Origin of the sequence: Nocardia sp. GP40 (assembly GCF_050434125.1) — a bacterium.
Lineage (GTDB): Bacteria > Actinomycetota > Actinomycetes > Mycobacteriales > Mycobacteriaceae > Nocardia > Nocardia albiluteola.
In genome coordinates this window covers 858,889-914,592 of record NZ_JBNPVW010000002.1, presented here as the reverse complement: position 1 = coordinate 914,592, position 55,704 = coordinate 858,889, and the positions used below count along the sequence as shown (strand labels likewise).

Annotated in this window: 59 protein-coding genes and 1 riboswitch (2 of these 60 cut by a window edge); of the genes, 25 read left to right on the top strand and 34 right to left on the bottom strand. The window is 68.6% G+C overall.

From position 1 onward, the window contains the following. Positions 1-477, bottom strand: the 5' end (the start) of a protein-coding gene (gene pta / locus ABH933_RS08840) for a phosphate acetyltransferase (protein WP_429419038.1). Its footprint begins 1,593 nt before the window's first position; only the first 477 of its 2,070 coding nucleotides appear in the window; its start codon is at positions 475-477; the stop codon falls past the left edge of the window. A gap of 24 nt (positions 478-501) precedes the next feature. Between pta and ABH933_RS08835 the strand changes: the two genes are divergently transcribed. The 3 genes from ABH933_RS08835 to ABH933_RS08825 all read left to right on the top strand — a co-directional run bounded on the left by ABH933_RS08835 (position 502) and on the right by ABH933_RS08825 (position 2,150). Further along, entirely contained in the window at positions 502-669 is a 168-nt protein-coding gene (locus tag ABH933_RS08835) for a hypothetical protein (protein ID WP_429419036.1), read from the top strand. A 61-nt stretch (positions 670-730) separates the two neighbouring features. After that, positions 731-1,588: an LLM class flavin-dependent oxidoreductase gene (locus ABH933_RS08830; protein WP_429419034.1), complete on the top strand. Its 858-nt coding sequence runs from the start codon at positions 731-733 to the stop codon at positions 1,586-1,588. A 52-nt stretch (positions 1,589-1,640) separates the two neighbouring features. Further along, positions 1,641-2,150, top strand: a complete 510-nt coding sequence (locus ABH933_RS08825) for a nitroreductase family deazaflavin-dependent oxidoreductase (RefSeq protein ID WP_429419032.1) — start codon at positions 1,641-1,643, stop codon at positions 2,148-2,150. A 160-nt stretch (positions 2,151-2,310) separates the two neighbouring features. On the opposite strand, the gene ABH933_RS08820 is transcribed toward ABH933_RS08825, so the two are convergent. The 3 genes from ABH933_RS08820 to ABH933_RS08810 all read right to left on the bottom strand — a co-directional run bounded on the left by ABH933_RS08820 (position 2,311) and on the right by ABH933_RS08810 (position 4,733). Continuing rightward, on the bottom strand, positions 2,311-2,640 hold the full coding sequence (locus tag ABH933_RS08820) for a DUF4291 family protein (protein WP_429419030.1): 330 nt from the start codon (positions 2,638-2,640) through the stop codon (positions 2,311-2,313). After that, positions 2,564-3,571, bottom strand: coding sequence for a glucose-6-phosphate dehydrogenase (coenzyme-F420) (gene fgd / locus ABH933_RS08815; protein ID WP_429419028.1), 1,008 nt, complete (start codon positions 3,569-3,571; stop codon positions 2,564-2,566). The genes ABH933_RS08820 and fgd overlap by 77 nt, the downstream gene beginning before the upstream one ends. 373 nt (positions 3,572-3,944) lie before the next feature. After that, complete coding sequence (locus tag ABH933_RS08810) at positions 3,945-4,733, bottom strand: helix-turn-helix transcriptional regulator (protein ID WP_429419026.1); 789 nt, start codon at positions 4,731-4,733, stop codon at positions 3,945-3,947. Positions 4,734-4,853: 120 nt separating this feature from the next. Here ABH933_RS08810 and ABH933_RS08805 point away from each other — a divergent pair, with 120 nt between their 5' ends. Together ABH933_RS08805 and ABH933_RS08800 are read left to right on the top strand one after the other, a co-directional pair. Further along, positions 4,854-5,210, top strand: coding sequence for a VOC family protein (locus tag ABH933_RS08805; RefSeq protein WP_429419024.1), 357 nt, complete (start codon positions 4,854-4,856; stop codon positions 5,208-5,210). Positions 5,211-5,428: 218 nt separating this feature from the next. Next, on the top strand, positions 5,429-6,187 hold the full coding sequence (locus tag ABH933_RS08800; protein WP_429419255.1) for an HAD-IIA family hydrolase: 759 nt from the start codon (positions 5,429-5,431) through the stop codon (positions 6,185-6,187). A 143-nt stretch (positions 6,188-6,330) separates the two neighbouring features. On the opposite strand, the gene ABH933_RS08795 is transcribed toward ABH933_RS08800, so the two are convergent. The 6 genes from ABH933_RS08795 to ABH933_RS08770 all read right to left on the bottom strand — a co-directional run bounded on the left by ABH933_RS08795 (position 6,331) and on the right by ABH933_RS08770 (position 10,612). Continuing rightward, on the bottom strand, positions 6,331-6,777 hold the full coding sequence (locus ABH933_RS08795) for a MarR family winged helix-turn-helix transcriptional regulator (RefSeq protein ID WP_215922173.1): 447 nt from the start codon (positions 6,775-6,777) through the stop codon (positions 6,331-6,333). Positions 6,778-6,841: 64 nt separating this feature from the next. Continuing rightward, positions 6,842-7,474 (bottom strand): DJ-1/PfpI family protein, encoded by a 633-nt coding sequence (locus ABH933_RS08790; protein ID WP_429419253.1) that lies wholly within the window; start codon positions 7,472-7,474, stop codon positions 6,842-6,844. A 117-nt stretch (positions 7,475-7,591) separates the two neighbouring features. Beyond that, positions 7,592-8,182, bottom strand: a complete 591-nt coding sequence (locus ABH933_RS08785; RefSeq protein ID WP_429419022.1) for a dihydrofolate reductase family protein — start codon at positions 8,180-8,182, stop codon at positions 7,592-7,594. Between the two features lie 173 nt (positions 8,183-8,355). After that, a complete protein-coding gene (locus ABH933_RS08780) occupies positions 8,356-9,570 on the bottom strand; it encodes an O-succinylhomoserine sulfhydrylase (RefSeq protein WP_429419020.1) in 1,215 nt (404 codons plus the stop codon). Continuing rightward, the gene (locus ABH933_RS08775; protein ID WP_429419018.1) at positions 9,567-9,989 is read right to left on the bottom strand and encodes a rhodanese-like domain-containing protein; all 423 of its coding nucleotides are present in this window, start codon (positions 9,987-9,989) and stop codon (positions 9,567-9,569) included. The genes ABH933_RS08780 and ABH933_RS08775 overlap by 4 nt, the downstream gene beginning before the upstream one ends. 14 nt (positions 9,990-10,003) lie before the next feature. Then, a riboswitch (SAM riboswitch) is annotated at positions 10,004-10,119 on the bottom strand. Positions 10,120-10,165: 46 nt separating this feature from the next. Continuing rightward, positions 10,166-10,612: a hypothetical protein gene (locus tag ABH933_RS08770; RefSeq protein WP_429419016.1), complete on the bottom strand. Its 447-nt coding sequence runs from the start codon at positions 10,610-10,612 to the stop codon at positions 10,166-10,168. A 280-nt stretch (positions 10,613-10,892) separates the two neighbouring features. Between ABH933_RS08770 and ABH933_RS08765 the strand changes: the two genes are divergently transcribed. The 3 genes from ABH933_RS08765 (at position 10,893) to ABH933_RS08755 (ending at position 15,285) form a co-directional block, all read left to right on the top strand. Then, entirely contained in the window at positions 10,893-12,281 is a 1,389-nt protein-coding gene (locus ABH933_RS08765) for an FAD-dependent oxidoreductase (protein WP_429419014.1), read from the top strand. A gap of 82 nt (positions 12,282-12,363) precedes the next feature. Then, complete coding sequence (locus ABH933_RS08760) at positions 12,364-13,224, top strand: amidohydrolase family protein (protein ID WP_429419012.1); 861 nt, start codon at positions 12,364-12,366, stop codon at positions 13,222-13,224. 1,038 nt (positions 13,225-14,262) lie between these two features. Continuing rightward, a complete protein-coding gene (locus ABH933_RS08755) occupies positions 14,263-15,285 on the top strand; it encodes an alpha/beta hydrolase (protein ID WP_429419010.1) in 1,023 nt (340 codons plus the stop codon). Between the two features lie 36 nt (positions 15,286-15,321). Here ABH933_RS08755 and ABH933_RS08750 read toward each other — a convergent pair whose 3' ends face one another. Beyond that, a complete protein-coding gene (locus ABH933_RS08750) occupies positions 15,322-16,773 on the bottom strand; it encodes a wax ester/triacylglycerol synthase family O-acyltransferase (RefSeq protein ID WP_429419008.1) in 1,452 nt (483 codons plus the stop codon). 270 nt (positions 16,774-17,043) lie between these two features. Continuing rightward, entirely contained in the window at positions 17,044-18,015 is a 972-nt protein-coding gene (locus ABH933_RS08745; protein WP_429419006.1) for a purine-nucleoside phosphorylase, read from the bottom strand. A 196-nt stretch (positions 18,016-18,211) separates the two neighbouring features. Here ABH933_RS08745 and ABH933_RS08740 point away from each other — a divergent pair, with 196 nt between their 5' ends. The 4 genes from ABH933_RS08740 (at position 18,212) to ABH933_RS08725 (ending at position 23,381) form a co-directional block, all read left to right on the top strand. Continuing rightward, the gene (locus ABH933_RS08740; protein WP_429419004.1) at positions 18,212-19,309 is read left to right on the top strand and encodes a CaiB/BaiF CoA transferase family protein; all 1,098 of its coding nucleotides are present in this window, start codon (positions 18,212-18,214) and stop codon (positions 19,307-19,309) included. Positions 19,310-19,414: 105 nt separating this feature from the next. Beyond that, on the top strand, positions 19,415-22,030 hold the full coding sequence (locus ABH933_RS08735) for a LuxR C-terminal-related transcriptional regulator (protein WP_429419002.1): 2,616 nt from the start codon (positions 19,415-19,417) through the stop codon (positions 22,028-22,030). A gap of 92 nt (positions 22,031-22,122) precedes the next feature. Further along, the gene (locus ABH933_RS08730) at positions 22,123-22,545 is read left to right on the top strand and encodes a hypothetical protein (protein WP_429419000.1); all 423 of its coding nucleotides are present in this window, start codon (positions 22,123-22,125) and stop codon (positions 22,543-22,545) included. 413 nt (positions 22,546-22,958) lie between these two features. After that, on the top strand, positions 22,959-23,381 hold the full coding sequence (locus ABH933_RS08725; protein ID WP_429418998.1) for a hypothetical protein: 423 nt from the start codon (positions 22,959-22,961) through the stop codon (positions 23,379-23,381). Positions 23,382-23,658: 277 nt separating this feature from the next. On the opposite strand, the gene ABH933_RS08720 is transcribed toward ABH933_RS08725, so the two are convergent. The 4 genes from ABH933_RS08720 to ABH933_RS08705 form a co-directional block, all read right to left on the bottom strand. Next, positions 23,659-24,207, bottom strand: a complete 549-nt coding sequence (locus ABH933_RS08720) for a methylated-DNA--[protein]-cysteine S-methyltransferase (RefSeq protein WP_429418996.1) — start codon at positions 24,205-24,207, stop codon at positions 23,659-23,661. 117 nt (positions 24,208-24,324) lie between these two features. Continuing rightward, positions 24,325-25,371: an alpha/beta hydrolase gene (locus tag ABH933_RS08715; protein ID WP_429418994.1), complete on the bottom strand. Its 1,047-nt coding sequence runs from the start codon at positions 25,369-25,371 to the stop codon at positions 24,325-24,327. A gap of 9 nt (positions 25,372-25,380) precedes the next feature. Continuing rightward, the gene (locus ABH933_RS08710) at positions 25,381-25,842 is read right to left on the bottom strand and encodes a nuclear transport factor 2 family protein (RefSeq protein ID WP_429418992.1); all 462 of its coding nucleotides are present in this window, start codon (positions 25,840-25,842) and stop codon (positions 25,381-25,383) included. Between the two features lie 93 nt (positions 25,843-25,935). Continuing rightward, entirely contained in the window at positions 25,936-26,274 is a 339-nt protein-coding gene (locus ABH933_RS08705; protein WP_429418990.1) for a hypothetical protein, read from the bottom strand. Between the two features lie 61 nt (positions 26,275-26,335). On the opposite strand from ABH933_RS08705, the gene ABH933_RS08700 reads away from it, so the two are divergent. Beyond that, positions 26,336-27,817 (top strand): PLP-dependent aminotransferase family protein, encoded by a 1,482-nt coding sequence (locus tag ABH933_RS08700; protein WP_429418988.1) that lies wholly within the window; start codon positions 26,336-26,338, stop codon positions 27,815-27,817. Between the two features lie 70 nt (positions 27,818-27,887). After that, a complete protein-coding gene (locus ABH933_RS08695; RefSeq protein WP_215922191.1) occupies positions 27,888-28,043 on the top strand; it encodes a hypothetical protein in 156 nt (51 codons plus the stop codon). Positions 28,044-28,124: 81 nt separating this feature from the next. On the opposite strand, the gene ABH933_RS08690 is transcribed toward ABH933_RS08695, so the two are convergent. Next, positions 28,125-29,414: an adenylosuccinate synthase gene (locus tag ABH933_RS08690; protein WP_215922192.1), complete on the bottom strand. Its 1,290-nt coding sequence runs from the start codon at positions 29,412-29,414 to the stop codon at positions 28,125-28,127. Between the two features lie 324 nt (positions 29,415-29,738). Here ABH933_RS08690 and ABH933_RS08685 point away from each other — a divergent pair, with 324 nt between their 5' ends. Next, entirely contained in the window at positions 29,739-30,398 is a 660-nt protein-coding gene (locus ABH933_RS08685; protein WP_429418986.1) for a hypothetical protein, read from the top strand. Continuing rightward, positions 30,395-31,177, top strand: a complete 783-nt coding sequence (locus ABH933_RS08680) for a site-2 protease family protein (protein ID WP_429418984.1) — start codon at positions 30,395-30,397, stop codon at positions 31,175-31,177. Before ABH933_RS08685 ends, ABH933_RS08680 begins: the two co-directional genes overlap by 4 nt. A gap of 348 nt (positions 31,178-31,525) precedes the next feature. On the opposite strand, the gene ABH933_RS08675 is transcribed toward ABH933_RS08680, so the two are convergent. Both ABH933_RS08675 and ABH933_RS08670 read right to left on the bottom strand, forming a co-directional pair. Beyond that, the gene (locus tag ABH933_RS08675; protein ID WP_429418982.1) at positions 31,526-32,680 is read right to left on the bottom strand and encodes an FUSC family protein; all 1,155 of its coding nucleotides are present in this window, start codon (positions 32,678-32,680) and stop codon (positions 31,526-31,528) included. 35 nt (positions 32,681-32,715) lie between these two features. Further along, entirely contained in the window at positions 32,716-33,156 is a 441-nt protein-coding gene (locus tag ABH933_RS08670) for a DUF3151 domain-containing protein (RefSeq protein WP_215922196.1), read from the bottom strand. A 137-nt stretch (positions 33,157-33,293) separates the two neighbouring features. Between ABH933_RS08670 and ABH933_RS08665 the strand changes: the two genes are divergently transcribed. Next, positions 33,294-34,946, top strand: coding sequence for a hypothetical protein (locus tag ABH933_RS08665; RefSeq protein ID WP_429418980.1), 1,653 nt, complete (start codon positions 33,294-33,296; stop codon positions 34,944-34,946). A gap of 213 nt (positions 34,947-35,159) precedes the next feature. Further along, entirely contained in the window at positions 35,160-36,203 is a 1,044-nt protein-coding gene (locus tag ABH933_RS08660; protein ID WP_429418978.1) for a fused (3R)-hydroxyacyl-ACP dehydratase subunits HadA/HadB, read from the top strand. Positions 36,204-36,210: 7 nt separating this feature from the next. On the opposite strand, the gene ABH933_RS08655 is transcribed toward ABH933_RS08660, so the two are convergent. Beyond that, complete coding sequence (locus ABH933_RS08655) at positions 36,211-37,650, bottom strand: DUF4185 domain-containing protein (protein ID WP_429418976.1); 1,440 nt, start codon at positions 37,648-37,650, stop codon at positions 36,211-36,213. A 458-nt stretch (positions 37,651-38,108) separates the two neighbouring features. Between ABH933_RS08655 and ABH933_RS08650 the strand changes: the two genes are divergently transcribed. Beyond that, entirely contained in the window at positions 38,109-38,453 is a 345-nt protein-coding gene (locus ABH933_RS08650; protein ID WP_429455018.1) for an excalibur calcium-binding domain-containing protein, read from the top strand. Position 38,454: 1 nt separating this feature from the next. Here ABH933_RS08650 and ABH933_RS08645 read toward each other — a convergent pair whose 3' ends face one another. Both ABH933_RS08645 and fbaA read right to left on the bottom strand, forming a co-directional pair. Further along, positions 38,455-39,567: a BTAD domain-containing putative transcriptional regulator gene (locus ABH933_RS08645; RefSeq protein ID WP_429418972.1), complete on the bottom strand. Its 1,113-nt coding sequence runs from the start codon at positions 39,565-39,567 to the stop codon at positions 38,455-38,457. Positions 39,568-39,688: 121 nt separating this feature from the next. Then, positions 39,689-40,726, bottom strand: a complete 1,038-nt coding sequence (fbaA, locus tag ABH933_RS08640; protein WP_429418970.1) for a class II fructose-bisphosphate aldolase — start codon at positions 40,724-40,726, stop codon at positions 39,689-39,691. Positions 40,727-40,891: 165 nt separating this feature from the next. On the opposite strand from fbaA, the gene ABH933_RS08635 reads away from it, so the two are divergent. Further along, complete coding sequence (locus ABH933_RS08635) at positions 40,892-41,596, top strand: DedA family protein (RefSeq protein WP_429419251.1); 705 nt, start codon at positions 40,892-40,894, stop codon at positions 41,594-41,596. Between the two features lie 4 nt (positions 41,597-41,600). After that, on the top strand, positions 41,601-42,329 hold the full coding sequence (locus ABH933_RS08630) for a DedA family protein (RefSeq protein WP_429418968.1): 729 nt from the start codon (positions 41,601-41,603) through the stop codon (positions 42,327-42,329). Here ABH933_RS08630 and ABH933_RS08625 read toward each other — a convergent pair. Both ABH933_RS08625 and ABH933_RS08620 read right to left on the bottom strand, forming a co-directional pair. Continuing rightward, positions 42,326-42,556, bottom strand: a complete 231-nt coding sequence (locus tag ABH933_RS08625) for a hypothetical protein (RefSeq protein WP_429418966.1) — start codon at positions 42,554-42,556, stop codon at positions 42,326-42,328. The genes ABH933_RS08630 and ABH933_RS08625 overlap by 4 nt on opposite strands. A gap of 511 nt (positions 42,557-43,067) precedes the next feature. After that, positions 43,068-43,511: a hypothetical protein gene (locus ABH933_RS08620; RefSeq protein ID WP_429418964.1), complete on the bottom strand. Its 444-nt coding sequence runs from the start codon at positions 43,509-43,511 to the stop codon at positions 43,068-43,070. A 98-nt stretch (positions 43,512-43,609) separates the two neighbouring features. Between ABH933_RS08620 and ABH933_RS08615 the strand changes: the two genes are divergently transcribed. Continuing rightward, complete coding sequence (locus tag ABH933_RS08615) at positions 43,610-44,281, top strand: winged helix-turn-helix transcriptional regulator (RefSeq protein WP_429418962.1); 672 nt, start codon at positions 43,610-43,612, stop codon at positions 44,279-44,281. Between the two features lie 202 nt (positions 44,282-44,483). Here ABH933_RS08615 and ABH933_RS08610 read toward each other — a convergent pair whose 3' ends face one another. The 3 genes from ABH933_RS08610 to ABH933_RS08600 form a co-directional block, all read right to left on the bottom strand. Further along, positions 44,484-45,680 (bottom strand): glycoside hydrolase family 76 protein, encoded by a 1,197-nt coding sequence (locus tag ABH933_RS08610; RefSeq protein WP_429418960.1) that lies wholly within the window; start codon positions 45,678-45,680, stop codon positions 44,484-44,486. A gap of 92 nt (positions 45,681-45,772) precedes the next feature. Continuing rightward, positions 45,773-46,444: a TrmH family RNA methyltransferase gene (locus ABH933_RS08605; protein WP_429419249.1), complete on the bottom strand. Its 672-nt coding sequence runs from the start codon at positions 46,442-46,444 to the stop codon at positions 45,773-45,775. A gap of 85 nt (positions 46,445-46,529) precedes the next feature. Further along, on the bottom strand, positions 46,530-46,865 hold the full coding sequence (locus ABH933_RS08600) for a DUF4190 domain-containing protein (protein ID WP_429418958.1): 336 nt from the start codon (positions 46,863-46,865) through the stop codon (positions 46,530-46,532). 187 nt (positions 46,866-47,052) lie between these two features. Between ABH933_RS08600 and ABH933_RS08595 the strand changes: the two genes are divergently transcribed. The 3 genes from ABH933_RS08595 (at position 47,053) to ABH933_RS08585 (ending at position 49,612) form a co-directional block, all read left to right on the top strand. Then, positions 47,053-48,429: a sensor histidine kinase gene (locus ABH933_RS08595; protein WP_429418956.1), complete on the top strand. Its 1,377-nt coding sequence runs from the start codon at positions 47,053-47,055 to the stop codon at positions 48,427-48,429. Continuing rightward, on the top strand, positions 48,426-49,085 hold the full coding sequence (locus ABH933_RS08590) for a LuxR C-terminal-related transcriptional regulator (protein WP_429418954.1): 660 nt from the start codon (positions 48,426-48,428) through the stop codon (positions 49,083-49,085). The genes ABH933_RS08595 and ABH933_RS08590 overlap by 4 nt, the downstream gene beginning before the upstream one ends. Positions 49,086-49,165: 80 nt before the next feature. After that, complete coding sequence (locus ABH933_RS08585; RefSeq protein ID WP_429418952.1) at positions 49,166-49,612, top strand: hypothetical protein; 447 nt, start codon at positions 49,166-49,168, stop codon at positions 49,610-49,612. Between the two features lie 131 nt (positions 49,613-49,743). Here ABH933_RS08585 and ABH933_RS08580 read toward each other — a convergent pair whose 3' ends face one another. The 7 genes from ABH933_RS08580 to clpB all read right to left on the bottom strand — a co-directional run. Beyond that, positions 49,744-50,433, bottom strand: a complete 690-nt coding sequence (locus tag ABH933_RS08580) for a lysoplasmalogenase family protein (RefSeq protein ID WP_429418950.1) — start codon at positions 50,431-50,433, stop codon at positions 49,744-49,746. Between the two features lies 1 nt (position 50,434). Beyond that, on the bottom strand, positions 50,435-51,493 hold the full coding sequence (locus ABH933_RS08575) for a beta-ketoacyl-ACP synthase III (protein WP_429418948.1): 1,059 nt from the start codon (positions 51,491-51,493) through the stop codon (positions 50,435-50,437). Between the two features lie 68 nt (positions 51,494-51,561). Continuing rightward, a complete protein-coding gene (gene pyrE, locus ABH933_RS08570) occupies positions 51,562-52,107 on the bottom strand; it encodes an orotate phosphoribosyltransferase (protein WP_429418946.1) in 546 nt (181 codons plus the stop codon). Between the two features lie 19 nt (positions 52,108-52,126). Beyond that, a complete protein-coding gene (locus ABH933_RS08565; protein WP_429418944.1) occupies positions 52,127-52,933 on the bottom strand; it encodes an SDR family NAD(P)-dependent oxidoreductase in 807 nt (268 codons plus the stop codon). Further along, positions 52,930-54,054 carry a hypothetical protein gene (locus ABH933_RS08560; RefSeq protein WP_429418942.1) on the bottom strand — a complete coding sequence of 375 codons (1,125 nt, stop codon included), beginning with the start codon at positions 54,052-54,054 and terminating at the stop codon, positions 52,930-52,932. Before ABH933_RS08560 ends, ABH933_RS08565 begins: the two co-directional genes overlap by 4 nt. Positions 54,055-54,129: 75 nt before the next feature. Then, positions 54,130-55,056, bottom strand: coding sequence for a DUF5666 domain-containing protein (locus tag ABH933_RS08555; RefSeq protein ID WP_429418940.1), 927 nt, complete (start codon positions 55,054-55,056; stop codon positions 54,130-54,132). A 106-nt stretch (positions 55,057-55,162) separates the two neighbouring features. Next, positions 55,163-55,704: the 3' portion of an ATP-dependent chaperone ClpB gene (gene clpB, locus ABH933_RS08550; protein WP_429418938.1), read on the bottom strand. Its footprint extends 2,014 nt past the window's final position; only the last 542 of its 2,556 coding nucleotides appear in the window; its start codon lies off the right edge, out of view; its stop codon occupies positions 55,163-55,165.

Genomic DNA, 55,704 nt, shown 5'->3' with positions numbered 1-55,704 from the left:
CAATTCGGCCACGCACAGCTCGGCCAGGTCCGCGACCTGCGCGGGCGTGCGCTCGGAACCGCGCAGCACCAGCACCACGGGTGCGCCCAGGTTGGCGGCGATTCGCGCGTTGTAGCGCAGCTCGCTGGGGCTGGCGACATCGGTGTAATCGCTGCCGACGATGACCACCGCGTCGCACACCTTCGCGACCTCGTGGAAGCGCATGACGATATCGCTGATGGCCGCGTCCGGGTCGGCGTGCACCTGCTCGTAGGTGACGCCGATCGCCTGCTCGTAGTCGATGTCGGCGGTGCTGTGCTCGAGCAGCAGCTCCAGAATGTAGTCGCGCTGGGTCGTCGAGCGGCTGATCGGCCGGAAGACCCCCACCCGGGCGGTCGTCGCGCACAGCATCTGCAGTGCTCCCAGCGCCACCGTCGACTTCCCGGTGTCGCCCTCCGGCGAGGCGATGTACACGGTGGACGGTGCGGTGTCGGCCATAGTTCATGAGAGTAGTGAGCGCTCGTGTCCGATTCACCCCTCCGCACCGCAAACAGCTGGAAATCACACCTCGGGGAGGGGGCGGGCCGAGCTCGCCGAATCGGCGGGCGGGTGCGCTACACCCCGGCCTCGAGCGTTTCGGGCATGAACCTGCGCCACGGGAACATGGGCCTGCCCTGCCCGCCGACGTAGCGTCGGAGACGGCACCGATAAGCAACCCGTGCGGCCGGTTTTCCGGCCGCGGATCGGATCGATGATGACTGTCTCCCCCTGCCCCGCCGACTCCGCAGGCACCCCGTCGGCCCGTCTGGACCTGGGCACCTTCCTGCCGACCTCGACGCCCGACCCGGCGCAGCCGATCCTCGGCGATATCGGGGCCGCGGCCCGGCTGGCCGAGGAGCTGGGTCTGGACTCGGTGTGGTCGACGGACCATCTGGTGGCGAGCGCGCCGATCCTCGACAGCACGGTCGCCCTGGCCACCGCGGCGGCGGTCACCGAGCGGATCCGGATCGGGTGGGGTGTGCTGGTGGTGTCGCTGCGACCCGCCGCGTGGACGGCCAAGCAGGCCGCCACCCTGCAGTACACCTCCGGCAACCGGTTGCTCCTGGGCGTCGGCACCGGTAACCCCGCGCACGGCGACATCGCCTGGCGCGCAGCGGATCAGCCCTACGCCGAGCGCGGCCGCCGCACCAACGAGGCGCTGCGCGTCCTGCCGGACCTGATCGCCGGACGCCCGGCCGTGCTGGCCGACGGCACCGAGGTCACCCTCTCTCCCGGGGCGTCCGTCCCGCCGATCCTAGTCGCGGGCAACGGTTCTCGTGCCCTGCGCCGGGCGGCGGCCTACGCGGACGGTTGGCTGGCCATCGGCCTGTCCCCGGACGAATCCGCCTCCGCCGCCACGGAATTGGCCGATCTCGCCGACGCAGTGAACCGGCCGGCACCACAGATCACCATCGTTACCCCGCCGACCGGCGACCTCGCGCAGACCGTGGACACCGTCTCCGCCTACGCCGCCGCGAACGTCGAGCGCGTGATCCTGGCACCGGCCGATCCGGATTGGCGGGCGCACTACGAGTTCGCCGCGAAGGTCAAGGCGGCCCTGCCATCCTGAGCCGCTCCCGCCCACCGAGACCAGCGGGCGCGACCGCCGCAGTATCGCCGCCATGAGCACACAATTCCCGGATCGCCGATGGGGGTCGCGCACCAGTCTGCTCTCACGGGCAATGGTTTCGTTCGCCGCGACCTGGCCCGGCTCGCTGCTCATCCGCAAGCTCACGCCGCTGGACCGCAAGCTGCTGGTCCGAACCGCGGGCCGCTACACGATGCTGGGTCCGGTCGGCGCGCCGGTCGTGCTGGTGACCGCCCGCGGCCGCAAGTCCGGTCAGCCGCGCCTGTCGTCGCTGCTGTACGTGCACGGCGGCGACACGCTGTACGTGATCGGCAGCAATTTCGGGCAGTCCAGCCATCCGGCCTGGACCGCAAATCTGCTCGCCGATCCCGAGGCCACCGTGACGCTGGCGGGAGAGCGAATTCCGGTGCGCGCCACACTGATCGAGGACCCGGCCCGCAAGGAAGAGATATTCGCCGACTTCGTCGAGTCGGTCAAGGTCTACGCCACCTACCGCACCCGTACCACCCGAGACATGCGCATCTTCGCGCTGACCCGATCCTGATCCGGCGCGGTCGGCTACCGCGTCGCGCCGATCGCCGTGGCGAGGTCCCCGGGGAGCGGAACGGCTGCTCCGGCGGCGCGAACGCCGAGCGCCATTGTGCGGCATCGGGATAGACGCGTTTTTCCGGGCTCGTGAGCACGGCCTGTCCCAGCGCCTCCTCTCAGCCCGCACGCGTGATCCGCACGGCCAGAATGTGTTCCTGCCCGGGCTTGCGCGCCCAGCCGCTGCGCTGCATCAGCCAGCGGAACGACGGCTTGATCCAGGTCATCCGGTTGAGCGAGAACGGTGACACGAAGCGTTGCGCCGACGGTAGAACCCCGCCGAACCCCGCGGCCACCGATTTTCGCCCCCCACGCGAATCCGGCCGCCGCACCGAGGGGTACGGCGGCCGGATCTCGTTGTGGCCGAGCAATTTACAGCGCGCGCAGGCGCGGGGCCAGATCGCGCTGGAACAGGTCCAGGAACCGGCGCTGATCGTGCCCGGGGGCATGGAAGACCAGGTGGCTCAGGCCCGCATCGATGTACGGCTTGATCAGTTCCACCGTCTGGTCCGGATCGCTGGCCACGATCCAGCGCTTGGCGACCTGCTCGATCGGCAACGCGTCGGCGGCGGCCTCCATCTCGATGGGGTCGGTGATGTCGTGCTTCTGTTCCGCGGTCAGCGACAGCGGGGCCCAGAATCGCGTATTCTGCAGCGCCAGTTCGGGATCGGTATCGTAGGAGATCTTGATCTCGATCATCCGGTCGATGTCCTCGACGGTGCGCCCGGCCTTCTCGGCGCCCTCACCGAGCGCGGGCATCAGCTTCTCGGTGTAGAGATCCATGCCCTTGCCCGAGGTGCAGATGAAACCGTCGCCGGCGCGGCCGGCATACCGGGCCACCAGCGGACCGCCCGCGGCGATGTAGATCGGGATGCCGTCCTTGGGCACGTCGTAGATCGAGGCACCGACGGTGTGGTAATACTCGCCCTCGAAGGTCACCCGGTCGCCTGTCCACAGCGCCCGCATGAGGTCGACCGACTCGCGCAGCCGCGCGAAACGCTCCTTGAATTCCGGCCATTCGCCCTTATATCCGGTGGCGATCTCGTTCAGCGCCTCACCGGAACCCACGCCCAGCATGATGCGGTCGGGGTACAGGCAGCCCATGGTCGCGAAGGCCTGCGCGATCACGGCCGGGTTGTACCGGAAGGTGGGGGTCAGCACCGAGGTGCCGAGCTGAATCCGCTTGGTGCGCTCGCCGACCGCGGTCATCCACGCCAGCGAGAACGGGGCGTGCCCGCCCTCGTGCCGCCAGGGCTGGAAGTGATCGCTCACCGAAGCGCTGTCGAGTCCGTGCTCCTCGGCCGCGACCGCGAGCTCGACGAGCTCGCGGGGACCGAACTGCTCCGCCGACGCCTTGTATCCGAGCTTGAGATCACTCACGACTGCACCTCGCTGGCGCTCGGCTCCGTCGTGCGCGATGCACGCTGTGTCATTGGTTCGCTCGCGAGCTCGCTCACTGTGCGTCCCTCCTGTTCACGAATCGCTTGGGTACCCCCGACGGTTGACTACAGCGCCGGGAAGCCGTGCCGCATTCCACAACGCCCCGAAATCCCGGGGCCCTCACCGACCATATCCCGTGACCTCGGTTAATCCCCGGCGTGCTCACCTCCGCCGGGTTGCGCACATATGGAGCGACCCGCAGCGCACATGTGCGCGCCGGTGCGGGGCGGCCGAGTTGCACACATGTTCATGCCGCGCAGCCCAGTTGTCCAGATGTGGAGCGCCACGATCAGCGTCACTCCGGGTGCGTCTTTCAACGGTGCGGTTGGAGGGCGGGGGTCAGTAGTCGGTGCAGGGCGGTGGGGGTGTGGCCCAGGTGTTCGCGGACGGTGCGGGTCAGGTGAGCCTGGTCGGCGAAGCCCAGATCAGCGGCAAGGTCTGCGAGGCCGGTTTCTCCGTCCGCGATCCGGTCGAGGGCCTGCCCGACTCGTGTCCGGTTGCGGTAGCGGGTCAGCGACACTCCCATGTGCTGAGAGAACACCCGACTCAGCCGATACGGCGAAACCTTCAGCAGTACGGCCAAAGAGTGCAGCCCGGCCGACTCCGGTGCCCGGTCGATGATCGCCTCGCGGGCCGCGGTGACCAGCGCTCGGTCGGCGGGCCGCGGCCGTGGGGCCGGCCGTCCGGCGGCGAGTGCGACGAGCCGGACCAGTTCCTCGGTCACCGCGTAGTCGATATCGCCGCCCGCGGCAGCCGCGAGCATTCGGCGGTGCGCGAGCTCGATACGCGCATCGACGTAGACCGCCCGCGAGCTCACCGCGCCTTCCAGAAGGCCGGGCTCGATGGTCACCGCGGTGCAGACGTCACCGCCGACGGGGTGGGAGAACCCTTCCTCCTCACGCGGTGCGCCGATGTAGCCGACGGTGCGGTCCAGGTCGGCGAGTTCACCGTCGGCCCGTCGCCGGAACCTGCCCCGGCGTACGAGCACAAGCCGATGGTCGGCGCGGACTTCCGGAGCCGAGAAGTGGGTGTGATCGGAGCGGCAGTTCACGGTGGTGACGGTGAACTCCGGCCGGGCGGCGAGGGTCGTGGCGGACAGCACCCACGGACCGTACGCCGCACGTACGACAGGAAACTGCCCGCAAAAATCTTCAAGACCCGCGCGGGGCCGGACACGGATGCTGAGACGGCAACATCGACTACACCAGGGAGACAACGAAATATGACCGTCTACGCAAACCTCGCCGCGATCATCATCGACTGTGCCGCACCGCAGGTGATGGCGGAGTTCTACCGCGAGGTCACCGGCTGGAAGATCACCCACATCGACGACGATTCGGCCTACCTCGGCGAGGGCCCGATCCAGCTCGCATTCCAGCGGGTCGCGGGCTACACGGGGCCCGGTTGGCCCGATGCCGGTAAGCACGCCCACCTCGACTTCACGGTCGCCGATGTGGCCGCCGAAACCGAGCGGCTGCTCGCACTCGGCGCGACCGTGCCCGAATTCCAGCCGGGGCAGGGTCAGTGGACGGTACTCGCCGATCCCGAAGGCCACCTTTTCTGCCTGGCCGCGGCATGACCGCCGCAGCACCGGATCGCCCAGGCCACGCTGGATGTCGAGCTCAGCGGCCGACAGGAGGGCCGCGGTAGCGTACCGGTCCGCCACATGCCCACCCGACCGGTCCGGTGGGCATGTGTGAATGGTCGCAACTTCGAAAGTTGTCCACATCGTGAAGACCAATAGCCCACAATGTGCTGGTGAACGATGCTGAGCCGATCCTGTCCTACCTGACCGATATGGACGGGGTACTGGTGCACGAGGACCACCTGATCCCCGGCGCCGACAAGTTCCTGCAGGACCTGCAGGCCAACGACATCCCGTTCCTGGTGCTCACCAACAACTCCATCCGCACTCCCCGCGACCTGCAGGCACGGCTGCGCCACAGCGGCCTGGACATTCCGGAGGAGGCGATCTGGACCTCCGCGCTGGCGACGGCGACCTTCCTGAACGACCAGCGCCCCGGCGGCACCGCCTACGTGGTCGGCGAGTCGGGCCTCACCACCGCCCTGCACGAGATCGGTTACGTGCTGACCGACAGCGATCCGGACTACGTCGTGCTCGGCGAGACCCGCACCTACTCCTTCGAGGCGATCACCACCGCCATCCGCCTGGTAGACAAGGGCGCCCGATTCATCGCCACCAACCCGGACGCGACCGGCCCCTCCCGCGAGGGCCTGCTGCCCGCGACGGGCTCGGTGGCGGCGCTCATCACCCGCGCCACCGGCCGCGAGCCGTATTACGTCGGCAAGCCGAACCCGCTGATGATGCGCTCGGCGCTGCGCCGGATCGGGGCACACTCGCAGTCCACGGTGATGATCGGCGACCGCATGGACACCGACGTCATCGCCGGGCTGGAGGCGGGCATGCGCACGATCCTGGTCACCTCGGGCATCTCCACCCGTAAATCGGTGGAGCAATACCCTTATCGCCCAACGGTCGTCGTCGATTCGGTCGCGGATCTCGTCGGCCACACGGCCGACCCGTTCGCCCGCTAGGCGGGGCCCCGTCGGCGCCGGATCCGGCTTCCCGGGCCGAATTCGTGCCGCTCGCGAAGGTGTGTGGCCGGCGCGCGAGCGCGCGTACCACTTCCGCCGCAGCCGCTGAGCCCGCGGCCGTCGGTCGAGTCCGGCCGGACGACCTACTCGGATTCGAGTGCGTCGAGCGCGGCCGACAGATCCAGGAGCGCATCGACGATGTCGTTCAGCCGCTCGACGCCCAGCCGGGCGGCCAGGCGCTCGGCCATCTCCGCGTGCTGCGGGGTGATCCGGCGCATCGCCTCGTGACCGGATTCGGTGACCGCCACGAGTTTGGCGCGGCGGTGCGCCGGGTTGGGGCGGTACTCGGCAAGCCCCTTGGCCACCAGCAGATCCGCGATGCGCTGCACACTCTGGCGGGTGATACCCATCTCGCGTGCGATACCGGAGACGGGAAGCGGCGCGGGCAGGACCGCGCCGAGCACCTGCCACCACGCCGCGGTGATTCCGGCCGGTTGCGCCAATTCCTCTGCGATGGAAAGGAATTGGCCGTTCAACTTGAACGTGGTGATCGCCGTGGCGCTGAACGACTGCGGAATCGTCCGGCTCATCACCGCACCTCCGGGCCCGGCATCCGCCGCAGGCTGCATCCCGCTGATCCGGTCACGCACATACTCATTCGGCCACCGCCCGCTGCGCCTCGTATTCGGCCAGCGTGTAGAAGCCCTTCGGGTCGTTGTCCCCGTACAGCGCATACCAGGCGTCGAGCACGCGCGGCTCGAAGACACCCAGCCGCGCGAAGATCTCCCGCGCGAATTCGACCGGACGCGTGCCGGTCGCGGTGATCAGATCTCCGCCGGTCACCGCCGTGTCCGCCACGTAGTGTTCCCCGCCCGAATATCCGCTCATGGCAAGGTATCCCGGATCGTTGCTGGTGTGCGTCCGCTCGTCGAGCAATCCCGCCGCGGCGAGCACGAACGTGGCGCCGCAGATCGCGGCCACCGGCGTACCGGCCGCCAGGAACTCGCCCGCCTTGGTCCCGAAGGCGGCCAGCGCGCCGGATTCGGCAATGGCCGATCCGGGCAGGATCAGCATCGCGCTGTCGCCCGGCGCGAGCTCGTCCAGCGCGAGATCGGGCACGATGCGCATGCCGCCCATCGATGTCACCGCCTCGCGCGTGGGACCGACGGTTCGCACCCGCCAGGTCCCCGGTTCGCGATGCCACAGCGCGCGATTGATGCCCGCGGTCGCGTGCCCGACCTCCCAGTCAGCGAACGTGTCGTACACAGCCATATGCACTGTTCTCATCATGACAGTATGCTGTCATGCATGACAGCATACTGTCAATGCCTGGATCGCACGGGGTCCGGCTCACCGACGACGACCCCTCGACAATCGTCGGCGAGCCGGCCCGTGCGAGCCGCCTCAGGCGTCGGCGCCGTGCTGCGAGTCGGGAGCCCACTCGCTCTGCCGCGCCTGCGCAACCCGCCCATCTGGCCGCACCCGATAGACGATCTCGACCCCACCGCCCTCGAGCGGCTGCGTGCTCTCGAGCTCCAGCCCCAGATCGACGCTCACCGCGTCCGTCAGCCGCATACCGCCGCCCAGCACGAACGGCACCACCACCAGACTCAGCTCGTCGAGCGCGCCGAGCGCCCGGAACGTCTCGATCGTGTGCGGCCCGCCGACCAGATGGACATCGCCACCCTGGTTGGCCTCCCGCATCGCCGCGAGCAGCCGGGCCGGATCGCTCTCCATGGTCACGTGGTCGGGCGTGCCCTCCGGACGGTGCGAGCCCAGCACGAACACCTGCAGATCCGGCCATGGCCACCACTCGTTGGTCAGCGCCGGCTCGAAGGTGGTGCGGCCCATCAGCGCCGCCTCACAGGTCTTCAGGAATTCCACCATGCCGTGGCTGCCGTGGCCGTGCACCGGATCCACCACTTGGGGAGGCCACCCGTTCGGCGTCGTGATGTAGCCGTCGGCACTCATGCACAAGCGCGCCCTGATCCGCATGTGAGGATCCTTCCCACCTCGTCGGCCCGCACATTCACCGGACGCAGGTAGGACGGAACAGCGGGCACAAATTCATCGCCGGAACCGCGAGGCCGGCGATGCAGACGCGGAGACGAAACAACCCTCATCGCCGAAACCGTTCGGCGACAAGGGTTGTGAATCGTCGGAATGCCTCAGCCGAGCGCCTGATCCAGATCGTTCAGCAGGTCCTGCACGTCCTCCAGGCCGATCGATATGCGCAGCACGCCGTCGGTGATACCCACGGCCGCACGGCCTTCCGGCCCCATCGCGCGGTGCGTGGTGGTGGCCGGGTGGGTGATCAGCGTCTTCGCATCGCCCAGGTTGTTGGAGATGTCGATGATGCGCAGCCGGTTCAGCACCTCGAAGGCGCGCTTCTTCCCCTCCTCCGGCCCCGAGGCCAGCTCGAAGGTGATGACGGTGCCGCCGCCGTCCATCTGCTGCCGGGCCAGCTCGTACTGCGGATGCGAGGGCAGGAAGGGGTATTTCACCCACGCCACCGCGGGCTGCTGCTCCAGGAATTCGGCGATCTTCAGCGCGGACTGCACCGAGTGCCGCACCCGCAGCGGCATCGTCTCCAGGCCCTTGAGCAGCGTCCACGCATTGAAGGGGCTCAGCGCCGGGCCGGTGTGCCGCATCAGGTTCTTCACCGGGCCGTCGATGTACTCCTGCGAGCCCAGGATCGCCCCGCCCAGCACCCGGCCCTGGCCGTCGATGTGCTTGGTGCCCGAATACACCACGACATCCGCGCCCAGATTCAGGCTGCGCTGCAGCAGCGGCGTGGCGAAGACGTTGTCCAGCACCACCTTCGCGCCGGCGGCGTGGGCCAGCTCGCACACCCGGCGCACGTCCACCAGGGTCTGCATCGGGTTCGACGGGGTCTCGAAGAAGACCGCCTGGGTCGGCTTCGACAGCGCCGCCTCCCACTGGGACAGATCCTCGCCGTCGACGAAGACCGTTTCCACGCCCCAGCGCGGCAGGATCTCGTTGCACACCACGAAGCACGAACCGAACAGGCTGCGCGCGGCGACCAGCCGATCGCCGTTGCCCAGCAGCGCGGCGAGGGCGGTGAAGACCGCGGACATGCCGCTCGCGGTCGCGAAACACGCCTCGGCGCCCTCGATCAGGCGCATCCGCTCCTCGAACATGGCCACGGTCGGATTGCCGTAGCGCGAGTACACGAAGTGCTCGATCTCGCCGGTGAACGACGCCTCGGCCGCCTCCGCGCTGGCGTAGACGAAGCCGGAGGTCAGGTACAGCGCCTCGGCGTTCTCCTCGAATCCGGACCGCCGCAGCCCGCCGCGCACAGCCTGGGTCGCCGGGCCCACGCCCTCGGGCAGCGGCTTGTCGAACGCACCACCGGTGATCACGACTGCCTCCAGGCCAGCCCCAGGGCGCGCCAGCCGGCGCCGCCGCGATGCCCGTTCGCGTCGAGCGGGCCCTCGAAGCCCTCGAGCACGTTGTAGGAGGGGGCGTATCCGGCCGCGGTCGAGGCGATCGCCGCGCCGATGGAGCGCTGCCCGGACCGGCACAGGAAAATCACCGGCGCGTCGCTGTCCGCCGCGCGCCCGGCCAGCGCCTGCTTCAGCTGGTCGGTGAATTCGCCGTTGGGTGCGCCGGTGCCGTCGACCCATTCGATCAGCGCCGTGGGCCGGTCGATGGCGCTGGTGTCGGGCACGCCGACGAACCGCCACTCGGCCTCGGTGCGCACATCCACCAACACCGCATCGGGGTTGTCGCACAACAAATCCCACGCCTGCTGGGGCGTGATGTCACCTGCGTAAGTCACAGAACCTCCTCGCGAATCCGCACTTGCCGCACCCGGAGCTGGGCGCGTGCCAGGTCGTCACCCGGAGCACCCCACCGCGGAGGAGGGTTGCCGGCCAGCGAGCCGGGGCCTATCGCTGGCACTCATGACCTTCGATCGAGATTGCCTGGCCATGGGGCCACCTGTCAAACCCTCGTTCACGGCCGATCGCAGACGAGCCAGGTGCCCTGCGGCCGGGTCAGATTCCAGACCGAGGTGGCCGATTTCCCGTCGACCTTGCTGCTCACGGTCACCGTCGCGCGGTTGCCGTCGACGTGGGGATCCTTCAGGCCATCGATCGCGATGTCCTTTCCGGCCGCATCGGGACCCAGCGGCGAACGCGCCTGCTCGAATCCGGGGCACTCGGTCCCGGCCCGCTTCGCCGCATCGGTGCCGCGCTGTGCGTCGACGAAGGCATGCACCGCGTTCGCGATGCGATCGGCATCTGTGAGATTCTTCTCAGCGGGGTGCAGCAGCGCGGCGATCACGATACCCACGATGACCAGCACCGCGAGCACCGCGGCGGCCAGGAACGGCACCAGCGAGCGGACCGGCTCCCCCTGGTCGATCGGGGTCGGCTCGCCGGTGGTCTCCGCGTCACTCATGCACCGATCATCCCTGGTGGCGGGCGGGCCCGGAGAACGGACCCCGGCTCGTTCGCGCGATGCCGCGACAACCGGCCATAGCCGACACCGATAGAATCACCGCCGAGCCCGGTCCCGGCCGGGACGAACCGAATCCCCCCGAGCGGCAACGTTGCAGCATCGAACGGTATGAAGGATCGTCGGGTGTATCCCGGACCCAGCGTCAACTTAGCCTAAGCTAAGAGCGACGGCTAAGAATGACAGTGACGACAGAGTTCTCGACCAGAGGGTGCGCATCAGAATGACGGAAACAAGTGCAGGAACCCGCCCACTGCGCATCGCGATCGTGGGCGCCGGACCGGCCGGTATCTACGCCGCCGACGCGCTGATGAAGTCCGATGCCGAGGTCTCCATCGATCTGTACGAGCGCATGCCCGCGCCGTTCGGGCTGATCCGCTACGGCGTGGCGCCCGACCACCCGCGGATCAAGGGCATCATCACCGCGCTGCACAAGGTTCTGGACAAGCCCCAGGTGCGCCTGCTGGGCAATATCGACTACGGCACCGACATCACCCTGGCCGATCTGCACCGCTTCTACGACGCGGTGATCTTCTCCACCGGCGCCAACGCCGACCGCGCGCTCGGCGTCCCGGGCATCGACCTGGACGGCAGCTACGGTGCCGCCGACTTCGTCTCCTGGTACGACGGCCACCCGGACGTTCCCCGCACCTGGCCCCTCGAGGCCGAGAAGGTCGCCGTGCTGGGCGTCGGCAACGTCGCCCTGGACGTGGCCCGCGTGCTGGCCAAGACCGGTGACGAGTTGCTGCCGACGGAGATCCCGCCGAACGTCTACGAGGGCCTCGAGGCCAACAAGGCGCTCGAGGTGCACGTGTTCGGCCGCCGCGGTCCCGCCCAGGCCAAGTTCACCCCGCTCGAGCTGCGCGAGCTCGACCACTCGCCCAATATCGAGGTCATCGTCGATCCCGAGGACATCGACTACGACGAGGGCTCCGAGGCCGCGCGCCGCCACTCCAAGCAGGTCGACATGGTCTGCAACACCATCGAGCAGTGGGCCATCCGCGACGTCGGCAACCGCCCGCACAAGCTGTACCTGCACTTCTTCGAGAACCCGGCCGAGATCGTCGGTGAGGACGGCAAGGTCGTGGGCCTGCGCACCGAACGCACCCAGCTCGACGGCACCGGCAACGTCAAGGGCACGGGCGAGTTCCGCGACTGGGATGTTCAGGCCGTCTACCGGGCCGTGGGCTACCTGTCACAGAACATCCCCCAGCTGCCCTTCGACGACCAGGCCGGCACCGTGCCCAACGAGGCCGGGCGGGTGCTGATCGACGAGGATGCCGACGGTGCCGCGCGCTATCTGCCCGCCACCTACGTCACCGGCTGGATCAAGCGCGGCCCGGTCGGCCTGATCGGCCACACCAAGGGCGACGCCAACGAAACCATCGCCTGCCTGCTCGACGACGCCGCCGCGTTCACCCCCGCGGCCGAGCCCGAGCTCGACGCGGTAACGAAGTTCCTGGAGGACAAGGGAATTCCGTTCACCACGTGGGCCGGCTGGTACCGCCTCGACGCCCACGAGCGCGCCCTGGGCGAGCCGCAGGGCCGCGAGCGCGTCAAGGTCGTCGAGCGCGAGGACATGCTGCGCGCCAGCGAGCCGCACAAGGCCTGAGCACCGGCTATCCCTTGCGGCGCTTACCGGGTCGGAAGTGCCGCATATGGATCCTGTCGGTGTCTCGAGGCATGCTGATCTCGTGTTCGATGCCCATGTCCATCTCGTCGATCCGCGGTTCCCGCTGATCGAAAACGAGGGCTTCCTGCCCCGGCCCTTCACCATCGCCGACTATCGAAAGCGCATGGCGCGCTTCGATATCGACGGCGGAGCCGTGGTCAGCGGGTCGTTCCAGGGTACCGACCAGGGGTTTCTGCGGGCCGCGCTGGCGGAGCTGGGTGAGAGCTGGGTCGGGGTCACCAATCTGCACCCCGACACCACCGACGCGGAGATCGTCGACCTGAGCCGCGCCGGGGTGCGCGCGCTGCGATTCAATCTCAAGCGCGCGGCCGGCGATATCGCGGAGCTCACCATGCTCGCCCTGCGGGCGCACGCCGTCGCGGGCTGGCATGTGGAGCTGTACATCGACGGATCCATGCTCGGGTCGCTGGAACCGGTGATCAGCAAGCTGCCGGTGCTATCCATCGACCACCTGGGCATGTCCGACGAATGCCTGCCCTACCTGCTGGACCTCGTCGACCGCGGCGCCAAGGTCAAGGCATCCGGATTCGGACGGGTGGCGATGAACGTGCCGACCGCGCTGCGCCGCATCCACCGGGTCAATCCGGAGGCGCTGATGTTCGGCTCGGACCTTCCCGGCATGCGCGCCGGGCGTCCGTTCCGCGACGCCGATGTCGAGCTGATCGGCGAGGCTATCGGCCCCGGCGTGCACCGGGTACTGGAGGACAATGCCCGTGCCTTCTACGGACTACCGGTCAAGGCCCGCCCCTTGCACGAGTCCCCGCCGACGATGCCCCTGCCCCGGACCGAGCCACCGACGCTGCGCATGAGTCGATCCGAGTTGCCCGGCCCGCCCACGGAACCGCTCCCGATCATCGAATAGCGGCGCGGGCCCGTGGCCACCGGGTCCGGCGGTTTGCCCCGGCCGGGCCGGCGCCCGCGCGAGGCCTCGCGGCGGCTGGAAAGAACACTGGCACAGTGGTTTTCATGCGTACTCCCGAGGGGCGCGTGACCCGGTGGGGTAGCCGCGTCAGCGCTGAAACGAACTTGAAATGTACCCGTTCCAGTCCTACGCCGGGAGAGGTGGGCGTTGGCGCAATTGCGACACCGATGCGCCCGTCGAGCTATTGGGCAGCCCTGAATTATCCGGTTGCCGACCAATTCCCCGCGACGTTTCCGCTGGCAGAACGCGTTCTAGAACAACAGAAAGAATTGTCATCCAATCCTCTCGAGCTGTTCCGGTAGAAGTCGGCTGGCCTGTTTGCGCCGGAGCTGTTCCGATCCACGGTACGCGAATCACCGGCTACTCGAATTTTCAAGATCGATACCACTGGATACGATCCTTCCAAATGGTAGCTGAATATTCGCTTATACCCGGGCGGCGATACGGAAGACCATTTTTCGGATTCTCTTGCGGCATATATTCAACCCTGCTACGTTCCCCTTCATCACTGACGGACCTGCGTTGGTGACGAGTTCTCGACCTCAGATTCCGGGATCGAGGGTTCGCTGCTGTTCGAACAAGGAGTTTTTGTCGTGGGTTCTCTTGCTGATGGCACCCTACTTCCGGCCCTCATCCCACTGCTGGGATCCGCGGTGGCCGGTGACGGCCTTTGGTCGACCTTTCTCGGCTCGCTTGGAAATATCGTCAAGTAGTGCCGGCAATGTGAATTATTCATCGGGTTCCCAATACCTGAGCGACAATACGTAGGAGATAAACATGGGATCACTTCTGACCATTCTCGGAATGGGCACCGCAAGCGCTAACGCCAATATCCTGACCCCGATCACCAATGCGCTGGTCAGTCTCAGCGGGGGTACACCACACACAAAGTAATTACCGGTGGCCGATGTGGGGGAGCCGGCGAGACTCGGCCACTCCCCCGCATCGACTCCGATGCCGACATGACTCAGCTCTAGGATGTATACGTTGCGCGGTATTGCCTGCCTGGCCGCATCTCTCTCATTGTCGGCCGTGCTGTGGGCCGCGAGCACGCCGGCCGCATCGGCTCAATCCGGCGCCCGAGTGGTGAGTGAAACCCGCGGGGCCGGACAGCTGACGAATATCAGCGTGTATTCACCATCCATGCAGCGCAATATCACGCTCGAGGTTTTGCACCCGAAGGACACGACCCGGCCGGCCCCGACGTTGTATCTGCTGAACGGCGCCGGCGGCGGGGAGGACGCCGCGAACTGGCTGGCGCGCACCGATGCCGCGCAGTTCTTCGCGGACAAGCACGTCAATGTCGTGATTCCCACCGAGGGCGCGTTCAGTTACTACACCGACTGGGACAAGCCCGACAAGGGACTGGCCAAGAAACTGCACAACAACGGCCGGAACATGTGGGAAACCTTCCTCACCGATGAGTTACCGCCGGTTATCGACGCCGCCTTTCACACGAACGGGGTCGATGCGCTGGCGGGCATCTCCATGGCGGCGACCTCGGTCCTGAATCTCGCGATCCAAGCGCCGCGGTTGTACCGCAGCGTCGCCGCGTACAGCGGCTGCGCGATGACCAGCGATCCCATCGGCCGGGCCATGGTCACGCTGGTGGTCAGCGACGGCGGCGCGGACGTGACGAATATGTGGGGCCATGTCGGCGGTCCGGAATGGCAGGCGCACGATCCGTATGTGAATGCCGCGCGCCTGCCGCATATTCCGATGTACATATCCAGCGGTAGTGGTCTGCCGGGCAAGCACGACACCCTGGCCGATCCCACGCTGAACAACAGCCAGGCCATGCTCGCCAATCAGATGGCGGTCGGCGGCATCCTCGAAGCGGCGACGAATTCCTGTGCCGCCGCCCTCGCCGACCGGACTCGTCAGCTCGGCCGTACCGATATCGTCTACGACTTCCGCCCAACGGGCACCCATTCCTGGGGGTACTGGCAGGACGAGCTGCACCGATCGTGGCCCATGCTGGCATCGTCGCTGGGCATCTGAGCTACGCGGATGGCCCGGGGCGGCCACGCCCCAGGCTCACTCCCCCAACGACCCGGCCGCCTCGGCCAGCTGACGAAACGACCCGCGCAGCAGCTCACCGTAATGCTCGAGATCCGGCATCATCTTGCTGTCGGCGCTGACCGATATCCACAACTCCTCGCCCTGCGAACTGACCAGATGACGTAGCCCGTCGCCATCGAATACCGGCAGCACACCGAACGCGCTCACACCCGGCAGGTCGAGAAATTCGAGCCGCTCGGTCACCGGGGGCACATTGCTGATCGTGGTATTCACCAGCGGCACTGTCTCGATATCGTCGAACGACTGCTGCGCCCGGACCCAGCCGACCAATCGCAACAACCATGCCGGAGAGGTGTGCAGCCGGGCTTCGCGTCGCAGGACATAGGCATTGGCCCAGCGCTCTTTCTCCCGTCGCGCCGAGACCTGAATTGCTTGTAAACGAGAGAGGGAATCGGCGATGTCGGTGTGTAGATCGACCGACATCAGGCAGAGCTGATTCGCCGAATTCCACCGCGCCGTGCCGCGCATCGACATGGGGACCATTGCACCCAGCGACGCCGCGGGAGTCTCACCCCGCTCGCGGAGATAGGCATCGAGCGCACCGGATATCACGGCCAGCATGAGGTCGTTGACGGTGGTGCGGCCGGGCATTGCCGCCTTCAGATCGAGCACGGCCCGCAGTGGAATGGGAATCAAGTCGAAGACGAGTTCGGAGCGAACCGCATGATTGAAGCGGGTGGCGGGACGATGGGCGATCGGTTCGTAGAGTGCCTTCGCCGCTACGCTGGCCGCCGCCGCCCGTGCGGCGCGGCGGGTTCGAATCAATCCCGCCACGAACCGCACACAGCGATAGGGCAGGAGGCCGGCCGAACGCAGCAATGCCGTCGACTCGGACCAGGAATGGTGGTCCACCGTGGGCGCGGGCGGAATATCGACGGCGCCGAAAAGCTTCGACTCCAGCGTCCGTGTGCCCATGCCGTCGGCGGCGCTGTGATGGAATTTGAGCACGACCACTGTCACCGCGGGATATCCCGGAAAGCGGGCAACGCGTTCGAAGATATGGATCTCCCACGGCGGACGCGAGAGATCCATTCGGGTGGACGCGATCGCGGCGATACGCCGCCGGATCTCGTCCCAATCGAACACCTCGGGACCGTTCAGCGTCACATGATCGGCGAGACGGAACCCGGCATCGGGCACCCAGTACGGCAGGTCCAGGTCCCCGGGTATCCGCGCGAGCCGCCTGTGAAAAATCGGCGAGTGCCCCAGACGATCCCGCACCCAGGCGTGCACCTGTTCGGTACCGAACGGAGTTACCGCACCCCGCGACCTGTCGAATACGTAGGCGGCGGCAATATTGGCCGGATGGCGCTGATGCTCCTCGTAGACGAATACCGCATCGCGTGCGGACAACTGCTGGGCGGTGACATGTAATCCGGGTGGTTCGGCGGCCGAATTCCTCTTCACACTCAACCATCTCTCGCTCTGGCCGACGGAATGCATACAGCCATTCCGCACGTCACTGTACTGCCGTCGGGCGGTCGAGGAGGTGCAGTCGGCGGTCCGGGACGGGCGTACCAGCGAGGAGCGAAGCTTCCAGCTGATACTTTTCCAGCATCAAAGTTCGGCGCAATCACCACACAGGGTATCGTTCAGTTAAATCTGTTCACTAAACGTCGTTTAGAACCGGTCGCCAGCACCCGATCATTCGGTAACCGAATGTGTGCCATCGGCGGATCAGTTCAGGTCCGGATGCTGAATCAGGTAGTTCGCCGCAGCCAGCCCCACACGATAGGCGTTCTCCACCGAAATCGTGAATCCGGCGTAGCTGCCCTTCAGCATGTCGGTCACCGATCCGCCGCTCGCGGGCTGGTCGAAGTCGCTCGCGGTACGAAGGTCCACATATCGGTTCAGTTTCCCGGCGCGGGCCAGGGCGCCGGCGGTGGCGTTGTCCTCCATCTGAGACGTGCAGTAGTGGCCCTGTCCGCCGGTCTGCATGCCCACGATGTACGCGGTCTGCGCCGAGGAGACCGCGCCGGACCAGAAGTCGTCGCCGGTGGCCGTATCGCATTCGGCGACAAAGGGTTTGTCGTGCCCGGCCTGCCCCGGGTAGGCGGCGCGGACCGCCGCGAGGCTCGGATCGTCGGCGAGGGCGACCTCCTTGGTGTTGCGGTAGACCGCGTCCACGAGCCGCGCGTCGAGTTCGTACTCCTGGGTCACCGGCTTGTCCATGTCGCCGAGCGGCAGGTAGCCCAGCGGCACCGACGGATCGTCCTGCGGCAGAATGTGATGGCCGAGATCGACGTCGACAATGCGGCGCGCCCAGGCCGCGAAGCCGAGCGTCCCGACGTCGGGCGGCGTGCCCGCGATGCCCGCGGTGATGAAATACGCCTTGTCCAGGTCGAGTTTCGGGCTGGACAGGACCGCGGAGACCGAGAGCGCGGCATTGACCTTGCCCTCGTCGGTGACCATCATGCACATGCCGGAGTCGTTGCAGCGCACCGGCGTTCGCACGCCCGGCACCGAAATCTCGTGAGTCCACTTCTGATTGTCGACCCAGGGCTTGGCCTCCGGATCGAACATGGTGATGACCATCGCCTTCACCCCGACGCGCGCGTCGCCGGAGTGCGGCGAGCAGCCCGCGCCGGTCAGGCCGAGGGCCAGGACCGAGACCACCGTTGCCACCGTTGCCACCGTTCTACCGAACACCGGACCTCCGTCGTCGAATGAGTCGAATGATGCGGCCATTCAGGCATACCGCATGGACCACACGGAACCGGGGAGGTCGCGGGTAGTACGTGTTCGATGCCGCACCCCGGTGACGCAGCCCACGGTCACCGCTTATTGTCGGAGTGTCAACATCGCCGGTGCGGCGGTGCGCAGGAACGACGAACCGAGGTAGGACGTGACAGCACCATCCACCACCAGGCAGGGCCCCCTCGCGGGCATCCGGGTTGTCGAACTGGCCGGGATCGGGCCCGGCCCGCACGCGGCGCTGCTGCTGGCCGACCTCGGCGCGGACGTCGTGCGGGTGCAGCGACCCGGCATGCTGCCCGGATTCATGGAGCGCGCGCAATGGCGCGGGCGCACCATCGTCGAGGCCAACCTCAAGGATCCGGCGGACATCGAGCAGGTGCTCGGGCTGATCGAGAAGGCCGATGTGCTGCTCGAGGGCTTCCGTCCCGGCGTGACCGAACGCATGGGCCTGGGCCCGGACGTCGCGCTCGAGCGCAACCCGCGACTGATCTACGGGCGCATGACCGGCTGGGGCCAGTTCGGTCCGCTGTCCGACCGCGCCGGACACGACATCAACTACATCTCGCTCACCGGTGTCCTGCACGCGATCGGCCACAAGGACGAGCGGCCGGTGCCGCCGCTGAACATGGTCGGCGACTTCGGCGGCGGCTCGATGTTCCTGGTGTTCGGCGTGCTGGCCGCGCTGGTGGAGCGGCAGGGCTCGGGTAGGGGGCAGGTCATCGACGCCGCCATGATCGACGGCGCCCTGGCCCTGTCGCACATGATCTGGGGCATGAAGGGCGTGGGCCTGTGGTCCGACGAGCGCGGCACCAACCTGCTCGACACCGGCATGGCCTTCTACGACACCTATGAGACCTCCGACGGCAAGTACATGGCCGTGGGCTGCATCGAGCCGCAGTTCTACGCCGAATTCCTGAAGGGCCTCGAGATCGATCCGGCGGGGCTGCCCAATCAGCTCGACCCGAACGGGCAGGATCAGCTGCGCAAGCTGTTCACCGAGAAGTTCAAGACCCGCACCCGCGCGGAGTGGACCGCGGTCTTCGACGGTACCGATGCCTGCTGCACCCCGGTGCTGACGATGACCGAGGCCGAACAGAACGAGCACATCGTGGCCCGCACCGGACTGATCGAGATCGAGGGAGTGGTACAGCACGCGCCCGCGCCGCGATTCTCCCGGACGCCGGGCGGGGTCCCGACGCCGCCGCCGTCGGCCGGAACGCCGATCGACCGGGTGTGGGCGGACTGATTCGCCCCCGTCGCCGGGCCTTCGGGCCCGGCCTCGCCCGATCCACTTGCGACCGTGAGGGTTCGAGTTCCCCGGACAGAATCATGAGGCACTAAAGTAATTTCCATGGCGCGGAACTGGCCGATGATCGAGCGCGGCAGCGAACTGGAATCGCTCCGCGCGGCCCTCACCGGCTCCAAATTCGTCGGTGCGGTGCTCACCGGCGACGCGGGGGTCGGCAAAACCACCCTGGCCCGGCAGGCTGCGGCCGCCATCGGCGGCAACATTCGCTGGGTCGCGGGGACCGAGTCGGCGCGCAGCATCCCGCTGGGTGTGTTCGCGCACATGGTCGGCGTGTACACCGCGCACGATCCGGTGACGTTCATGGCCGCCGCGCGCGAGGCGCTGCTGGCCGACGGGCACACCATCATCGGTGTCGACGACGCCCACCTGCTCGACCAGCTGTCCGCGACGCTGCTGCTGCAGCTGGCAATCGACAAGGCGGCGCACATCGTCTGCACGGTCCGCAGCGGAGTCGCCGTGCCGGACGCGGTGACCTCCCTGTGGAAGGACGGTCATCTGCTGCGGATCGACCTGTCTCCCTTCAGCGAACGCCAGAGCGTCGAACTCGTCGAGTCCATGCTCGGCGGTCAGCTCGAGGGCTTCACCGCCAATCTGATGTGGGAATCCTCCGGCGGCAACGCGCTTTTCCTGCGGCATCTGGTCGAGGGCGCGCTCGAGGCGGGCACGTTGCGGCAGGTCAACGGCGTCTGGCAGCTGCGCGGCCGGGCGGCGGTCACCTCGGAACTGGCCGCGCTGCTGGAGGATCGGGTCGAACAGCTCCCCGACGACGTGCTGCGCGTACTGGAGCTGCTGACGTTCTGCGAGCCCATCGATCTGGACGTGCTGGCCGAGCTGGCGGGCGAGGAGGCAGTCGAATCCGCCGAATCGCGCGGCGTCGTACGGATCGTCCAGAATGCCCACCAGCTGCTGGTGCGCTACAACCACCCGCTGTTCGGCGAGGTGATCCGCCGGCGCCTCGGCATCGCGTCGGCCCGGCGGTTGCGCGGGCGGCTGTATTCCTCGCTGCGAGAGCGCCCGATCAAGTCGGCCTCCGATCGCATCCGGCTGGCCGAATTGGCCCTGGACAGTGACAAATCCGCCGATCTCGAGCTGTTCGAGGCCGCGGCGGAGGACGCCATCGGCCTGGCCAATCTGCCCCTCGGCGAGCGCTTCGCCCGGGCCGCGGTGGAGCGCCAGGGCGGGGTCGAGTCGGCCGATCTGCTCGCCCGGGCGCTGCTGTGGCAGGGCCATCGGATCGAGGCCGAGCGCACTCTGGCCAGCTTCGACGCCGACCAGCTCAACCAGGTGCAGCTGGCGCGCTGGGGCAGCACCCGGGTCGCGAATCTGTTGTGGGCGATGGGCGATGCCGATCGCGCCGAGGCGGTGCTGGCGCTGGTCCGCGGCAAGGTCACCCACCCGAAGATCCAACTGATCCTGCAGGGCCTGGCCTCCGCGTGCGCGGTCAACGAAAACCGTTTGCAGGACGCCTTCGTCGATGCCGAGCACGTCATGTCCGCCGACGAGGCGCCGCCGTGGGCGGTGTGGTGGGCGGCGTTCGGCGGCAGCCTGGCGCTGGCGCTGATGGGCCGCGGCGATGCCGCGCGCGTGTATGCCGAGCGCGGGCATCAGGTGGAGTCGCACATCGACGGGCTCAACCGGTTCATGTCGACCCATGCCGAGGTGCTTGCGCTGACCCTCACCGGCGATCTGACCGCCGCTCGCCGTTGTGCCACGGCGTATTTCGGCTATTCGGCCCCCGGGCAGTACCTGGCGTGGGGCTTCGCGAAGATCCTGCAGGGCACCGTGGACGTGGCACAGGGCCGCTTCCCGGACGGGGTGGAAAATCTCGAGCAGGCGCTCGCGGCGTTGACCGCCGAGGGCGCGGCCGCCTGGATGTTCCCGGCGAGAATCCGTCTGGCCGAGGCATATTCGGCACTCGGGCGCGCGGCCGAGGCCGCCGAGACCATCGCCGAGGCCGCCGAGCGCGGCGGGCGGCACAGCGCGGTGTACGAGCCGCAACTCGAGCTCGCGCGGGCCTGGCAGGCCGCCGCCGAGGGCACCCTGACGCCCGCGGTGCGCCTGGCCATCGGCGCGGCCGACGCCGCCGCACGGGCGAATCAGCATGCGATCGAGGCGATGGCGCTGCACACCGCGGCCCGCTTCGGCGACCATACGGTCGCCGGTCGCCTCGCCGATCTCGCCGCCCGCATCGACGGGCCGCTGGTGCAGATCCAGGCTCGCCACGCCGTCGCCGTCGCCTCCCATGACGGTCCAGGATTGGATACCGCGGCAACGGAATTCGAGGCGATCGGGGCACTGTTGTCCGCGGCCGACGCCGCCGCCCAGGCCGCCTCGGCACACGAGCGGTCCGGCGATCGCCGCCGGCTGCTGGAATCGGCCGCCACGGCGAACCGGCTTGCCGCGGCGTGCGGCGGCGCGGGCACCCCGGCGCTGCGCCAGTCCGCGCAGCCGCTGCCGCTGACCGCCCGCGAACGCGAGATCGCCAATCTGGTCGCGGCGGGCCTGTCGAACCGCCAGATCGCCGATCGGCTGACCGTTTCGGTGCGGACCGTCGAGGGGCACCTCTATCGCGCCTGCATCAAGCTCGATGTCACCGATCGCGAGGCGCTCGGCGAATTGATGCGCGGCGAGCCACCGAGCGGCAAACAGCGAAACTAATTCGGTCGTCCGGTGGCAACCTCCAGGACCTGCACGCCCCCACGGCGGTCGCCCCGGTCGCTCCGATCGCACCCCCGCCGCGCACCCTGCGCGTGGGCGCGTCCACCGCCCAGGTCCCGGACAACGTCCCCGACTCCCTCCTGAACCCCGCCAACAGCGCGGCCGCCGACACCCAGGCCACCATCGCCACGGGCCTCGACTCGGTCAGCATCAACGCCAGCCGCTCGGACAAGATCGCGGGCCTGACCATCGCCGGCGCGGCGATCGGCGCTGCGGCCGTTGGTATTCCGGCGGCCGTGGTCGGGGCCGTGCCCGGGGCGGTCATCGGCACCGGCGTCGGCGCGGTCGCGGGCGGAATCATCGGCGGCGTCGCGGGGACGGCTGTGCCCGGCGCCGGGGTACGACCGCCGAGGCCGCCATCGGCGCAGGTGTGGGCGCGGCGGCCGGTGCCGCAGCCGGCGCCGCGGCGGTCGGCATCCCCGCGGCCGTCGTCGGCGGCATCGCAGGCGGTGTGATCGGCGGCGCGGCAGGTACCGCGTTAGGTACCGCGGTCTGACGTCGAACCCGGAGAGCGGCCCGATTGACGCTGCGGCACAACGGGTCAGCGCCGGGCCGCGGCGGCATCACCTCGGGCCGCGGAGGACCAGAAATGTCATCCATGCCGCGTAGAGGATGCCGGCGAACACCAGGAGACCGATCGCCGAGAACAGCAGATCCATCTCGGAAGTGTAGGCATTGGCAAGAGTGGGTAGTGAGGTATCGGCCATATAGCTACAGGGGGTCACCACCAATTACGATGCTGCACGAGGCGATCCGACTATCCGGCATCGCCGCTCGACGCAGATCAGCGGTGCGCACCCGGGCCGGAGGCGACAGCGGGGTGTGACCATTCGGTCCCCCGGAGGCACCGCGGATCGACAACAGGAGGGTGGTTACCGAGGTGGCCCAGGGATATCGCAAGGTAGCGGCTGCTGTCGGGGCCGGCGTGGTGGCGCTGGTGGCGTGCGCCGGCATCGCACTGGCCGATCCGTCGGGGCCGGTGCAGCCGGGTGTCACCGTACCCGTCGCTCCGGTCACGCCGACGGCACCCGCCCCGGGCGGCGATCAGTCCGCCCAACTGCATTCCGCCACACCGCAGAACGACAACTCGGGTTACACGCGCCGCCGGTCCCCGGCCACGCCCACCACCACCGCGCCGCCCTCACCGCGCGAGGTTCACATCGGCCCCCTGAGCGCCCCCGTCCCGAACGCGGTTCCCAACTCGATCGTCGACGGCGTCAACCAGACGAATCAAGACCTGCAGAACGTCATCAGCCCGTCCACCACCCCAACCCCGCAGCCGAAGCACTGACCGCGGCTGCCGACACGCCACCACGAGGACGGCTCTCCGTTCGAAAGCCGCTGAGCCGTGCGGCATCCGGTCCGGGTGCCGCACACAGGGAATAAGGCCGGCCCGCCGAAACCCGGGTGCGCTCGATCACCAGGCGCACCTTCATACCCGTACGGGGTCCGGTCCGGAGTGCCGCACCCTCGGAACAAGGGCCGGCCCGCCGAAACCCGGGTGCGCTCGATATCCAGCTGCACCTTCGTATCCAGGTGGCATACGGCCGGGTGCCGCAACCCTCCGATCAGAACAAGGTCGGCTCGCCGAAGCCCGGAGTGCGCTCAATTTCCAGCAGCCGCGCTTTGGTGTCCAACCCGCCGGGGGCCGAGAAACCGTGCAGCGCATGGTCTGCGGCCAGCACGCGGTGGCAGGGGACGATCAGCGGAATCGGGTTGTGCCCCAGGGCCTGTCCGACCGCCTGTGCCGCGTGGGGGGCGCCGATGCGCTCGGCGACCTGGCCGTAGCTGAGAGTGCGGCCCGGGTCGATGGCGCGGGTGACGGCGTAGACCGCGCGATGGAATTCCGGAGAAGCGCTCTGGTCCAGCGGAATCCAGCGCAGATCGTCGAGCGCGCCGGCGAGATGGGCACGCACGCCCGCGATGGCCTCTGCCATCGCACCCGACGGCTCGTCCTCGCCACCCTCGGCACCGCGCAGAATGCGGGCGAGCGTGGCCTTCGGCGTGGCCTCGGGCAATCCGAACCGCACCACACCCACGTCGGACCAGGCGATGGCGCACACGCCGACGGCGGTATCGAAGAGCGCCGCGGCGAGCGGACGGCCGGGATCGGGCATACGGTCAGTGTGCCCGAGGGGACCGACAACTTCGGCGCAGCGGTGAACCGTCGGCACGATCGACCGGCGGGGTGCTCGGTTGGTTTTCGCCGTTCTGGCGATCGCACCTATCGGACGTCAATGTGCGCGGACATGATGGTCCAGCCAGCGCAGGGCATGGGCGACGGCGGCGCTGACATAGGGGTCTTGGTCGTAGAGCTCGATGTGATTGTGGGTATCGAGCCAGATCAGTTCCTTGGCACCGACTGCAGCGTCGTAGACCTGTTGGGCGTATTCCGGCAGCAGGGCAGTGTCGGCGGTGCCGTGGATGATCTGCAACGGCGTCGGTGCGACCAGCGGCGCGTGGACGACCGAGTTGTAGATGAAATAGGGCTCCAGCGAGTCCGCGGTCAGGGTGCGCGACCAGTTCGGGGCCTCGGCGCGGCTGGTGCGGTCGTAGTAGCTGTACGCCTCGGGGTTGGGCATGGCCGCTACCGGAACCTGCTCGGACAACTCGCGGGCGATGGTTGGGATGTAGGCGATCTCGCCGGTCTCGTATTGCTGTTGCACCAGATCGTTGATCAGGCGGAGGTAGGCGGCGAATCCGTCCACGCCCAAGAACTGCTGGAAGGTGCCGCCGATGTTGTAGCCGCCCGCGATGGCGACCACGGCTTTGAGCCGCTTGTCGCGCGCTCCCAGCGACACCGCGTACCCGCCGCCCATGCAGACGCCCACTGCCGCCACGGCTTCCGGGTCGATATCGGGTCGGGTCAGCAGGTAACCGACGGCGTGGGCGTAGTCGGCGATGACCGCGTTCGGGTTGTAGCGGAAACGCGGTTCACCCTCGCTCTCACCGAAATTGCGTGGATCGAAGGTGAGCACCGTGTATCCGGCATCGCTGAACCGTTCCGCGTAATGCGGCAGCGTCTGCTCCTTGACGCTGCTGATCGGCCCGCACATCACCAGACCCGGTGTGCGCTCTTCGGCCTCTGCACTCGGCGGTCGGTACAGGTGGCCGGCGAGAGTCACCGTGCCACTGGTGAATTCGACCGCCTCCCGCCGCGTTGGATCGGCGCGTAGCAAATTCGCCGCGTCCTGGGGCACGTAATACGCGCTGGGGTTGGCGATCTCGCCCATCGCGACAGTGGTTGGCCGGATTCTGATCGAGCCGATCCCGAAGGTCATTCTCTACCCTTACTTTCCGGCCGCGAGGGTCAATAGATCCTTGTTACCGTCGGCCCACACCGCGGTCATGAGCACACCGGTGATCACCCAGCAGCGTTCGGTGCGCGCCAACTCGAAGCGGTACTTGCCGCCGAGGGTCCACAGGTGCCCGCCGAACGGATTGGCCAGCCGATGGGTGGCCTGGAAGTCGGCGGTGCACACAGCGGTCCCGCCGTGGACCTCGACCAGGTGATTGGTGATCAGATGCTGAGTGGCGTCCAGCTTGCCCAGCAGTCCGGACCACGCGGCAACGATGTCGGCGACTGGCAACTCGGCCGGTTCGCCGCCATTGAGGCTGGTGTAATCCAGCCGGACCCGGTCAGCGAAAACGCCTGCAAGCCGACCCCATTCGCGATTATCGGTGTGCCAAGCCATGCGAGTGCACGTTTCGATGACGTCCAAGCGATCGGCCCATGGATTATGCGGTGTCATCGGGCCAGAATGACGGGGATCGCTGATAGCTCCCTGGCACTTGCCGACAGCGCAGTGCCAGCCGCGCGCGGTACCGGATCAACAGACCAGTTATCAGAACTGGACTGCTTGCCGAAGCCGATCCAGGCGGTAGTGGGCACCACGTGCCGGGCGAATCATCGACGACACAGCGGCACGTTCCTCCGCGTCCGCGGCGTCGGCGTCCACCATCCTGCCGAACTCCACATCGGCGTCTCGACGGGCGGAAATCGCGGCGATATCCGAACACTGCCGCTGCTCGTCGCGGAACGAGAGCGACCAGTCGGCCATCGGCGCATGCGGCCGGTAGCGCTCGAGCAATGCCGCGGCCCGCGCGCCGGGCCTGGGGGCGAAAAGGTGGACGCTCGCCGCGAAGGCCGCGACGACCAGCACAGATGCAACGAAATCAGCCATGCTTACAGCGTGACGACATCTGGACTTGAATTAAATAGCCACCGGGCCGATACTGGCCTTTATGGCTCTCCGTGTAATCAGTGCCCCCACTCTGACCAGGGACCTGGGCCGGTGGCGCCAGGACGAGGGCGGCGACAAGCGCGGCCGCCCGGCCTATCTCGCGCTGGCGGAGAGCATCCGGCTGCTGATCCACGACGGCCGCGCGCCGCTGGGCGTCGCCCTGCCCAGCGAGCGAGATCTGGCCGCCACGCTCGGCGTCAGCCGCACCACGGTCACCTCCTCGTATGCGCTGCTGCGCGAGCACGGCTACCTGATCAGCCGGCAGGGCTCGCGCAGCACGGTCGCCCTGCCGTCCGATGTCGCGCACGACGGCGGCAAGCCCGTGCGCAGCATCCTGGCGCTGATGTCGCCGAATCAGCCCACCATCGACATGACCTTCGCCGCCATGTCCGCGCCATCGGAGACCACCGACGCGTATTCCGCGGCGCTGCAGGGCCTTCCGCTCTACCTGGGCACGCACGGCATGGATTCGGTCGGGGTGTCGCCGCTGCGCGAGGCCATCGCGCGCCGGTACGCCGAACGCGGCCTGCCCACCGACCCCGATCAGATCCTGGTCACCCTCGGCGCCCAGCACGGCCTGCGCCTGCTGCTGAACGTGCTCACCGCGCCGGCCGAGCGGGTGCTGATCGACCATCCGACGTATCCCAATGCGATCGAGGCGATTCGGGACGTCGGGGCCCGCCCGGTACCGGTCCCGCTGCGCCCGGAAAATCCGGAGTCCGCCTGGGACATGGACGGAATCCGCAGTGCCGCACGGCAGACCGCGGCCAGCGCCGCATATCTGTTGCCGGACTTCAACAATCCGACCGGGCTGCTGATGGGCGCGCAGGATCGGGCCGAACTGGCCGCCATCGCCCGCGACACCCGCATGACGGTGATCATCGACGAATCCATGGTGGACCAGCAGCTCGACGGCGAAACCCCGCCCCCCGTGGCCGCTTTCGCGCGCGGACCGGAGATCGTGACGATCGGCTCGGCGTCGAAGTCGTTCTGGGGCGGGCTGCGGGTGGGCTGGGTCCGCGCCAATCCCGCGCTGATCACCAAGCTGATCGGCATCCGTTCCACGGTCGACCTCGGCACCCCGGTGATGGATCAGCTCGCCACCGCCTACCTGCTCGAACACGCCGACGAAATGCTGGCGCACCGCCGCGAACAGCTGCGCTCGCGCCGCGCGGCCCTGCTCGAGACCCTGGCCGAGGAGCTGCCCGAGTGGCGCGTGGTCCCGTCCGCGGGCGGGATGTCCCTGTGGGTCCAGCTGCCCGGCCCGGTCTCCTCGGCGCTGGCCGCCGTCGCCCCCAATCACGGCGTGTTGCTCGCCGCCGGACCACGTTTCGGCGTGCAGGGCGCCTTCGAGCGCTTCCTGCGCCTGCCCTTCGCCCGGGAGGAATCCGACCTGCGCATCGCCGTGAAATCCATTGCGAGCGCGTACGGCGCTCTCACCCCCCAAGCCGCCGAACCACTCGCCCCGATTACCTACTACTGACCCACCTGTCTCAGCATCACCACGCTCCGGGTTAGGGTTCAGGGTGTCCGAACCGGAGGGAGACCACACGATGACCCAGGAGCAGCAGCAAAGCTACGGCCGCCACGCGGCCGCCGAGGGCGCCGAGCGGCACCCCCTGATCGACCTGTCCCGCGACCCCACGCCGGGAGTCCCCGACCACGCCGCGCCGGACTACGACGAGCCCGAACCGACGACCGAATCCTGAGTTCCCCGGGACGAGCTCCACAAACGAAAAACCGCGCCCCACTCGAGATTTCGAGTGGGGCGCGGTGCGTTTCGGTCGGGCCTATCCCAGAATGTCGTGGCGGACAATCGTTTCGTCGCGGCCCGGGCCGACGCCGATGCACGAGATGCGGGCGCCGGACAGCTCCTCGAGACGCTCGACGTACGCACGGGCGTTGGCGGGTAGCTCCTCGAAGGTGCGGGCGTGCGAGATATCCTCCCACCAGCCGGGCATTTCCTCGTAAATAGGCTTGGCATGGTGGAATTCGGTCTGCGTGGTCGGCATCTGCTCCACCCGCTCGCCGTCGATCTCGTAGGCGACGCAGATCGGCACGCGATCCAGGCTCGACAGCACGTCCAGCTTGGTGAGGAAGTAGTCGGTGATGCCGTTGACCCGGGTGGCGTAGCGCCCGATGACCGCATCGAACCAACCGGTGCGCCGGGCCCGCCCGGTCGTCACGCCGACCTCGCCGCCGGTCTTGGCGAGGTACTCGCCGGAATGGTCGAACAGCTCGGTCGGGAAGGGGCCCGAGCCGACGCGCGTGGTGTACGCCTTGAGGATGCCCAGCACCGTGGTGATCTTGTTCGGGCCGATGCCGGATCCCACCGCGGCGCCGCCGGAGGTCGGGTTGGAGGAGGTCACGTACGGGTAGGTGCCGTGGTCCACATCGAGCAGCGTGCCCTGCGAACCCTCCAGCAGCACGGTCTGGCCGCCCTCCAGCGCCTCGTTCAGCAGCAGCCGGGTGTCGCTGATGCGGTGCTTGAAGCCCTCGGCCTGCGCGAGCACCTCGTCGACGACCTGCTGCGGGTCCAGCGCGCGGCGGTTGTAGATCTTCACCAGCACCTGGTTCTTGAATTCCAGGGCGGCCTCGACCTTCTGGGTGAGGATCTTCTCGTCCAGCACGTCGGCCACGCGCACCCCGACCCGCGCCACCTTGTCCTGATAGCAGGGGCCGATGCCGCGGCCGGTGGTGCCGATCTTCTTGTTGCCCAGGAAGCGCTCGGTGACCTTATCGATGGCCACGTGATACGGCATGATCAGGTGCGCGTCGGCCGAGAGCAGCAGCCGCGAGGTGTCCACGCCGCGCTGCTCGATCCCCGCCAGTTCCTCCAGCAGCACGCCCGGATCGACGACCACACCGTTGCCGATGACATTGGTGACGCCCGGGGTGAGAATGCCCGACGGGATCAGGTGCAGCGCGAAGTTGTCGCCGTTGGGCAGCACCACGGTGTGTCCCGCGTTGTTACCGCCCTGGTAGCGCACGACCCAGTCGACCCGGCCACCGAGCAGGTCGGTAGCTTTGCCCTTGCCCTCGTCGCCCCATTGGGCGCCGATCAGGACGATTGCCGGCATGTGGAGTCTCCTACGGTTCGACGCGCAGCAGCCGCTGCAGCTACCTGCCGTTTGTCGAGGCGGTGGCCGGGAGCACAGTCTAGTGGATCGCCGCGGCGACGCCAGGAGGCAGCACTCGCGGGCGCTGCGGGGTGGGTGAGCCCGGTGCGCAAGCGCCGACTGGCGCGGACCACACCGGGCGGGACTATCGTGGCTGCGGTAGGTGAACCGCCGGGGGTTCACCCGAACGCAGCGAGGTCGAGTTTTGCCAGCATCACGACGTGATTCCGTGAGCAGCGGTGGCCGGGCGGCGGGGATGCCGGCTCCGAGCAGGGTGCACCGCAGGTGAGTATCCACGTTCTCCAATGCGCCGGCGCCCCGGTTCCGATCGCTCTCGCTTCGATCCCGACCACGCAGACCTCGGCCATCCCCGAGACGTCCATGATCGATGAGCTGCTGCCGGTGCTCGCGGCCGACAGCCTGCCGCGCCTGATTGTGCTGGGCGAGGACGCCGGACTGGCCGCGGTGCTTACCCATCTGCTGCGCACCGAGCGACTACACGTCGAGATCGGCTACGTGCCGGTGGACCGGACCTACGGCTCGCGCGCCTATCAAACCGGCTCCGGTTCCGCGGCGGCCAAGCGGGCGCTGGAGGGCAGGCCGAAGCCGACCCCGCTGATCCGCGACGACACGGGCCGGGTGCTGGTCGGCCGTGCCACCGTCACCGGGCCGGGCGGTGCCAAACTGGAGGGCGAGGCCTACGCCGACGAGATACCCCTCTTTTCCGGAAAGGTTGCGGCACTGCATATCTCACCGACTCTGGAGATGCCCGGGGTGCGCGCGACCGCGCTGCGCGCGTTCCGCAGGCGGCACTGGGTCGCCGGCCGCGCGATCCAGCTGGGCACGCCGGGCGCGGTGGTGACCCGCGACGGTATCGCCGACGAGCGCACGGTGCCGCGCGCGAGCTTCTACCGGCACAACGACCCCTGGTTCCTGGTCCGATGAGCATTCCGTTCGATGCCCGCCGCGCGGCGGTGCGCCCGAGCCCGGTCTTTCTGCTGATCGTCGTCCTGACCGCCCTGGGCGGGGTGCTGGCCTGGGATGCGGAGCTGGAGTCCAACCAGGCCAAGATCGGCGTCTTCGTGTTCGTGGTGTTCGGCTGGATCGTCTCGGTCTGCCTGCACGAATTCGCGCACGCGTATACCGCCTGGCGCGCCGGTGACCACCAGGTCGAGCTGCGCGGATATCTGACCCTGAACCCGCTGAAGTACGCCCATCCACTGCTGTCGATCGGCCTGCCGATGGTGTTCATCGCGCTGGGCGGATTCGCGCTGCCGGGCGGCGCGGTCTACGTGCACTCGACCAACTTCTCCCCCCGCGTCCAGCGCATGATCAGCGGCGCGGGGCCCGCGGTGAACGCGGCGTGCGCGGTGGTGCTGCTGGTGATCGTGCGGTTCTTCGGATCCGAGCACGAGCATGCGGCGTTCTGGTTCGGGCTCAGCTTCCTCGCGTTCCTTCAGGTCACGGCGACCGTGCTGAATCTGCTGCCGATTCCGGGCACCGACGGATTCGGCATTCTGGAGCCGTCGCTGAGCTATCAGACCCGGCGGTCGCTGGAGCAGTTCAAGGCGTACGGGCTGCTGATCATGCTCGCGATCCTCTGGATTCCTGCGCTGAACCATCTGTTCTTCACCGTCGTGTACGACCTGTTCGAGCTGTCGGGCGTGCCGTCGCGCTGGTCGGCGTACGGCAGCTTCCTCACCCGGTTCTGGAATTCGCTCTGACACAACCGTTCCGGCGCTGCCCCGGCTGAAAATGGAAGGCCGCCCGACAGCACGCTGCCGGGCGGCCCGCTTCGCCGGGACGGGGGCACCGAGACCCCGTCGACCGGACACACACCCCCAGGTGCACTGCGACGTCCTCCCCGGATTCCCGCGCTGATACCCGGAAATCCCGCCGCCCGGCCGCAGGGCATCCAACGCCCCGGCGAAGTAGCAACCGCAACACCCCTCGTGCTTGCGGTATGCCCAAAACGCTACGGACGGTGGGGATTCGGCACACGAGTAGTCGACTACCCGAACTTCGGGCGCCCACCTCACGCGGGACCGGACACGATTACGCGCTGCGGGCGCTCAGTCCTCGGGCTCGACGTACGGATTCTCGACGGTGGGCGGTAGCAGCGCCATCGCCGACAGCCGCTTCACCCCGCACACCTGCATCAGGTCCACCACGATCGAGCGCAGCTGAGCGAAGACGACATGCGCCGAAAGCCCCGCCCCCTGGACCAGATCCATGGTCGCGCCCTTGGCAACCCGGCGCAGCACCCGCGTTGCCTCGGCGGCGTCGGGCTGACGGCCCGGATCCGCGAGCATGTACTGGCGCACCACCTCGACGGCCCGGCCCAGATCCTCGACCTCGTCGACGGTGCGCGGATCGAGGATCTCGTCGTCGCGCACCAGGGTCAGCGCGCGGCGCAGCAGGACCCTGGTGTTGCGCACGGCGTTGTCCAGCGGATTCACCGCAGCCCGGATCAGGTCCAGGCGCGGGCGGGCATTCCAGTACAGCGGGGAGATCCGGCTGACCTCGCGGCCGCCCTCGACCGCATTGCGCAGCGCGTCGATCTGCGATTGCGTACCGCGCGCGGATTCCAGTGCGAGACGGATCTTTTCGGGATCCTGTTCGTGCAGGCCGTCCGCGCAGGCGGTCAGCGCCCGGCCCATAACCCCCAGGATGTCGGCGGCCTGCTGGCGGGCGCGTCGCACCGGATGCAACGGGAAGATCGCCACGACGGCGATCCCCACGAGCCCGCCCACGAGCGAATCGATCACCCGCAGATAGGCCCCCTGGCTGTGCGGCGGATACAGCGTGGCCACCAGCACCGCGGAGCTGGCGGCCTGCATCGGGATGACCGCGCCGCGGTCGAGAAAGATCGCCGACCCCATCGCCACCGCCACCACCAGCGCGATCTGCCAGGTTCCGGTGCCGACGTGCGAGATGAACAGATCGCCGATCAGGATGCCGACGCTGACCCCCGCGACGAGCTCGACCGAGCGCCTGATCCGGGCCCCGAAGGCCACGCCGATCGAGATGACCGCCGCCACCGGCGCGAAGAAGGGAGTGGTGTGCCCGATCAGGCGGTGCGCGATGAACCAGGCGATGGCCGCGCCGAGGGCGCACTGCAGGATCGGCAGTGCGGACTTGCGCAGGCGCTGCCAGCCGCTGCGCAGCCGCTTGGTACCGCTCTCGCGGACGGCGCCCACGGTGATGAGCGGGGTCTCGAAGGCCATGGGGAGGGTCAGCCGACGGGGTGGGTGAGCACTGCTCAGTCGAGGCCCAGTTCGGCCGCGGCGCGGGGATCGCAGTCCTCGAGCAGGTCCAGGCAGCGCGCGTATTCGTCGGACTCGCCGATGGTGCGCGCGGCGCGGGCGAGGGCTCCGACGGCGCGCAGGAATCCCTGGTTGGGCTCGTGGCTCCACGGCACGGGACCGAAGCCCTTCCAGCCGTTGCGGCGCAACAGGTCCAGGCCGCGGTGGTAACCGGTGCGGGCGAAGGCGTACGCCGCGATGACGTCCGCGTTCACGCCCTCCTGTGCCTGCGCGCGGGCCAGGGCGTCTTCCGCCAGCTGCGCCCAGGCGATCGAGGCCGTCGGGTGCGCCGCGGCGACCTGCACTGGATCCTGCTTGTTCAGCAGCGCCTCCTCCGCGTCGGAAATTTCCGGGAGTAGCACCGGCTGCGGTCCGAGGAGATCACCGAAGGAGGTCATGGGCTCAGTATCGCCTATCGCGGACATTCCCACCGGATCCGGACCCACGCTTCGCACCCGCAATGTCCTCCGGCGCCGGAATTGCTCGATAGGCTTGCCTGCGAGTTCACACTGTTCCGCCGAGCGAAGGGTGCCGAGTGTCCGACCCGACCGACGACCAGAAGCCGCAGCCGGACTCCGCCGATTCCGGGCGGCGTCCGTCGGCGAGCGCGCCGGGATCCGGTCCCGCCAGTGCGCCCACCTCGCCGGACGCCTCCGCCACCCAGCGGATCTCGCGCGATCAGTTGCCCGGTGCGGGAGGCGCCGCGGGCGTGACCGAGCGGATTCCGCGCGCTGCCGGCGCCGCCGGACCGGACACATCGGCGGCCGCTTCGGCCGCGTCGCCCACCCCCGTGAACGCGCCATCGACTCCGCGCCCGGGAGTCGGGCCCTCCCCGCTGCCACCGCGCCCCGCCCCGAAACCACCGGCCCCACCCGTGCCGCCGCGGCCTGGCGCGACCGTGCCGCCGACGGCGGCAGGGCCCGGCGCGGAGGCCGAAACCCAGGCGATCGCCAAGGGAGCCGCCGGGCAACCGGCTTCGACCGGGCCGGACCAGGGCGCGGGTGACAAGACCACGGTCATCCCCACCTCGGTACTTCCCCAGTCCGGCGGAATGCCTTCCGGCACGGCGGGATCCGATTCCGCAGCCGCCACACCGGACCGGACCGCGGCTGGCGGCAAGACCGCGGTTCCCCCACGTCCGACAATGCCGGCGACCGGCGGAAAGTCCAGCGCCGCGACCGAATCCGCGCCGGGCGGCGATACGGTGATCATTCCCGAATCGGCGCTGCCGGGCACCGGCGGCGAGCTTGTAGACGATCCGAAAACCGTTGCCATGCCGCAGGTCTCGGGCGCATCGGATGCCGAGACCACGGCCCTGCCCGTACAGCGTCCCGGCGAGCAGGCGACCGAGAAACTGCAGATCGGCGGCCAGCCGAGCACCGACCGAGTCACGCCGCCGGGCGGACGCGCGCCGATCACCAGGCCTCCCGCCACCCCACGCCCGGGATCCGGGCCGAAAAACACCGTGCCGCAAGGTCCCTCGAGTCCCATGCAGAGTCCACCCGCGGGTGGGGGAGTGCCGGGACCGCGTCCGGGCGGCGCACCCTCGCCGGCGGACGTGCGGCCCACCGCTCCGGCGCCCTCGATGTCGTCGCCGACCGCACCGATGTCCGCGCGGCAGGACACGCCGCACGACGCACCGCAGACGGCCGCGCCGCCCTCACCGGACGCGCAGCAGACGCGCGTAATCGCTGCGCCACAACGCATTCCCGGCGCCAACCCGCCGATGGACGCGCCGGCGGGAGGCACCCCGCAGCGCAACAAGCGCCGGCTGCTGATCGCGGGTGCGGTGGCGGCCGCCGTCGTCGTGATCGCGGTGATCATCGCGCTGGTCTCGGGCGGCACGAACAACTCGCCGGAGGCCAAGGTCAAGGCCGCTATCGGCGATTACACCACCGCACTGAAGAGCGGAAACCTCCCCGACCTGCAGTCCGCCACCTGCGGCGCCCAGCACGACTTCTACAGGAGCATCGCGCCCGACCAGTACGCAAGCGTGCACAAGCTGGCCGTCGATCAGCGCAAGATTCCCAAGGTGGATGCCGTCGATTCGGTCCAGATCACCGGGGACAAGGCGGTCGCACAGGCCAGCGTGTACACCGATGCCGACCCCACCCGGGTCGCGCGCACCTTCGACCTGCAGAACACGGCCACCGGATGGAAGGTGTGCGATTCCCCGAACGCGGGGTAGTGAGCTTCCGCACCGTAATCGAAGTGTGTTGTGACGCATCCACGTCAGCGCGCGATAAGCATCACAGGCGGCTGGTCACCGGCCCGAATCGCCCGGTAGAGTGGCCGGGATTGTCCGGCTGTGTCCGCGGTCCGGATTGCACCGGACTCTCGGGCGTACCAGAATTTACGCAGTAAGAGCAGCAGTAGAGATTTGAGCAGGGAGCACAGGGATATGCCGGAGCTGGCTATCGAAGCGTCGGCACCGACGGAACTGATCGGCAGGCAGTACCGCGTCCGGGGTAGCTACGAAGTCGGCCGCGAGAAGGTGCGCGAATTCGCCCGCGCCGTGCAGAACGCCCACCCCGCCCACCGGTTCGAGGGCGATGCGGCCAAGCTCGGCTGCGAGGGCCTCCTCGCGCCGACGACCTTCGCCGCGGTGATCGGGTGGACCACCACCCAGGCCCTGCTCGACTCCGTGCTGACCAGTTACGACCTGTCGCAGATCCTGCAGACCGATCAGCTCTTCGAGATCTATCGGCCGATGGTTTCCGGGGACGTACTGCACACGGAGACCAAGATCGAGTCGATCCGCCGGGTGCGCGGCAACGACTTCCTCACCGTGCGCGCGGCCATCATCGACGAGTCCGGCGCGGTCGTGGTCGTCGCGACGGTGACGATCGTGGCGCGGCTGGGCGTGGAGATCGATCCCGATATCGCGCGGCTGGTCGAGGGCCTGGTCATGCATCGGCGCGAGACCGATCGGACCGAGTCCGATGTCATCGCCCCGATGACCGCCGAGGAGGCCACCGAGATTCCGCCGCTGACGCGGTCGCGCGCGGGCCTCGAGGTGCGCACGGTCCCCCGCTTCGAGGATCTGACCGTCGGCGACGAGCTGCCCGCGGGCAAGATGCAGCTCACCCGCGGCGACCTGGTGAACTACGCGGGCGTGTCCGGCGATACCAATCCGATTCACTTCAGCGACCGCGCCGCCGACCTGGCGGGGCTCCCGACCGTGGTGGCGCACGGCCTGCTGACCATGGGCCTGGGCGCGGAGTACCTCAGCTCCTGGCTGGGCGACCCGACCGCGATCGAGTCGTACAGCGTGCGCTTCGCGAGTCTGGTATCGGTCCCGGCGACCTCCCCCGCACAGATCGAGTTCACCGCGAAGGTCAAGTCGCTGGATCCCGAACGCCGCACCGCGACGCTGCTGCTGTCCGGAACCTCGGAGGGCAAGAAGCTCTTCGGCCGCGCCGTGGCCGAAGTGCAGCTGAGCTAGGTAGTTACTACCTGATTTTCGCGTGCATCAGGTAGACGTTGTAGTCGCTCCAGGTGCTGATCGTGAAGTAGAGATCCGAGCCGGTGGACCACGGATGGATGAAACCGCCGTACAGTTCCGGATATTGGGACACCGTCACCGTTGGCGTGCTGGCGGACCAGACGCCCTGGGGTGAATCCGCCTCGCGCACAACGATGGCGCCCCGCGCGGTGTCCAGGTAGCTCATCTGCCACACGCGCCGCGCGGTGTCGTAGCGTACCGACAGCTCGCCCGCCGGGGCGTCCACAATCGGTGTGGCCGAGGTGGATCCGCCGACCGCGGTCCACTCACCGTCGCGCCAGTACTGGTAGGCCGAGGTGTTGAGCAGCTGCGCGGCGGGCACCCGCGCCAGCCCGACCGCGCCCAGCCTGGTATTGGGGGTGCCGAACATGTACACGTAGCCACCCTGCGGAACCATCGCGGCCACTTGGAAATTCGCGAGGCCGAAGATGTCGTCCCAGTGCGCGTAGGGATCCTTGGTCCAGGTCTGGCCGTGGTCGTCGGAGTAGGCGATGCCGCCGTAATTGGTGAAGAACGTGCCCGGCAGGCTGTTCCAGGTCCGGATCGACATGTAGCTCAGGTATTGGCGCTTGCCGAGCGCGAATCCGGACGTCGGGATCGTGGTGATCTCGATGTTGTCCTTCTTGCGACTGGACAGCACCTCGGCCGCGTGACAGCGGCCGTCGGTGACCATGCGATCGAAGACGACGCCGTGGCTCAGATCGCGAGTGTGGCTGAAGGCCAACAGGTTACTGCGCCAGTCCTGTCCCATCCCGCCCGGCGGGTGGAATCCGACGCCGACGCTGTCACCGAACGCCATGGCGATCTCCCCGGGTGCGCTCTCCCACGAGATCCCCAGATCGGTGCCGTACACCTGCCAGCGCTTGTCGGTGCGGTTCACCGAATCGGCACCGGTCTCCTTGGCCACCTCGGTGACCCCGGCGATCCGCGGGGCCGGGCGGGCGGGCGACTGCGGCGCCACTTCGGTCGGCGGATGCTGCCGAGCCGGAGGCGGCGGTCCGGGGTGGGGCGAGGGGCCCGGTGGGAGCGCGAAGTAGAACGGCTTCGGGCTCACCAAAACATCGGGAATGCCGAAGCGCCGCAACAGATCCGGCGGCGGGGCGGAGGTGTCGGTGAGATCCGGGCAGGGATCGACGCAGGGGTCGGCGGGCAGCGTCATCCTGGTGCGGGTGGGCTTCGCGGCCGGGGGCGGGCCGGGATCGACCGTCACCACCGGATAGGGAATCGGCACCTCGAGCGTCTTGGGCACCAAGGATTCGTGGGTGGGCAGCGGATCGGTCGCGCAGGGCCCGGCCCCGGGGACTGCCGGAGCGGCCTGTGCGACCGGTTGTGCGCACAGTGTGCCGAGCGCGATCGTTGCGGCGGCGGCCAGCAGCCGCAACCACACCCCGGTGCGGACCGACGGGGACGGGGCAGGTAGATGGGCGTGGACCCGAGGAAGCGCCGTCGCATACCAGGCGCCTACCGGCGGGCCGGTGGGCGTCGGCTTCCGTAACCGGTCAAGGCTCCGCGAAGCGCCGCCGATCGACACAGTCCCAACCCCTCGTTTCGGGTACGTTCCTGCGGTATCAGCGCGGCCTGCGGTGTGCGTCGATCCCGCTCTGTCTCAACCGCCCTGACAGTACCGGGCGAAACCGGGATCGCGCGGCATTCGCAGCCATCGAGTGACCGATGGGTAACTCTGTGAACGATTCTCAGGTAATCCGCATAGAGTTGTCTCGAACCATCCACCCGTTCAGAGCGTTATCCCTGTGAGTACAGGCCGGGCTGTACCGGCTCGCGACTCGAAGGATCCTCCCCCTCGCGGTGCGGAGGTTCGACCATTACCCGAACAGGATTGTCGCCGTGAAGATTTCATCGTTCCGCCGCATGATCCCGGCCGTCGCGGCAGCCGGACTACTCGCGCTCGGCACCATGGTCGGGGGCGGCACGGCTCTGGCCTCGCCCGGCTCCGGGGCGGGCACCGGCGGCAGTTCCGCGGGCGGCAGCGGATTCACCGTCAACAATCAGGGCACGATCTCCGGCTCCGACACCGGCACCCCGGACCAGAGGTCCGTGTACTACCCGAACTGCGCGACCGTGCGCGCGGAGGGCAAGGCGCCGCTCTACTCCTCGCAGCCGGGATACAACGGCCTGCTCGACCCCAAGGGCACCGGCGTCGCGTGCGGCCCGGACAGCAACACGCCGTAGGCTATCCGGCCTCGAAGACCAGGACGGTCGCGCCGATGCGGACCGCGTCGCCGTCGGCCAGGACCGAACCGCTGTCGATCGCTTCCTCGTTGATGTAGATGCCGTTGGCCGAGTGCAGGTCCTTGATCAGCAGGCCGGCCCGGCTCGGCAGGATGTGGGCGTGGTATCGGCTGACCTTCGGATCGTCGAGCACCAGATCGTTGTCGGTCATGCGGCCGATCTTCAAGCCGCCCTTGGCGATCGGCACCGTGCGCCCGTCGGGCAGCCGCAGCCGGCCCGAACGCGCCGAGTGCGGCGTCTCGGTCACCGTCTCGGTCATTGCCTGCGCCATCCGCTCGACCTTGGCGATGTCGGCGGTGTCGAGCGGTTCCTGCCGCAGCACCCGTTGTTCCAGTTCGGTGAGCGCGGGACCGGGGTCGATGCCGAGCTCGTCGGCCAGCACCGTGCGGACCCGGCGGCACGCCTCCAGCGCGTCGGCCTGACGGCCCGACAGGTACAGCGCGGTAATCAGCTGCACCCACAGCGGCTCCCGCAGCGGATGCGCGCCGGTCATCGAGACCAGCTCGCCCACCACGGAAGAGGCACGGCCGCAAGCGATCTCGGCATCGATCCGGGCCGAGGCGACCAGCAGCCGCTCCTCGTCCATCGCGGTGGCGAAGCTCTCGGCGAAGTGCAGCCCGGACAGGTCGTCCAGGGCCTTGCCGCTCCACTCGGCCAGCGCCTCGGCGAACAGCTGGGAGGCGCGGTCGTGGTCGCCCGCGCCGACAGCCTCGGCGCCGGCGCGACGGGCGGCGTCGAAGCGGCCCAGATCGCAGCCACCGTCCGGGATCTCGAGCCGGTACCCGGACGACTCGGTCCGCAGCACCGCCTGGTCGACACCCGAATTACGCAGGGCCTTACGAATATTCGAAACGAAAACCTGCAGGCTGGCCTGATAGGAGTCCGGCGGCTCCTCGTTCCAGACGATATCGGCCAGCGCCTGCGAGGACACCGCCCGCCGCCGGTTCACCGTCAGCGCGGCCAGCAGCGCCCGCGGCTTGGGACCCCCCACCGCCACGGGTGCGCCGTCGACCAGCAATTGGACGGGCCCTAGGACCCGAACATCCAGTGTCACTACGCTCCTCCGCCTCCCCGCGCTTCAGCGCACCGGCGGGCGCCGCGAGATGGGGCCGTGCAGCCAGCCATTTCTGACAACCTAGTGCCGCATGACCCCGCGCGCTATTCGGCTGTGCTACTTACTTCGCGCTGACGGACTTGCCCGCGGACTTGAGGTCGTTGCATGCCTCGACGACACGGTCGGCCATGCCGGTCTCGGCCTTCTTCAGGTAGCTACGTGGGTCGTAGACCTTCTTGTTGCCGACCTCGCCGTCGATCTTCAGCACGCCGTCGTAGTTGCCGAACATGTGGCCGGCGATCGGGCGGGTGAAGGCGTACTGGGTGTCGGTGTCGACGTTCATCTTCACCACGCCGAACTTCAGCGAATCGTCGATCTCCGACTTCAGCGAGCCCGAACCACCGTGGAAGACGAAGTCGAAGGGCTTGGCGCCCTGCGGCAGGCCGAGCTTGGCCGCGGCCACCCGCTGGCCCTCGGCCAACACCTCGGGCTTGAGCACCACGTTGCCCGGCTTGTAGACGCCGTGCACGTTGCCGAAGGTGGCCGCGAGCAGGTACCTGCCGTTCTCGCCGGAACCGAGCGCGTCGATGGTCTTCTCGAAGTCCTGGGGGGAGGTGTAGAGCTTCTCGTTGATCTCGGCCTCGACGCCGTCCTCCTCGCCGCCGACGACGCCGATCTCGACCTCGAGGATGATGTTCGCGGCCGCGGCCTGCTTCAGCAGCTCTTTGGCGATCTCCAGGTTCTCGTCGATCGGAATCGCCGAGCCGTCCCACATGTGCGACTGGAACAGCGGGTTCTTCCCCGCGCGCACCCGCTCCTGCGAGATGGCCAGCAGCGGGCGCACGTAAGTGTCCAGCTTGTCCTTGGGGCAGTGGTCGGTGTGCAGCGCGACGGTGATGTCGTACCGGGCCGCCACCACGTGCGCGAATTCGGCGAGGGCGACCGCGCCCGTGACCATGTCCTTCACACCCTGGCCGGAGCCGAATTCGGCGCCGCCGGTGGAGAACTGGATGATGCCGTCACTGCCCGCCTCGGCGAAGCCGCGGATCGCCGCGTTGATCGTCTCCGACGACGTGCAGTTGATCGCGGGAAAGGCGAAGGAGTTCTCTTTGGCCCGACCGAGCATCTCGGCGTAGACCTCCGGAGTCGCGATGGGCACTGCAGTGACCTCCGTGTGTGCGCTGCGAAGAACAGATATGTCAATGCCCACCCTAGGTTCACCCGTCCCCCGGGCGGAAGGCACCCCCTGGACCTGCGGGCCCGGTGAGGTTGCAGTGAGGTTCGGTGTCATAGCCCACCTGCCGGTACTGTGGGGGCCGTGACCATGCTGGCCATTTCCGATGTTCTTGCGAGTAGCTCCGGTATCAAGGGACTGCTCGACCCGATGCACCTGCTCACGGAGACGTGGCTCAAGGACGCGGTGCTGCCGGCCATTCTGGTCATGGTCTTCATCGAGACGGGACTGCTGTTCCCGATCCTGCCCGGCGATTCGCTGCTGTTCACCGGCGGTCTGCTGGCCGCGCATCCCCAGCACCCGGTCTCCATCGGGGTGCTGCTGCCCGCCGTCGCGATCACCGCGATCGCGGGCGATCAGTGCGCGTACTGGATCGGCCGGGCCATCGGACCGGCGCTGTTCCACAAGAAGGACGGGCGCTTCTTCAAGCAGCGCTATGTCACCGAGACGCACGCCTTCTTCGAGAAGCACGGGCCCAAGACCATCATCCTGGGCCGGTTCGTGCCGATCGTGCGCACCTTCATGCCGGTCCTGGCGGGCGTGTCCAAGATGGACTACCGCACCTTCCTGACCTTCGACATCGTCGGCGGCGTCGCCTGGGGTGGCGGCGTCACGATCCTGGGCTTCTACCTGGGCAACATCGCGATCGTTCGCAATCACATCGAGGCGATCTTCATTCTGATCGTGCTGATCTCGGTCCTGCCGGGCATCATCTCGGTGGCCAAGAAGCTACGCAACCACGAGCCCGTGCTGGCCGAGACCGACCCTGCTCCGACGAACGAATCCATGCGCTGACACCTTGCCGAACACCCCGCTACCCCTCGCACTGGGCGGACTCGATTCGCTGCAGTCCGCCGGGCCGGTCCTGGTCTGGCTCGTTGTACTCGTCTTCGTCTTCCTCGAGTGCGCCCTGATCATCGGGCTGTTCCTGCCCGGCGATTCGATGCTGCTCACCGCCGGTATCGTGCTGGCCTCGCACCAGAGCGGCCACACACAGGTGTGGGGGCTGGTCCTGGCGACGATGATCTCGGCGATCGCCGGCAATCAGGTCGGATACGTGATCGGCACGCGCACCGGCCACCATCTGGTGGCGCGGCGCAACGGCCGCTACATCAACACCCGCAACCTGATGCGCGTGACCGACCTGCTACACCGGCACGGATTCCTGGCGGTGCTGGTCGCCCGCTGGATTCCGTGGGTGCGCACGCTGTGCCCGCTGGTCGCCGGGGCCGCGCACATGGATCACCGGCGCTACACGGTCGCCAGCACGATCGGCGCGGTGCTCTGGGCGCCGGTACTGCTGCTGGTCGGCTTCTACGGCGGCGGATTCCTGAACCGGGTGTCCTGGTTGATGCCCACGGTGATCGGCACGCTGGTCGCCGGCCTGCTCATCGGCACCGGCCTGGGCGTGCGGCAGTACCGCATCGAAATATCCCGTCCCGCCGAGGATTTCGATCTCGAACGGCCCGCGGCCAGCTGCGCGTCCGGGGCATCGGGCGGCGGCACGGCGCACGCCGAGGAGGCCTAGGGCCAATCTCGCGCAGTTTGGACTTCTTCCGGGATGAATATTTTGGAATTGGCCATGAACTTTCGCCAAGCGGCCAACCGGTCGCCTGCTACGTAGGTGGGGATGATCTCGGCCGCGGTCTCCCGCTGTTCTGCCCGATCCGCCAGAAGCTCCGACACCGGCGGCTCGTGCGGCACCGCCGTACTTACCAGCCCCGGATATGCCTGCACCAGGGCCAACGTGGTCACCGCCCCGCCGCTGGACCCGAATACCATGGCCGGGCCGGCATCCAAATGGGAGATCAACGCGGCCAGATCATCGGCTCGAAGTTCCGGAGCCGAATCCTGATGTCTGGGGCGGCGGCATCTACGAGAAGGACTCCTTCTACCGAGCCTGCGACGAACTCGGCGTGCTGATCCGGCAGGACTTCATGTTCGCCTGCACCGACTACCCCGCATCCTGCCCGACACGGTCGCCACCCACGATGGCGGTGTGCCCTACTGGCCCGGCAGCCCGCGGGGCGAAAGGCCCCGCCGAGGGATTCATGGCCGCAAACGGCGTGCTCGACGGCGACCGTCACCGCCTGGGAGGTGTGGCACGGATAGGACCTCGGCGCAGGGGGCGGCCCCTACGACAGCGTCGGCGAGGCGCGCCACTATCGCCGCTACGCCGACGACGTGGCAAGTTCATCAGCGAGTTCGGCATCCACGCCTCCCCCAGCTGTCCACGCTGCGCCGCTGGATCCCCATGGTGAGGACCTCAGTTCCCGGTTCCGATCGCCAACGCCTCCAGCGTCATCGGGTTCTCGTCCTGCAGGTACTCACCCAGCGCTGCCCGGTCCAGCGGGTATTCACGGAAGAAGGTGAGCACCCAGTTGGTCTCCTGGACCGTGCCGCTCGGCAGCACGACCTGCTCGTTCGTCCGGCCGCACGCCTCGCCGATCGCTTCGCTGATGCGCTTGACGAGCTTGCGCTTGGCATCTCGGGACAGCTCCGGCGGCGCGTCGAGCGAGCAGATCGGCCGGACCGGTTCATCGGACAGCACACCGTCCTGGCTGGCCGAGCGGGCGGGCCATTCCTGCAGGAACACGCGCGTATCCGGAATCGGCCACGCCTCATGGATGGCTTCGAAGAGGTCGTGGTGCAGCTTCTCCTTCGTGATGGCGCTGATACCGGCCGGGATGTCGACATAGGCGATGGGCATCCGCTTGATCCTTTCGTTCGCCACACACGCTCAGGCGAGCATGTGACTTCACGCTAGCAACGGAACTTGTTTTTTACAAGCATGATATAAATGAACCTGTGAGCCGTGGATACCTGCAGTTTTGCGGACTGGCCCGGGCCATGGAGATGGTCGGTGGCCGCTGGGCCCTGCTCATCGTTCGCGAGTTGCTGGACGGCCCGAGGCGCTTCACCGATCTGCAGAAGGGCCTGCCGGGGATTCCGACCAACGTGCTCAGCGCCCGGCTGAAGGAGCTGGAAGAACTGGATATTGCCACGCGGCGACTGCTGGGGCGGTCGGTCGCGTACGAGCTCACCGACTACGGACGCGAACTGGACAGCGCCATGGTGACGCTGGGTATGTGGGGTGCTCGTCGGCTCGGCACGCGCGGGCCCGACGACTTCTTCAGCGTGCACTCACTGTCGCTGGCACTGCGTGGTGCGTTCCGGGCCGATCCGGGGGATCCGGACTACCTGTTCGAGCTGCGCATCGGCGAGGACGAGCTGCTGGTCTCGATATCCCATGGCACACTGTCCTTTCCGGCCGAGGGCGACCATCGTCCGGACGCCACGATCGAGACGGACGCGGACACCATTTTCCAAATCCTCAACGGTACAACAGATCTCGATGAGGCCATCGCTACCGGTCTGGCCGGTGTCACTGGAAACCTCAGAGCGGCAAAACGATTCGTCGACCTGTTTCGAATGCCACAACCAGTCGATGCGGTCGCCGGTGCGGCACAGACCTCATAACGCCGATCCTGCATCCATCGGTCCGGTCCGGCGGCCCGGCCGCCCGCCCCGGCCTCAATCGGCGACGGCACCACGGGCCTGGTCCTGCGCGCTCGCCTCCGTAGTCGCGATCGTCGGCACCGGGCTCGCCGGCCGCACCTGCGGAACCACCGGCCTGACATCAGGACCCACCCGCCAAACTGCGCGACATTGGCCCTAGGGCCTACAGGCCCGCGGCCGTCACCAGGTAGGCGGCCTCCATCAGCATCCAGCCCGAAAGCTGCACCGACAGATCCCGTTCCGGGCTGGTCGACGCGCTGACCGACCCGTGCCCGGTGGGTCCGCCGGCGCCGACCTTGCCGGCGGGCATCCGGGCCGGGCGGGACCAGTCGGGACCGAAGAGGGGTTGGCCCTCGACCTCGAGGCGATGCTCCCAGGCGGCCCGGGCCGAGGCCTTGACGATCGCGGCCGCCACGCTGCGGGCGCCGACCTGATCGGCCTCCTCGCCGGGCAGCAGCAGGGCGGTCAGCGCGAGATACCGCGCCAGAATGCCGTTGAACAGGCCGCCGTCGCCCCCGCCACCCCCGGTGACGACGCCGCGATCGGTCAGCTGGTCCTGCACCGCGGCCAGCAGCCGCTGCACGCGGTCGATATGCCGGAAATCGCCTGTGTGCGCGGCCAATTCGGTCTCGAGCCCCAGCACCACGCCCTGGCAGTAGGTGTACACGGGCCGCTCGACCCGGCCCGCGGGCAGATGGACGCCGTCCAGGATCAGGCCGGTCTCGCCGTCGCGCAGATGCTTGTCCAGCCAGTCGCCGATCTCCTCGGCCCGCGCGTACCGGCCGAGGCGGGCCAGCGCGATGCCGGCGGGGCCGTTGGCCGGGGTGTTGTAGTAGTCCGCGCCCTTGCGCCACGGGAAGGCGCCGATCCGCGGCTGCCACCCGATGATCAGTTCCTTTTCCAGGGCGCGCAGGCCGCCGCGCACCTTGGCGATGCCCCGGTTGCGTTCGGCGCGTTCCAGGGTCAGGGCCAGCCACGCCATGTCGTCGTAGTAGTCGTTGGACCACCCGGTGATGTTGCGCAGGCGGTGGGCGCGGGCCAGCCGGGCGACACGCCGGGTGCGCGCGGGCGTCGGGTCCCGGTTCGCGGCATCGATCGCACAGTCGATGAGATGCGCCTGCCACCAGTAGTTCCAGGTGAAGTACAGCCGCTCGCGCCGCAAGGGCGGCCAGCCCACCACGCCGAGCCTGGTCCCCGGCGCGGCCCACAGCCGGCGCAGATGGCGGGACACCACCGCGGACTCCGCCAGATCCGCCCGGTGCGACCAGTCCGAGGCGACGGGCTCGGCCGTGCGATCGATCGGTGGCCGCGCACGCCGCACGCGTGCCGACTGTCGCTCGTCGTCGCTCGACGAAGTCATGGCATCCATGGTGCCAGCAACCCGCCCGATTCCGCGCCCGATTTGTTATGCATCCGTCTCGTGTCCGTTTTCGACGGAGCGCGGGACGGTAACTACCAGGCCCGGGTGAGGTCGGCGTGCTGGGCGATCCAGGTGTGCATGGCGATTCCCGCGGCGACACCGGCATTGATGCTGCGCGTGGAGCCGAACTGGGCGATCGAGACCGTCATCACCGCACCGGCCTTGGCCTGGTCGGTCACGCCCGGACCCTCCTGCCCGAACAGCAGCAGGCAATTGCGCGGCAGGCGGGCGGTCTCCAGCGCAATCGCGCCGGGCACGTTGTCGACCGCGACGACGACCAGGCCCGCGCGCGCGGCGAACTCCAGCAGCTCGGCGATGTCGGTGTGATGCTCGAGATGCTGATAGCGGTCGGTGACCATGGCGCCGCGGCGATTCCAGCGGCGGCGTCCCACGATGTGCACCGCCGCCGCGGCGAAGGCATTGGCGGTGCGTACCACGGTGCCGATATTGGCGTCGTGCCCGAAGTTCTCGATCGCGACATGGAACGGATGCCGGCGCCGGTCGATATCGGCGACGATCGCCTCGCGCGTCCAATATCGGTACGCGTCAACGACATTGCGCCGGTCGCCGTGCGCGAGCAACTCCGGGTCCAGGCGCGGATCGGGCGGGGGTGGCGTGCCGAACTCGTGCTCCCAGGGCCCGACGCCGTGGGGGTGCTCGCCCCATTCGGTGGGGCCGGCCAGTACCGCATCGTCCGGGACCACCGCGCCTGATTCGCTCCGCTCGGCTGTGTCGTCGGGTCGCTCGCTCCGCTCGCTCACGCCCCCATGATTCGCCAGCGCGCCCGGCTCACGGCGCCGGGGTGGTGGAGACGTGCGCGATGAGCACGCCGATGATGATGAAATAGACGATGAGGAAGATCAGGCTCAGCGCGAACAGGATCGACGTCACGATGCCCAGGATGTAGCCGACCTGCACATTCGACCGGCCGCCGAGGGTACCGCCGGAGGCGTCGATCTCGGTGAGCGCCCGGCGCCCCATCACCCATGCGAACGGGCCGAGGACGCCGCAGAAGAAGCCCAGGATGCCCAGCACCAGAATCGTCGTCGCCTGGGGATGATCCGGTGGCCGGAACTGCGGACCGTACCCGTAACCGTAAGGCGGCTGGGCTGGAGGGTAATTCACACGCACACTGTAGCGCCGGGCCCCGCCGGACTCCGACGGATTTTCCGGCCTCGAGACGACGCGCGAACTCGGTCCGATCGGTGGCGAATCCCGCGCCACACCGGTCGATGGGGTGTGGCTGTCCACACCCCCGACACGGTGGCCTGCCCGCTCGCGGGCGACCGGCCGAAACGGGCAGCATCGAAGCATGACCGAAACCGTCGCCGAGCCCGCCGTCGCACCGGACCGACCGTCACCGTCCGGACCGGACTACGCACAGGTGGCCCGTGCGATCCTGCTCGCTCCGTTCCGAGCCAGGACCTGGAAGCAGTTCGCCTTCGTCCTGATCGCCGCTCCCCTTGCCATCGTCGCCATCCCCTATCTGGCGGGTGGCTTCGGAGTGAGCCTCGGGTTGTCGATTACCGTCGTGGGTGTGCCCCTGCTGGCGCTGGTGATCCTGAGCGGCCGGGTGTGGGCGCTGGTGTATCGGGCGCTGTGCCGCACGCTGCTGGACACCCCGATCCCGCCGCCGGCCCCGTTCGACCGCGGACGCGGGTTCTTCGGATTCCTGGGCGCCGCGTTCGCGGACCGCACGTCCTGGCGGGCGCTGGCCTTCCTGCTCGCCGAGATCGTGCTGGGGCTCGGGCTCGGATATCCGGTGCTGATCGCGATCACGGTCACGGTGTTCACGGCGATCTCGCCGATACCGTGGGCGCTGTTCCACCCGACGAATGTGGATTCCCAAGGGCGTAGCCATCATTCGCTCGCCCAGTTCGGCAACTACTACGTCGAGACCTGGCCGCGGGTGCTGGCGCTGGCCGCGATCGGCGTGCTCGGCTGCCTGGTGCTGCCGTGGCTGCTGCGCGGCGTGTGCTGGTTGCACTCCGCGCTCGCGCAGGCGCTGCTCGCACCGACCGCGCGCGATCGCCGGATGGCGGAGCTGCGCGAGGGCCGGCGGGTCGCGGTCGAGGATTCCGCCGCGACACTGCGCCGCCTCGAGCGCGATCTACACGACGGCACCCAGGCCCGGCTGGTAACGATCGCGATGACGCTCGGCCGCGCCCAGGAGCGGATCGCCGATGGCACCGATCCCGCGGAACTGATCGCCGATGCCCGCGACAGCTCCAAGGAGGCCCTGGCCGAACTGCGCGAACTGGTGCGCGGCATCCATCCCCCCGCCCTCGAGCTGGGGCTGGAACCGGCGCTGGAGACGCTGGCCGCGCGTTGCGCGGTGCCGGTCGAACTGCGTGTGCACCTGCCGCATCGGCCGACGCCCGCCATCGAGGCCATCGCCTACTTCTCCGTCGCCGAACTGCTGACCAATGTGGTGAAGCATTCCGGCGCCACCCAGGCCTGGGTCTCCGCGCTCCCGGCCTATGAGGGAACCATCGCCCTCGTGGTGCGCGACGACGGCCACGGCGGCGCGCTGCCGCCATCCGTGCCGACCGGGGAAACCGTGGTGAGCGGCGGACTTTCGGGCCTGGCAGCGCGCGCCCGCTCGGTCGACGGCGCGCTGACCGTGGACAGTCCGGCCGGTGGACCCACCGTCGTCACCCTCACGCTGCCGATCGCGGGGCCGCAATGAGTGCGCTGCGCATCGTGATCGCCGAGGACAGCGCGATCCTGCGCAACGGCCTGGCCGCTCTGCTGACCGAACGCGGCCACCGGGTGGTCGAAATGGTCGGCGAGGCAAGCCGATTGAGCGAGGTGGTCGCCGAGCACCGGCCCGACGTGGCGGTAGTGGACGTCCGCATGCCGCCCTCGTTCACCGACGAGGGCCTGCTGGCCGCCATCGAACTGCGGCGCAAGTTTCCGGGCACCGGCGTGCTGGTCTTCTCGCAGTGGATCGAAACCCGTTATGCCACCGAACTTCTCGCCGGTGGCGCGAGCGGCGTCGGATACCTTCTCAAGGACCGGGTCGCCGATGTACGCGAATTCGCCGACGCGTTGACGCGGGTCGCCGAGGGCGGCACCGCCCTGGATCCGGAGGTGGTGAGCCAGCTGATGGGCGCGGCGCGGCAGCAGGATTCGCTGGCGCGGCTGACCCCGCGCGAACGCGAGGTGCTCGAACTCATGGCGCAGGGGTTGTCGAACGGAGCCATCGCGCGGGCGCTGACCGTCACCGAGCGCGCGGTGGAAAAACACATCGGCAACATCTTCATCAAGCTCGATCTGCCGCCCTCGGACGAACACCATCGCCGGGTCCTGGCGGTGCTGCGGCTGCGGCCGGGCGGGGCCTGACCGGCCTCCGGTTCAAGACGGCCGCACAGCGGGTACCCAGGGCCTATCCTGGAAGTCTGAAGCGGTGGTGGAGGTGGGCCATGGACCACTCGCGCATACTTCGCACGGTGCTCGGCGTGACCGTCGGGTACATGATGCTCCTCGGCTTCTGGCTGGGATGGGTCGTCAAGCACACCCCGCCCGGGACGCTGCCGTATCAGATGGTGGCGCTGGTGGGCATGTTCGGATCCTGCGTCGGGCTGGGGATGGTGCTGGCCCAGCGCCCGACGCGCGCCGACCGTCGACTGCTGCGGCACGGCCTCGAGGGCTGGGCCGTCATCGAGGGCGTGCATCCCCTGACCCGCACCGATCACCACACCGAACTCACCGAGCTGGACCTCGAGCTCACCGTCCCGGGATCCGCAACTTACCGGGGCACCATCGTTTTCGATGTCGCGCCGATCGACGAACCGAAGATCACCGTCGGAGAGACGATTTCGGTCCGCGTCGACCCCACCGACCGCGACCGCATCATCCTGTGTTTGTAATCGAGCGCCCCATACCCCACGGCTCGACCGCCCTGCCGACAGCCCCGGACGACCGCCTCGACCATCCCGGAGCCACTACATCCGTCGCCCTGGCGAGAGTCCGGAACAAACCCCACGACCGCGAAGAGAGACTACTCCGTGTGAACGCGCGGGTCGGTGAGCAGATACTGCGCCCCCGCGTAGGTCGCCAGAATGATGCCCTCTGTGATGCGGCGGGCCCGCGGCGTACGGGCGAACAGGCGGCGCAGCACGATCAGCCCGTCCGAGACGGTGAACAGCAGCGCGCCCAGGCCCACACGGGTGCGTGGATCGCGGGCCGGAAGATTCATGCCCGCAAGGGTTTTCGCATCCGGAGCCAGATCCGGGTCGGAGGCGAGCACCGCCGCGGTGGCCAGGGTGGCGCCATAGCCGCTCAGCGGCAACGCAAGCCGCGGCGCACCGCGGCGCAACAGCGCGCCCGCACAGAGCCAGGCCGCGATGCGCGGGGCCGCGACGGCCGCGCGCGGACGGGCACCCCGCCGCCACCAGAGCGCCGAATACCCCGCCTGCATCACCGCGAAAGCGCTTGCGCCCGCGACCAATCGACGATCGTCGTCCGGATCGATGAGCAGCACGTCGCCCACCGTCGCGGCGCCCAGCGAGCCGAGCAACAGCGCTCGATCGGCCGGCGCGAGCGACCCGCCGCTGTGCACCACATCGGCCGCCAGCAGCGGCATCATCATCGGTTTCGCGATCCACTGCAGCCGGTCCCGGCCGGTCAGTGCCCCGGCCACGGTCAGTACGGCCGCACCGGCGAATGCGGCCCGAAACGGTCTGGCCATCTCAGAAACTCGATTCGATCGGGTTGGGCGGCAACGTGACGACCTGGCCCGCGTAGCTGAGCCCGGCGCCGAAGCCGAGCAGCAGTGCCAGCTGTCCGCCCTTGGCCTTGCCGGTCACCAGCATCTCCTCGATCGCCAGCGGGATCGACGCGGCGGAGGTGTTGCCGGTGTTCTCGATGTCGTTGGCCATCGGGATGTCGTCGGCCAGGCCCAGATTCTTGCTCATCAGCTCGTTGATGCGGGCATTGGCCTGATGCGGCACGAACACATCGATGTCCTCCTTGGCCACGCCCGACGCCTCGAGCGCGGACGACAGCGCCCGCGGCAGCGTGACCGCCGCCCAGCGGAACACCCGCTGTCCCTCCATCCGCAGCGACATCCGGCCGATCGGCTCGAGCTCGGGGTCCGTGCCCTGCAGCGCCTGCGCCCTGTCCATGTACGCGAGGAAGTCGACGTTCTGCGCGATCGCCTCGGCGTTCTCGCCGTCGCTGCCCCAGACCGTCGGCGAGATGCCGTTCTCCTCGGCGGGCCCCACCACCACGGCGCCGGCGCCGTCGCCGAAGATCATCGCGGTGCCGCGATCGGTCGGATCCAGGCCGACGGTCATCGTCTCGGCCCCGATCACGAGTACATACTCCGCCGAGCCGGACCTGATCAGATCCGCGGACACCCCGAGCGCGTAGCCGAAACCGCCGCAGCCCGAGGCGAGGTCGAATGCCGGAATACCGTTCATGCCCAGGTCGTAGGCGATCGACGGCGCACCGTGCGGGGTCAGCTTCAGCCAGCTCGAGCTCGCGAGCACCAGCGCGCCGATCCGCGACCGGTCGACCCCGCTGTTGACGATCGCGCGCTCGCCCGCCGCGGACGCCAGCGTCCGCAGCGTCTCGTCGCCGCTGATCCAGCGCCGATTGCGAATCCCGGTGCGCTCGTAGATCCATTCCGGGGAGGAGTGCAGCACCTCGCACACTTCGTCGTTGCTGACGATGCGGGTGGGCCGGTAGGCGCCGATGCCGAGCATCGCGACGTTCCGGCGGCCCCTGTTCACTGCGATACTCACCACAAGCGGCTCACTCGACCCTTCGCGCACGTCGTCGGACAGGAAGATTTCAGGCTAGCCGAGCCGCCGGGTCACCCCAGCGCGAGATCCTTCAGCCCCAGAATCGAGCGGTATTCCAGCCCCTCCGCCGCGATGATCTGGTCGGCCCCGGTCTCCCGGTCCACCACCGTCGCCACGCCCGCGACGATCGCGCCGGCCTCACGCAGCGCGCGCACCGCGGTCAGCGGCGAATTCCCGGTCGTCGTGGTGTCCTCGACCACCAGCACGCGCTTGCCGACGATGTCCGGCCCCTCGATCTGGCGCTGCATGCCGTGCGTCTTGGCGGCCTTGCGCACCACGAACGCGTCCAGCGGACGGCCGGGCGCGTGCATCACGGCCGCCGCCACCGGGTCCGCACCCATGGTGAGCCCGCCGACCGCGGTGAAGTCCCAGTCCGACACCAGCTCCCGCAGCAGCTTCCCGATCAGCGGCGCGGCCTCGTGCTGCAGGGTGGCGCGGCGCAGGTCAACGTAGTAGTCGGCCTCCTTGCCGGACGACAACGTGACCCGGCCGTGCACGACGGCCAGCTCCCGCACCAGTTCCGCCAATCTGTCTCGATCGGTGGTGGATTCGATCATCTTCTCTGCCGTGTCCTTTCTAAGTCCTGCCGCGTGCGTCGAACAGCGCCCGATTGATCCGGACCTGCAGGGATCGCGGGATCATCCCGGCCACCGTGGTGAGCACCTTGTACTGCGCCCCGGGCACGCTGACCACCCTGTCCGCGTCCAGATCGCGCAGCGAACCCGCAACCACCTGATCGACATTCAGCCACATGCGTTTCGGTAGCGATGACATCTCGATGCCGGCCCGATCGTGGAACTCGGTGTGCACGAATCCGGGGCACAGCGCCTGCACCCGGACACCCGTCCCGGCCAGGCCGCCCGACAATCCCTCGCACAAGGATACGACGTAGGCCTTCGATGCCGAATACGTCGATCCCCTCCCCGGAACCAGGCCGGCCACGCTGGCCACATTCACGATCGAGCCCTTCGCCGCGGCGACCATGGACGGCAGCGCGGCCCGGGTGAGCTGCAGCACCGCGGTGACGTTGACGTCCAGCTGGGACTGCAGGCGCGCGGGGTCGATCGTCCAGAACTCCCCGGACAGGCCGAAACCCGCGTTGTTGACCAGGAATTCGACGCCCTCGGACAGCCGGGCCGCGACGCGGTCGCGGTCGGCGGACTCGGCGAGATCGGCGCGCAGCACCTCCGAATGGGTGTCGAAACGCCGGCTCAGCTCGTCGGACAGGGCGGTCAGGCGCCGCTCGTCGCGGGCCACCAGCACCAGGTCGTAGCCGAGGGAGGCCAGGCGCACCGCATAGCCGTGCCCGATCCCGGACGTGGGCCCGGTGACCATCGCGACGGGCCGGATGGCGCCGGGCAGGCGGGCAGCGGACGCGGTCATCGGGAGGCGGGACCCTGATACGGGCGGAACCCAGGATGGAAGGGACCGCCCGGCTGATCGGCCGGTTCCTCCTCGTGCCACTCCTGCTCGGGCTCGGCCTCGCGATGCGAATCCTGCTCCTGCTCCTCCGACCAGGACTCCTGCTCCTCCGGCCAGGACTCCTGCGCAGGCGGCCAGTTGCGGCGCACCCGGCTGCGCGGATCGGGCACGACGGCCAGCGCGGGGCGGCGCGGCGGCTCCGATTCGCCGGCGATGTCCTTGACCAGCGGCGCGTAGTCGTCCTCGTCGTCGTCGGGGTGCGGCACCGGGGGCTCGGTGTCGAACTCCGCGAATCGCGAAGGCGGATAGGGGCGTTCGCGCTCGTCCTCGTACCCGCGATCGTCGCGGGTGGGGGCGTCGTAGCCGTGGCCGGCCGGGAGATCGTCGTGGTCGTCGTCGCGGGGACGCGGCCGGGGACGGCCCGGATCGTGCGACTCGGATTCCGCCGGACGCACGCCCCGCTCGGTGCCACCGGCCACCGGCGGCAACACGTGCAGCAGCCCCGAGAGCCGCAGCACGGCATCGACCGCGGTCTCCCAGTCCCGCGACGACATACCCACCGGCAGCACGCCCAGGGTCCAGTTGCCCTCACTCCACAGCTGCTGGACGCTGCTGGGCAGGGTCTCGATGAACGCCACCATGCGCTGGTCGACGGCGTGCCGCGCGATGTCCGGGTTGGTCGCGAACACCACCCGATCGCCGATCGCGCCGAGCAGCTCCAGATCGGCATCCTTGGGCGGGGCGGCGGTCTTGAGGCGCAGGTCGATGTCGATGTCCGAGCCGATCTGGCGGCGGACCGCGACCAGCGTCGCGGCGTCCTCCAGGTCGAACAGCACGAACTTCTCGCCCTTGCGATTACCGGAGACCACATCGACCGCGGACAGGTACCCGAGCTTGGCCATCGCCCCACGGCGCCAGGTGGCCGCCAGCGCGGGCTCGACCGAAACGTAGGTATAGCCCTGGGCTTTCGCCCAGACCTGCCGCACGTGACCGGTCCGCTGCCGCTGGAGCCGATCGAAATACAACAGCACGATCGCACCGACGAGTGCGACCGCTGCGAGCGCGAACCAGATTGCCGTCATCGCCGCCAAGTCTAGTTGCCACACGCGCGACACGGTGTGTCCGCCAGGCGTGTCAGCGGCGCGATGGTGTCGCGATCACCTCGTCGGGTACGGCACCTGCGTGGTCGAAGCGGGCACCACGGTGCCGATGATCATCTTGGCCAGGATGGTGCCGTCCGGATTCTTGTTGCCCTGCACCACGACCATGTCACCGGCGTGCAAATCGGCCAGGGTGCCCGAGCCCAGCGTGATGACCTGGGTCTTGGCATCGGTGTGCACCGTGATCGTCGAGCCGGAGAGGGAGTCGATGGTCAGCGTGGAACCGTCGTTGGTGGCGACAGTGCCCATCGTGGCGCCGAGATTGTCGTTGCCGGGCAGCCCCGGCAGCGAGGGTGCGACGCTGCCCGGGGTCTGCGGGAAGACCGGGAACTGGGCCGTCGGGGGCCGGCTGGTGTTGAGCGCGGCCGGGGCCGAGGAGGACGACGAATCGTGACCGGCCAGGAAGAAACCCAGCGCGGCCGCGCCGAGCACGACCACCCCGAAGATGCCCAGGCTCAGCAGGACCCATGTTCCGGCCCGGCTGCGCCCCCGCGGCCCGGCGGGCCCCGCGCCCGGAACGTATACGGGAACCGCGCCCGGAACGTATTCGGTCGGGACGTCGTCCGGGCCGTATTCGGCGGTCGGGCCGTACCCGGGGCCGTGCTGCACGGTCGGGTGGTACTCGGTGGGTCCGGCCGGTCCGCCCTGCGCGTACTGCGTCTCGGTCGGCCCGCCCCATTGCGTGTCGTAGGCGCCGGGAGTGTCGTAGACGCCCCACTGACTCTGATAGGGCGGCAGCTGCCGCGTCGCGTTCGGCCCGGGCACCGGTTCGTTGTACGGATAGAACTCGGCCGGAGGGGGCGGGGGCGCCTCCGAATGCTCCCCGGCGTGCGCGCCCTCGGCCGCCCCCGGCCCCCCGATGTGCTCGGTCGGCGTCTCGGGCGAATCCGGTCGCTGCCCCCACGGATCACTCGGATTCGTCATACCGACCAGCGTAGGTCGAGATCCGGGTCGGATGAGGGAACCTCGACGAATGCACGGCATGCCCGGCGGCAGTGCCGCCGGGCACGGGGCATCCGCGCCGGGATTCTCATCGCCCGACGATGAGCCCGTCGCCGTCCGGGGAGACGTTGACCTTCACCACATCGCCGTCGGTGACCTCACCGGCCAGCAGCTCCTTGGCCAGCGAATCGCCGATCGACTGCTGGATCAGCCGGCGCAACGGGCGCGCGCCGTAGGCGGGGTCGTACCCGCGCACGGCCAGCCAGAAGCGGGCAGAATCGCTCACGTCGAGCTTGAGCCGACGCTGCGCGAGGCGCTTGCCCAGCTGGTTCAGCTGGATGTCGACGATCTCCTCGAGCTCCTCCTCGTTCAGGGCGTGGAACATGACCACGTCGTCGAGGCGGTTGAGGAACTCCGGCTTGAACGCGGCGCGCACCGCGCTCATCACGAAGTCCTTGTCGCCACCCGCACCCAGGTTCGAGGTCAGGATGAGGATGGCGTTGCGGAAATCGACCGTGCGGCCCTGGCTGTCGGTCAGACGGCCCTCGTCGAGCACCTGCAGCAGGATGTCGAACACATCCGGGTGCGCCTTCTCGATCTCGTCGAAGAGGACCACCGTGTACGGCCGCC

Coding starts and splice junctions, on each gene's coding strand:
- ABH933_RS08620 (WP_429418964.1), bottom strand. CDS start 43,511: ATGCCCATCGCCTATGTCGACATCCCGGCCGGTATCAGCGCCATCACG.
- ABH933_RS08610 (WP_429418960.1), bottom strand. CDS start 45,680: ATGACTTCGTCGAGCGACGACGAGCGACAGTCGGCACGCGTGCGGCGT.
- ABH933_RS08680 (WP_429418984.1), top strand. CDS start 30,395: ATGAGCATTCCGTTCGATGCCCGCCGCGCGGCGGTGCGCCCGAGCCCG.
- ABH933_RS08635 (WP_429419251.1), top strand. CDS start 40,892: ATGCTGGCCATTTCCGATGTTCTTGCGAGTAGCTCCGGTATCAAGGGA.
- ABH933_RS08830 (WP_429419034.1), top strand. CDS start 731: ATGATGACTGTCTCCCCCTGCCCCGCCGACTCCGCAGGCACCCCGTCG.
- ABH933_RS08690 (WP_215922192.1), bottom strand. CDS start 29,414: ATGCCGGCAATCGTCCTGATCGGCGCCCAATGGGGCGACGAGGGCAAG.
- ABH933_RS08700 (WP_429418988.1), top strand. CDS start 26,336: ATGGCTCTCCGTGTAATCAGTGCCCCCACTCTGACCAGGGACCTGGGC.
- ABH933_RS08675 (WP_429418982.1), bottom strand. CDS start 32,680: ATGGCCTTCGAGACCCCGCTCATCACCGTGGGCGCCGTCCGCGAGAGC.
- ABH933_RS08555 (WP_429418940.1), bottom strand. CDS start 55,056: ATGACGAATCCGAGTGATCCGTGGGGGCAGCGACCGGATTCGCCCGAG.
- ABH933_RS08820 (WP_429419030.1), bottom strand. CDS start 2,640: ATGCCCCCGGGCACGATCAGCGCCGGTTCCTGGACCTGTTCCAGCGCG.
- ABH933_RS08735 (WP_429419002.1), top strand. CDS start 19,415: ATGGCGCGGAACTGGCCGATGATCGAGCGCGGCAGCGAACTGGAATCG.
- ABH933_RS08560 (WP_429418942.1), bottom strand. CDS start 54,054: ATGACGGCAATCTGGTTCGCGCTCGCAGCGGTCGCACTCGTCGGTGCG.
- ABH933_RS08705 (WP_429418990.1), bottom strand. CDS start 26,274: ATGGCTGATTTCGTTGCATCTGTGCTGGTCGTCGCGGCCTTCGCGGCG.
- pyrE (WP_429418946.1), bottom strand. CDS start 52,107: ATGATCGAATCCACCACCGATCGAGACAGATTGGCGGAACTGGTGCGG.
- ABH933_RS08710 (WP_429418992.1), bottom strand. CDS start 25,842: ATGACACCGCATAATCCATGGGCCGATCGCTTGGACGTCATCGAAACG.
- ABH933_RS08670 (WP_215922196.1), bottom strand. CDS start 33,156: ATGACCTCCTTCGGTGATCTCCTCGGACCGCAGCCGGTGCTACTCCCG.
- ABH933_RS08580 (WP_429418950.1), bottom strand. CDS start 50,433: ATGGCCAGACCGTTTCGGGCCGCATTCGCCGGTGCGGCCGTACTGACC.
- ABH933_RS08785 (WP_429419022.1), bottom strand. CDS start 8,182: ATGCGGATCAGGGCGCGCTTGTGCATGAGTGCCGACGGCTACATCACG.
- ABH933_RS08585 (WP_429418952.1), top strand. CDS start 49,166: ATGGACCACTCGCGCATACTTCGCACGGTGCTCGGCGTGACCGTCGGG.
- ABH933_RS08595 (WP_429418956.1), top strand. CDS start 47,053: ATGACCGAAACCGTCGCCGAGCCCGCCGTCGCACCGGACCGACCGTCA.
- ABH933_RS08695 (WP_215922191.1), top strand. CDS start 27,888: ATGACCCAGGAGCAGCAGCAAAGCTACGGCCGCCACGCGGCCGCCGAG.
- ABH933_RS08565 (WP_429418944.1), bottom strand. CDS start 52,933: ATGACCGCGTCCGCTGCCCGCCTGCCCGGCGCCATCCGGCCCGTCGCG.
- ABH933_RS08800 (WP_429419255.1), top strand. CDS start 5,429: ATGGACGGGGTACTGGTGCACGAGGACCACCTGATCCCCGGCGCCGAC.
- ABH933_RS08825 (WP_429419032.1), top strand. CDS start 1,641: ATGAGCACACAATTCCCGGATCGCCGATGGGGGTCGCGCACCAGTCTG.
- ABH933_RS08790 (WP_429419253.1), bottom strand. CDS start 7,474: ATGAGAACAGTGCATATGGCTGTGTACGACACGTTCGCTGACTGGGAG.
- ABH933_RS08805 (WP_429419024.1), top strand. CDS start 4,854: ATGACCGTCTACGCAAACCTCGCCGCGATCATCATCGACTGTGCCGCA.
- ABH933_RS08795 (WP_215922173.1), bottom strand. CDS start 6,777: ATGAGCCGGACGATTCCGCAGTCGTTCAGCGCCACGGCGATCACCACG.
- ABH933_RS08720 (WP_429418996.1), bottom strand. CDS start 24,207: ATGCCCGATCCCGGCCGTCCGCTCGCCGCGGCGCTCTTCGATACCGCC.
- ABH933_RS08770 (WP_429419016.1), bottom strand. CDS start 10,612: ATGAGTGACGCGGAGACCACCGGCGAGCCGACCCCGATCGACCAGGGG.
- ABH933_RS08660 (WP_429418978.1), top strand. CDS start 35,160: ATGCCGGAGCTGGCTATCGAAGCGTCGGCACCGACGGAACTGATCGGC.
- ABH933_RS08755 (WP_429419010.1), top strand. CDS start 14,263: ATGTATACGTTGCGCGGTATTGCCTGCCTGGCCGCATCTCTCTCATTG.
- ABH933_RS08765 (WP_429419014.1), top strand. CDS start 10,893: ATGACGGAAACAAGTGCAGGAACCCGCCCACTGCGCATCGCGATCGTG.
- ABH933_RS08590 (WP_429418954.1), top strand. CDS start 48,426: ATGAGTGCGCTGCGCATCGTGATCGCCGAGGACAGCGCGATCCTGCGC.
- ABH933_RS08715 (WP_429418994.1), bottom strand. CDS start 25,371: ATGACCTTCGGGATCGGCTCGATCAGAATCCGGCCAACCACTGTCGCG.